This window comes from Streptomyces sp. MAI_2237 (genome assembly GCF_054189285.1).
This window is the reverse complement of sequence record NZ_JAJPGQ010000005.1, coordinates 672,120-728,066: the sequence shown is the minus strand read 5'-3', so window position 1 is coordinate 728,066 and position 55,947 is coordinate 672,120. Positions and strand designations below refer to the sequence as shown.

The window sequence follows — 55,947 nt, the reverse complement described above, 5'->3', positions numbered from 1 at the left end:
CCACCGCCTCGTGGGCGGCCCGCACCTGCGCCAGGATCCGCTCCGCCTCACCCAGCAGGGCCCGTCCGGCCTCCGTCAGCGTCACCCGGCGGGTCGTCCGCACGAACAACGGCGTCTGCAGCTCCCGCTCCAGCGCCCGGATCGAGGCCGACAGACCCGATTGGGACACCATCAGGCGTTCGGCCGCCCTGGTGAAGTGCTGGTCCTCGGCGACCGCCACGAAGTGCTGGAGATGGCGCAGTTCCATCGGACCCCTTCTCGCAGGCGACGACCGGTCTCACCCCGCAATGGTAGGCAAGCGCTCTCCGGCCGGTTCCCGCCCCCCAAAAGCAAGGCACCTTGCGATAGAGGCCTGCACGGCGGGAGACTGACAGATGCAAGGAAACTCGCTTTAGTGGGAGGTCGTTCGATGCTTCTCCCGGACGGTTTCTGGATCTCGTTCACGCTCATCGTCCTGGCCGGTCTGGTGGCCACGGCGGGGGCGGCTCTGCTGGTCGCCGCGCTCACGTCGGGCGGCACCGGCCACCGGCCGCGGACGCCCCGCCGGTCGTCCGACCCGGGTGCCACGGTCGTACGGCTCCCGGGGCCGGCGCAGGAGCCCGAGCCGCACCGGAAGGCGGGCTGAGACCGGCCCGCGGTGACGGCTGCTGGGACAGGCGGCCGCTGAGATACGTTGGCGGGGTGCCTGGCCCCCGTCCCCCCCGAGTGCGCCGACCAGGCGGCCGCAGCGCGCGCGTGCGCGCCGCGGTCCTCGCGGCGACGGTCGACGTCCTGCTCGAAGGCGGCCTCGACGCCCTCTCGATCGGCGACATCGCCCGCCGCGCCGGCGTGCACGAGAGCTCGGTCTACCGCCGCTGGGGCACCCGGTTCAACCTCGCGCTCGAAGCGGTGCTCGACCGTACCCGCACGGAGGTGCCCGTCCCGGACACGGGAGCCCTGCGCTCCGATCTGGCAGCGCTGGTGCACGGCACCGCCGCGTTCGTTCGCACCCCCCTCGGCGAGCTGCTGCTGCGGTTGGCGCTGCGTGAGGACATGGCGGACTACGAGGGCGCCCGCGAGCGGTTCTGGGACCACCGCTTCGCCGCCGGGTCGGCCGTGCTGGCCCGGGCCGAGGAACGGGGTGAACTGCGTCCCGGCCTGGACCACCGCCTCGTCTTCGAGGCGCTGATGGGCCCCCTGCACATGCGGCTGCTGCTCACCCGCGAGCCCCTGGACGAGACGTTCCTGGCCGGCGTGGTGGAACTCGTCCTCGCCGGCATCGCACCGCACGAGTGACGCACCGCGGCCCGGCACGCCGGCCCGGCGGATCACTCACGCGGCCGGGACGGCAGGGCGGCGAACGCCAGTGCCGCACCGCACGCCGCGACGACGGCGCCGACCGTCAGACCGAGACCCATCCCGCTGACGAACGCCGAGCGGGCCAGCGCCGCGAGCATCCGCCCGGACGTACCGCCCACCCGCCCGGCCAGTTCGAGCGCGCCGCCCAGGGAGCCGAGGACACTGTCCGACAGGCCGCGCGGCAGGTGGTACGGCGCGAGGGGCGGGCCCATGCGGTCCTGGTAACGGGTCGTCAGCAGGCTGCCGATGACGGCGACGCCGAGTGCGCCGCCCAGCTGGACGGAGACGCCGTTCGACGCCGAACCCACACCGGTGTCTCCCGGCGGCAGCGTTCCCATCAGGGAGTCGAGCGCGGCCGGCACCACCAGGCCCGCGCCCAGACCGAGCAGCAGCATGCCGGTGAGGATGTCGCCGTACGTCGACGCCACGTCCGCGCGCGACAGCTGCCACAGACCGGCCGAGACGACCAGCAGCCCCGTGCCCACGACCGCCTTGGTGCCCGCCGCGCGGACCAGGACCGGCGACAGCGGGGCCACCAGTGCCAGCAGGCCGGCCACCGGCAGGATGCGGACGCCCGTGGCCAGGGCTGAGTAGCCGAGGCTGAACTGCAGGTACTGGGTGAGCACGAACAGCGCGCCGAACAGTCCGAACATCGCCAGGGCGACGGAGGAGGTGGCGAACGAGAAGCGCCGTTCGGCGAAGAAGCGCAGGTTCAGCATAGGGTGGGTGCTTGCCCGCTCCCACAGCACGAAGCACACCAGCACGGCCAGTCCGGCGCCGCCCGCGCCCAGCACCAACGCCGACGACCAGCCGCGCACCGGCGCCTCGATGATCGACCAGAGCAGCAGTCCGAGACCCGCGATCGACAGCACCGAGCCGACCGGGTCCGGCCGCAGCGCGGCGGGGTTGCGGGACTCCGGCACCAGCAGCCGCGCGCACACCAGCCCGGCCAGTGCGAAGGGGATGTTGACCCAGAACACCGAGCCCCACCAGAAGTGCTCCAGCAGCAGCCCGCCCGCCACCGGGCCGATCGCGATCCCGAGCCCGCTGGTGGCGGCCCACACGCCGATGGCCCGCCGTCGCTCGCCGGGGTCGCGGAAGACGTTCGTGATGATCGACAGGGTCGCCGGCATCATCATGGCCGCGCCGACCCCCATCGCGGCCCGCGCCGCGATCAGCATCCCGACCGAGCCCGAGTAGGCGGCCCACGCCGAGGACATGCCGAACACGGCGAGGCCGGTGGTGAAGACCCGCCTGCGGCCGAACCGGTCGGCGCTGCTGCCGGCCACCAGCATCAGCCCGGCGAACGCCAGCGCGTACGCGTCCACGATCCACTGCAACTGGGTGGTCGTCGCCCCGAGTTCCTTCACCAGCGTGGGCAGGGCCACGTTCAGAATGGTGTTGTCCAAGGTCACGATCAGCAGCGACACACACAGCACCACGAGGGCGGTCCAGCGGCTCCTTCCGCCGCCCGCGCCCGGTGCCGGGGCTGCCTGCGGTACGTCCTGCACATGCGCCATGCATCCATGGAGCGCCCGCGTCCGCCGCCACCGGCAGGTACCGAACGGCCCCCCGGCGGGCCCTACGGCCCACGATTGAGAAGCCGACCCGCTGAATTCCATCGCATTCGCCTGTTGGACCAATGGCCGCAGGTCACGAAAGAGTGGTGACCGGTTCCCCGGAACCGTCAATCCGTGTGCCCAACCCTCTGGAGTCGCGTTGTACACCGCACACCCCGACCGTTACGCGGACCTGCCCTACCGGCGCACCGGACGCAGCGGCCTGAAGCTGCCCGCGATCTCGCTCGGCCTGTGGCACAACTTCGGCCCGGCCGACCGCACCGTGGAGACCCAGCGGGCCATCCTGCGCCGCGCCTTCGACCTCGGCGTCACCCACTTCGACCTGGCCAACAACTACGGCCCGCCGCCCGGCGCCGCCGAGCTGGCCTTCGGCGAGGCGCTCAAGGACGACTTCGCGCGCTACCGCGACGAGATGGTGATCTCCACCAAGGCCGGCTACCTCATGTGGCCCGGCCCGTACGGCGAATGGGGCTCCCGCAAGTACCTGCTGTCGTCGCTGGACCAGAGCCTGAAGCGGATGGGCCTGGAGTACGTCGACGTCTTCTACTCCCACCGCCCCGACCCGGAGACTCCCCTGGAGGAGACGATGGGCGCCCTGCACTCCGCGGTCCAGCAGGGCAAGGCGCTCTACGTCGGCGTCTCCAACTACTCGGCGGAGCAGACCCGCGAGGCCGCCCGCATCCTCGGCGAGCTCGGCACCCCGCTGCTGATCCACCAGCCGCGCTACTCGATGCTCGACCGCCGCCCCGAGGACGAGGGCCTGCTCGACGCCCTGGACGAGCTCCAGGTCGGCTCGATCGTCTTCTCGCCGCTGGAGCAGGGCCTGCTCACCTCCCGGTACCTCGACGGCATCCCGGAGGACTCGCGGGCGGCGAGCGACAGCCCCTTCCTCAACTCGGACGCCGTCACCGAGGACCTCGTCGGCAGGCTCCGCTCGCTCAACGAGATCGCCGAGGGCCGCGGCCAGACCCTGGCCCAGATGGCCCTGGCCTGGGTGCTGCGCGGCGGCCGGGTCACCTCCGCCCTGGTCGGCGCGAGCAGCCCGCAGCAGATCGAGGACAGCGTCGCGGCCACCCGCAACCTCGACTTCGACGCCGACGAGCTCGCCCGCATCGACGCGATCGTCAAGCAGTGAGCCGTTCGCTGACCTCCCAGAGGCGGGCCGCCGCCTCCGGGTCGACGGCGTAGGGCAGGACCCCGGCGGTCTCCGCCCCGGACCGCCAGGCGGCCTCCTCCTCGGGGGCCACCAGCGGACTGATGTCGCAGTTCTCGCAGTAGACCCCGCCCCGCCCGTCCAGCCGCGCGGCGGTCGCGCACCACACGCTGGTGGCGGCGCCCTGCGCGATCGTCTTGAGCTGGCGGGCGGGGTCGCGCACCGGCCGTCCCTGCGCGTCCACGGCTCCGGAGGCGTGGACCGTCTCCGCGGACACGTGCTTGGCGAGACCCGTGTCGATGATGACGCCCGGGTGCACCGAGAAGGCCCGCACGCCCACCTCCCGCCCGCGCCGGTCCAGTTCCACGGCGAACAGCGCGTTGGCCGTCTTCGACTGGCCGTAGGCGACGAACGGCTCGTAGGGGCGGCGCTCGAAGTGCAGGTCGTCGAAGTCGACGCCGCCGAAGCGGATGCCCCGCGACGACACCGACACCACGCGGGCGCCGTCGGCGGCCACCAGCGCGGGCCACAGCCGGGCGACGAGCTGGAAGTGGCCCAGGTGGTTCGTGGCGAACTGCGCCTCGTACCCGCGCGCGTCGCGGGTCAGCGGGGTCGCCATGATCCCGGCGCTGTTCACCAGGATGTGCAGCGGGCGCCCGGAGGCGAGGAACTTCTCGGCGAAGGCGTCGATCGACGCCGGGTCCAGCAGGTCCAGGTACTCGACCTCGGCCCCGGGCACTGTCTCCAGGGCGGCCCGGGCTCGCCGCAGGTCGCGCGCCGGTACGACGACCTCGGCGCCTGCGGAGCGCAGCACCCGTGCCGTCTCCAGGCCGATCCCGGAGTAGCCGCCGGTGACGATCGCGACCTTTCCGGTCAGGTCGACGCCCTCGATCACCTCCTCGGCGGTGGAGGCGGCGCCGAAGCCGGAGGGCAGGGGCTGCTGTGCGGTGGTCATGGTGCGTGTCTCCTCTGAGTGAGCCGTCCATGCCACCGTAGGAACGCGGAGCCGTACGATGAATGCTTGTGAGTTCGGGTTACTTGCGTGACAGTTCGAGCGTGTCTGCCGACCCGCTGTCCGACGCCCTGGCCGTCGCCGACGCGCGCAGTGTCTTCTCCGGTGGGTTCACGGCCGGCGGGAGCTGGGCGGTGCGGCTGCGCGGGCGGGACCGGCTCAAGGTGGTCGCCGTGGTGCGCGGCGGGTGTCTGCTGGTCCGGGAGGGCGGCGGGGAGCCGCTGAAGGTGTCCGAGGGGGACGTCGTCGTCTCCGACGGCGCCGGGCCCTACGTCCTGTGCAGCGACCTGGGCATCGAACCGCTGGACTCCGGCCGGGCGGTCGTGGACCCCGCGAGCCGCATGGCGCGGCTGGGCGAGGGCACGGACGAGGACGTGGTCTGCGTCTCCGGGCACATCGACCTGAGCCGGGACAGCGGTGAACTGCTGCGCCGGGCGCTGCCGGAGCTGATCCACGTGCGGGCGGACGCGGCCGAGGCGCCGGTGCTCGGCTGGCTGATCGGCCGGCTGGCCGACGAGGTCAGGGCGCATCGGGCCGGGGTGGAGTTCGCTTCGGACCATCTCGCCCAGCTGCTGTTCGTGCAGGTGCTGCGGGTCTGCCTCAGCGAGTCCGGAGGGCTGCCGCCCGGCTGGCTGCGCGCCCTGGCCGACGAGCGCCTGGCCCCCGCCCTGCGTCTGATGCACGGCGATCCGGCGCACCCCTGGCAGCTCGGTGAACTCGCCCGGGCGGCGGCGATGTCCCGCACCACCTTCGCCGTCCGGTTCAGGGAGGCGGCCGGCGTGCCGCCTCTGACCTACTTGCTCAACTGGCGGATGAGCCTGGCCGCCCGCGTCCTGCGGCAGGACACGGCCCCCGTCGCGGCGATCGCCCGCCGCGTCGGCTACGGCTCCGAGAGTGCCTTCAGCAACGCGTTCAAGCGGTCCACGGGCGTCGCGCCCCGCCGCTACCGCGAGGCCGGCGGGCCCTGAGGTCCGCCGGCGGGGCGGTCTTCGGCCGCGCGGGAGAGGTCCCGCCGGCGTCGCCCCGGCTTGCGCCCGCGACGGCGGCCGGCCCCTCGGCGCGCCCCTCCTCACGCTCCGGCGGGCACCCGGTCCAGAAAGCCCAGCACGGTGCGGATACGGCCGTCCGCGTCCAGCGTGACGACGTCGAAGCCGGCCACCGGTGCCGAGCCGTCGGCCTCGCTGACCAGCTCCCAGGCGAAGCGGGCCGTGTCGTGATGGCCGTCCACGGCGCCGACGGGCCGGAAGGCGAACCCCGGGAACTGGTCGTGGGCGGCCGTGATCACCGCGGCGATCCCGTCGTGCCCGCTGACCTCGGCGAGCGGATCGGTGTAGGAGCCGTCCGTCGTCCAGGCGGCGGCGACGGCCTTCGCCACCGCCTCCTCGCCGGCGGCGTTCCAGGCCTCGAAGTAGCGGGCGACGGCGTTCTCGTAGCGCTCGGTGTTCGCGGACATGGCGATCAGCCTCCACAGAGGTAGTCATTGCTGGTCAGGTGCCGGGTCGCGGTCTCGGCGACCCGGTGGAACCACCATGCCCGGCCGGCGCGGAAGGGTCGATTACCCCGCACGTAATGACGGCGCCCGCCATGTTTCGGCCAACTGCCGCTGTGAATATGCCAGGAGACTGGCCGGAAATTCATGGTGACAGTGATTCAGCGGTGAACATACTCAACAGTTGAGGCACTTAACGGCGAGCGAAGACGCCGTCACGTACCGCACATGAGCCGCACGGAAAGCGAGGAAAGGCCGAGAGGCGAACGAGCAGCGGGGGAATGACCATGCATGACGAGTTCTTATGCCACGTCACCGCTTACGGCGTCTGCGCCGGTCAGCGTATCGGCGTCCCCCTGGGCACCTACCGGGCCCCCACACTCGCCCTCGCCCTGTGGTGGCTGCGCGACCGCGCCAACTGGATCGCCGACCGGCTCGATCCGCGGCCGGAAGCCGAGCACTTCCCGCCGAGCTCGCTCGTCCCGATCGCCGACACCGTGCCCGACGTCCCGGCCGCACTGCGCTGGTGGTGCGCCGATCTCGGCCAACAGGAGCTGGTGGCCGACGAGTTGGCGGCCGGGCGGCTCGTGCGGGTCGCCCTCTGCGACGAGACCACGGAGTACGAGCTGCTGGCCGAGTCCGTCGACGCGCTGCGCATGCAGCGGATCATTCCGGCGCTGGTGATGCCTGTCGGCTGAGGCCGCCCCGGTCGCACCTGCCGAGTGCGCCAGACCCGGTCCGCCGGGCGCGTACATGCACAAATCGGTAGAATCACCCCCATGGCGGAACGGTCGTTCATGCCGGGCGCGCCCGAACTGGTCCTGGAGACCGAGTCGGGCTCCACGGTGATGAGTCCGAGCCACGACTACCACGTGGGCCGCGACCCGCTCAGCGACATCGTCATCGACGACGCCCGGGTCTCCTGGCACCACGCGGTCCTGCGACCCGAGGCCGACCACTGGACGATCGAGGACGAGAACAGCACCAACGGCACCTTCGCCGACGGCCGTCGCGTCCACGAGTGGGGTGTCGGCCCCGGCAGCGAGATCCGGTTCGGCAGCCCGTCCGACGGCCCGCGCCTGGTCCTGCTCGCGTGTCCCGCCCCGGTCCGGGAGCGCCCCTCGGCCGTCTCGATGCCGGGCCTGACCGGCACCTTCCGGCAGCCCACCAGCGTGCGCCCGCTGCCGGCCCGCACCGTCCGCATCGGCCGCGCCGCCGACAACGACCTGGTCATCGACGACCTCGTCGTCTCGCGCCACCACGCCGAACTGCGCGCGCTGCCCGACGGTACGTACGAGATCGCCGACCTGGGCAGCCACAACGGCACCTACCTCAACGGCGCCCCCGTCACCGCCGCCCCCCTCGGCCCGGGTGACATCGTCGGCATCGGCCACTCGGTGTTCTGCCTCGTCGGCAACGAACTGCAGGAGTACGTCGACAGCGGCGAGGTCTCCCTCGACGTGCAGGACCTCGCGGTCGCCGTCGACCACGGCCGCAAGACGCTGCTGGACCATGTGTCGTTCCCGGTGGGGGAGAAGTGCCTGCTCGCGGTCGTCGGCCCGAGCGGCGCCGGCAAGTCCACGCTCCTGAACGCCCTGACCGGACAGCGTCCCGCCGACCACGGCACCGTCCTCTACGACGGCCGCGACCTCTACCGCGACTACGCCGAGCTGCGCCAGCGCATCGGCCTGGTCCCGCAGGACGACATCCTGCACGCCCAGCTCACCGTCCGCAGCGCCCTGTCCTACGCCGCCGAACTGCGCTTCCCCGAGGACACCGTCAAGGCCGAACGCCGGGCCCGGGTCGAGGAGGTGATCCGCGAACTCGGCCTCGAACAGCGCGCCGACCAGCCCGTGCACAGCCTCTCCGGCGGCCAGCGCAAGCGGGTCAGCGTGGCCCTGGAACTGCTCACCAAGCCGTCCCTGCTCTTCCTCGACGAGCCCACCTCCGGCCTGGACCCCGGCATGGACCGCTCGGTGATGCACATGCTGCGCGGCCTCGCCGACGACGGCCGCACGGTCATCGTCGTCACCCACAGCGTGCTCAGCCTCGACGTGTGCGACCGGCTGCTGGTCCTCGCACCCGGCGGCAGGGTCGCCTACTACGGCCCGCCCGACGACGCCCTCGCCTACTTCGGGTACGAGCAGTGGCCGGAGGCCTTCGAGGCCTTCGAGCGGGACCAAGACCGCGACTGGGGCGGCGACTTCCGTCACTCGCCGTTCCACCGGTACTACGTCACCGAGGCCAGCGCGCAGCCCCGCGTGCCCCGCTCCGGCCCGGTCGTGATCACCCCGCCCGCCCGGCCGCGCAGCCGCGGCGCCCAACTGGGCACCCTGGTCCGCCGCTACGCCGCCGCCCTGAGCGCCGACCGCACCTTCCTCGCCATCATGATCGCCCTGCCGTTCGTGATGGGCGCCATGGCCCGCGCCCTGGCCGGCAGCGCCCTCACCCGCGAGACGGCCATGAACGCGCTGCTCATCCTGTGCGTCGGCGGCGTCCTGACCGGCGCCGCGAACGCGGTGCGCGAACTGGTCAAGGAACGCGGCATCTACCAGCGGGAGCGGGCGGTCGGCCTGTCCAGATCGGCGTACCTGATGTCGAAGGTCGTCGTGCTGGGCACGGTCACCGTGCTCCAGGCAGTGGTGCTGACCCTGGTGGCACTCCTCGGCGTCGACCTGAACGCACCCGGCGGCGAAGGCGTGTTGATGCCGCCCCTGGTGGAAATCATCGTCGCCGTCGCCCTGTTGGCGTTCACCGCCATGATGCTCGGCCTGGTGGTCTCCGCGCTGGTGCGCAAGGAGGAGGTGACGATGCCGCTGCTCGTGCTGCTCGCCATCGTCCAGGTCGTCTTCTGCGGCGCCCTGTTGCAGCTGCACGGCGTGGCCGTCCTCGAACAGCTCTCCTGGCTCGTGCCCTCCCGGTGGGCGCTCGGCGCGATGGCCGGCACCGTGGGCCTCGCCCGCATCGTCCCCGGCGACCTGACCTCCGACCCGCTCTTCCGGCACTCGGCCGGGGCGTGGCTGCTGAACATCGCCATGCTCGTCGTGCTCTCGGCGCTCTTCGGCTTCGTGGTCTCCCGGCTGCTGCGCCGGCACGAACCGGCCGTCATGCGGAAGTAGGAGCCGCGATGACCACCCCCGGTTTCCGGCCCACCCACGTCGTCCCCCAGCACGGCATGCCCGCCTGGGAGGCCCCTGACCCCGCCCGGCCCACCGTCGCGCTCGACCCGCTGCTGCCCGTCCAGCTCGTCGAGCGGCGCGGCGACTGGGCCCACGTCCTGTGCGCCAACGGCTGGTCGGCCTGGGTGGACGGCCGGCTCCTGGTCGCCGTACCCCAGGACCCGCCCGCAGCCGGCGGCCCCCAGGCCCGCACCCCCGACCCGCGCCCCCTGCTCGCCCGCGCGGAACAGACCCTGGCCCGCTACCGCGCCGCCGTCGAGGACCTCGCCGCGGGCGGGGACGGGGAGTCCTTCCGCGGCCGTACCCGGGGGCTGCGCGTCGGGATCGTCGTCGACGGCGAGTCCGTCTGGCTCTACGACACCGAACAGGGCCGCTGGGTCTTCGGCGACGGAGGACGTCTGAGCACCTACGCGACCGACGACGGGCCCCGCTCCGCCGCCGACCACGGGCACGCGCCCACCCAGGTCGTGACGCCCGATGGCCCGTGACACCAGCCTGTTCTCCGGTCGGCCCTCCGAGCTGGTCGGCCGCCAGGTGGCCGGTTACCGCATCGAGCGCGAGATCGGCCGCGGCGGCATGGCCGTCGTCTACCGCGCCCTCGACCTGCGTCTCGAACGCACCGTCGCCCTCAAGCTGCTCGCCCCGGAACTCGCCCGCAACGACACCTTCCGCCGGCGCTTCACCCACGAGTCCCGGGCGGCCGCCGCGATCGACCACCCGCACATCGTGCCGGTCTACGAGGCGGGCGAGACGGACGGCGTCCTGTACATCGCCATGCGCTACGTCGACGGCAGCGACCTGCGCCACCTCCTCGACCGCCGGGGCCCGCTCGCTCCCTCGACCACCCTGCGCATCGCCGCGCAGGTCGCCTCGGCGCTCGACGCGGCCCACGAGCACGGGCTGGTCCACCGGGACGTCAAGCCGGGCAACATCCTGGTGGCGCGGGGCACCGACAGCGACCACCCCGAGCACACCTACCTGACGGACTTCGGCCTGACCAAGAAGTCCCTGTCGCTGACCGGATTCACCAGCGTCGGACAGTTCGTCGGCACCCTCGACTACGTGGCCCCCGAACAGATCTCCGGCCGCCCCGTCGACGGCCGCTGCGACGTCTACGGCTTCGCCTGCGTGATCTACGAGACCCTGGCCGGCCGCCCGCCGTTTCGCCGCGACGACGACATGGCGCTGCTGTGGGCCCACCAGTACGACCAGCCGCCGCCGCTGACGGAGTGCCGCCCCGACCTGCCCGCCGCCGTCGACACGGTCTTCGACCGCGCCCTGGCCAAGAGCCCCGAGGACCGCCACGACTCCTGCCTCGCCTTCGTCGCCGCGCTGCGCGCGGCCGTGGCGGGCCGCGAGGACACCGGCCATCCGCCGACCGTGGTGGCGGGGGCGGTGGGGGAGGAGCGGCCCGAGCCGCCGCCGCGCTGGGCCGAGCCGGTCTTCAGGAGCCCTGGCCCCGCCCGTTGAGCGGCACCCGCCGGGCCACCACCCTGCGCCGGCGGATGCGCCAGCCGGCCTCCGTCCGCACCACCACGTCCTCGTACGTCACCGAGCCGCACGACCCGTCCGCCATGATGCCCAGCCCCTTGGACCGGACCCGGACCCGGCCCTCGGCCACCTCCTCGACCACCACGTTGGTCACGTGGTGCGCCACCGGATTCGCCGCGCCCAGCGCCAGCGCCGCCCGGGTCAGTGCGGCCAGGCCGACGACCTCGCCCTGGCCGAAGTCCGACAGGTCGTAGACGACGTCCGGGGTGAACACCTCGTGCGTGCGGTCCAGTTCCCCCTCGTCGACCAGATGGCCGTGCAACGCGATCAGCTTCGTGACGGCCAGACGGTCCTCGACTGCCAACGCCATGGTGTGCCCCTCCGTCGACTCGGCGCACACTCCCACGGACGACGTCATCCGTCCCACCTCTTTTCCGTCGGTCCCCGGCGCCGCACCGGCCTCGCCAGCAGCGCGCCGAGGAACCCGGTCACCAGTCCCCACAGCAGGGCGAGACCCAGCGCCGACCACACCTGGGGCTCGAGCAGCACCTTCCCGGCCAGCCCTCCGCCCAGGTCGCCGATGCCGAGCACCGACAGCCCGAAGTGCGCGGAGATCCGGCCGACCAGGCAGATCATGAGCACGGTCAGCGCCAGGGCGACCGCCATGTGCAGGGCGTGCTGCCAGGCCCTCATCCGGGCCGGCGAGCGGGCCGCGAGCACGAAGGCGGCCGCCAGCAGCAGCACCACGTCGACCACCAGCAGCCACCAGACGCGGCCGTCGTGCTCGGAGAGCGTGATCAGGTTGAGGGCCGAGACGTCCTTGGTGCGCAGCACCTCGTCGAGCACATGGGGCATCGGCAGACCGAACGGGCCCTGCACCCGGCCGTTCCAGGTCACCCCGAGGCCCAGGGTCAGGGCCAGCCAGGCCAGGTTCGGCAGGCCCAGCAGGATCACGGCCAGTGTCTCGGCGCGGTGCCCGCGGGTCACCGCCACGACCAGACCGACGACGACGCCCAGAGCGACGTACGCGAGGAGCAGCGTGACCATCGCGTACGCGGCCGGGCGCACCGACTCCTGGAAGCGCAGCAGCCGCCCCGGCAGCGGGGCGCCGCGCGAGACCAGCAGGGCCAGCACCAGCACACCGGCCAGCCACAGCAGCCCGAACAGCACCGTCAGCGGGACGTCGGTCGTGAACCCGACCTTCGGCGAGACGCCGAACAGGCCGCCGATGTCGCTGATGGTGCTGTCGCCGAGGGACAGCGTGAAGGTGTGGCGGGCGCCGAAGGCCAGGCCGAGCAGCGCGAGCAGCCAGAGCACGGCGACGCGGCCGGCCCAGCCCGCCAGTTCCGGCGCGCCCGCCACCGCCCGGTGCCGCAGCGGGCGAAGGAAGCCGGCGGCGAGGACGAGGGCGCCGACCAGGGTGACGGACAGCGGGATCACGGTCAGCCCGGCGTCGGCGCCGGCCAGCGCACCGGCGTCGCCGGAGAGTTTCACGGTGCCGCCCACCGCGGTGACCACCGTCGCCGCGACGACCCTCGGGAAGGCCCCGTCCGGCAGGTCCGTCGCCCCGGCCGCCCACAGCCCCAGTGCGGCGACGACCCCCATGGCGATCAGCGAGGCCAGCACCGCGACGAGGGCCTGCACCCAGCCGTGCCGGGCCACGGCCGGGGCGGAGGGGGCTCGCGGGGTCACCCTTGCCACGCTAAGCAGGTCCGGCCCGCGCCGCCCGCCGGGAGGTCCGTCCGCGTCGGCTTGCGGTCGGCGGGGAACCGGAGCACACAATAAGGAGGAATGGCAGAAAAGCGGCGGATATCGGGGAGAGCCGCAGAGGAACCACGTCGGGAAGAAGAGCTCGTGAGCGTCGAACCGCCGTCGTCCGGCCGCCCCACAGGACCGCCCTCCGGCCCGCTCTCGGGCCCCTCCCAGCCGCCCTCGGGCCCGCCCTCCCAGCCGCCCGGCAGCAGCGGGGGCACCCCCGCGCCCGAGCCCCGCCGCCCCTGGTGGAAGTCCGCGCCCCGCATCGCGGTCCTCACCACGGCGGTCGTCGCCGCCGTCGTCCTGGCCGTCGTCCTCACGCGGTCCGACGGCGGCGCCGGCTCGGCCAAGGGCGGCGAGGTCTTCCTGCAGGCCGCGGGCAAGACCGGTCCCGACCCCTTCACTCCCTCGACGGCGAAGGACAGCTCCACCGCCACGGTCTCCGCCTCCCCGACCACCCCCGAATCGACGCCCGCGAACGCCGTGCGCGGCGTGGACGGCGGGGCGGCCGGACTGTACGGCGGCAGCCGCAATGTCTCCAGCTGCGACGTCGAGAAGCAGATCGGGTACCTGCAGGCGGTCCCGGCGAAGAACCGCGCCTTCGCCTCCGTCGTGGGCGTCCAGCCCTCCCAGGTCCCCGCCTACCTGCGCTCCCTCACCCCCGTGCAGCTGCGCATGGACACCCGGGTCACCAACCACGGCTACCAGGACGGCACCGCGACCGGCTACCAGGCCGTCCTGCAGGCCGGCACCGCCGTCCTCGTCGACGGCCACGGTGTGCCCCGCACGCGGTGCGCCTGCGGCAACCCGCTGACCCCGCCCGTCGCCCAGCAGACGACGCCCACGCCGACGGGCGACTCCTGGCCGTCGTACCGCTCCTCGAACGTCGTGGTGGTCACGCCCGCCCCGCAGATCATCAAGATCTTCGTGATCTACGACCCGGACCACGGCCAGTGGATCGCCCGGCACCGCGGGGACACCGGCCACAAGGACCGGCCCGCCAAGCCGCCGGTGCGGCCCTCGCCGTCCGTGAGCGTGACCACCCCGTCGGCACCCTCGTCGTCGGGCTCACCGTCCCCCTGCGTCTCCTCGCCGGGACCGGGCACCGGGAAGCCGAGCCCGTGCCCGTCGACGTCCACCCCGTCGTCGTCCCCGCCGTCCTCGTCGTCGTCCGGCCCCACGCCGCCCTCGAGCTCCAGCGAGCCGCCCGCGAAGCCGGAGAGCTCCCCGGGCAGCTCCCCGCCCCAGCCGCCGCTCGCCTCCGACAGCACGACGGTGAGCGCACCGGTCTCCTCCGCCACGTCGCCGTCCGCGTGAGCCGAGAGGGACACATCACCCGCAACAGGGGACTGCACGGCCCGGCTCGGGGTATCAGCACTGGTGCAACAGCGTCCGGCCAGTCCGGCTTCCGAGAGAGAAACGCATGAACGACCAGGTGGGCGGGGCAGTGATACCGACGGGTTTCGACGTGCCGGTGGAACCACTGAGGCGGGCTGCCCATTACACCGGCGAACCGGGCTGCATCGCCGAGGCCCGCTCTTTCGCCGCCCATTTCGTGAGCAGTCTGCGCACCGAGTGGTGCGCCGCGGTCGACGAGCGGGCCGAGAACGAGGTGCTGCTGGTCGTCAGCGAGCTGGTCACGAACGCCGACCGCCACAGCAACGGCCCGTACATCCTGGAGCTCGAAGGCACGGACGTCGCCGTGACCGTGTGCGTCTGCGACAGCAGCGTCGCCCTGCCGCGGCGGTTCCCGCGTGATCCGAACCGGGTGGGCCGGCACGGCCTGGAGATAGTGCACGCGGTGGCTTCCCAGGTCGTCGTCGAGAGAGTGCCCGTCGGCAAGCGGGTCAGCGCTGTGGTGTCGCTGAACGCGAAGTGACCGCCGCGTCGGACCCGCGACGGTCACCCTTTTCCGATCCGCTTCCTCAGGCGCAGCCGAGCTCGCCCAGCATCCCCTCGCGCAGGCGCCCGATGATCCGCTTGATCAGGCGGGACACGTGCATCTGCGAGCAGCCGAGACGTTCACCGATCTCCGCCTGCGTGGCCTCCTCCACGAACCGCATGTGGAGGATCTGCCGGTCGCGCTCGCCCAGCTCCGCCATCAGCGGGGCCAGCGACTGGAAGTCCTCGACGAGCCGCAGCCCGTCCTCCTCCACCCCGATGAAGTCCGCGAGGACCGCTTCGCCGCCCTCGGGCCCGTCACCGGTGAGCGCGGCGTCCAGGGACGAGGAGTTGTATCCGTTGGCCGCGATCTGCGCCTCGACGACCTCCCTCTCGGAGATGTTCATCAGCGTGGCGAGCTCCGCGACGGTCGGCTCGCGGTCGAGCCGGCTGCCGAGCTCCTCGCGGGCCTTGGCCAGCTCCACCCGCAGCTCCTGCAGCCGCCGCGGCACGTGCACCGCCCAGGTGGTGTCGCGGAAGAACCGCTTGATCTCCCCGACGATGTACGGCAGTGCGAACGACGTGAACTCCACCTCGCGGGACAGCTCGAATCGGTCGATCGCCTTGATGAGGCCGATCATGCCCGTCTGGACGAGGTCCTCCATCTCGTCCCCGCGACCCCGGAAACGCCCGGCGGCGAACCGCACGAGCGACATGTTCATCTCGATGAGGGTGTTTCGCGCGTACTGGTACTCGCGCGTGCCCTCTTCCAGCTCGGACAGGCGATGGAAGAACTGGCGGGACAGCTCCCGGGCGTCGCGGGGCGCCACCGAACGCGGCTCCTCGATGCCCGGCAGCACACCGTTCTCCGTGCCGGTCCCGGCGGTCGTCTGGGCGATCGCTGTCTTCGACCGATTCACGGCGGTATTCATTTCCTCTCCCACGAGTCACGATCCGACGTCTGTCCGCTCGGGTCCTCGTCCTGCGGGTACCCCGAGTCGGGCAACCCATTCCCACCGCTTTTCCGATGCGGCGTACATCACTCGGCGACCCGGGTGGCGACGACCAGTTCGTGCAGGTAGCGCTTGGTCACGCTGCCCGCGAACCCATTGTCGAGGAGATTCCGGATACACGCCAGCAGACCCCGGCGCGCCGCCTCGTCGAGGGCGCGGTGGTTGGAGTAGGTGAGCAGGACGTCCAGGTACTGGTCGGTGCTGTAGGTGATGTCCTGTGTGAAGCGGGCCGCCGTCACCCGCTCGAAGTACGGGGAGCCGGCCGCCTCGGCGGTGCCGGTGGGGATCTGCGACGCCGGCTGCGGCCGCAGACCGGGCGGGGTGGCCGGATCCCATCGCTCGTAGCATTCCTGGACGCGGGTGAAGAACTCCTCCGTGCCGCCCGCCACGTGTTCCGTGAGGACCAGGGCCAGCCGTCCGCCCGGACGCAGCGCCCGGGCCGCCTTGACCATCCGCACCTCGGGGTCGATCCAATGGAACGCGGTGGCGCACATCACCAGGTCGAACGGCTCCTCGGGCAGCGGCCAGCTCTCGAACTCCGCCACCCGGACCTCGACGCGCGGATGGTCGCGCAGCCGCCGACGGGCCACGGCCGCCATCGCGTCACCGAGCTCCACCGCGGTGACGTGGCATCCCAGCTCGGCCACCGGGAGCGTCAGCTGACCCGTGCCCGGGCCGATCTCCAGGACCCTGCTTGCCGGGCCGAGGGCGGCGACCCGCGCCAACTCGGCGACCAGCGCCGGGGGATAGTGCGGCCGTGCCCGGTCGTACAACTCGGCGTCCTCGTTGAACCTCTTCCGCAAGGCCGTCATGAGCCCCTCCGCTCCGGTGATTCACCCAGGGCAGAATGCCGACCCCTTCCCTTCGCGGCGAGGGAATTTAGTCTGAAGCGGTGACCAGCCAAGCGCCGAACGAAGCCCGTGTCATCCCCCTGCGCCGCCCGCAGGCCGGTGCCCCGGCCGCCCCGCCGCCGCGCCAGGCGCCACCGGTCCCCGCGGCCCCGGCACCGAAGGAGCCCCTGTGGCGCGACCTGGTCGGTGACGTGCTGCGGCGCGAGCGCCTCGCCCAGGAGCGCACCCTCAGGGACGTCGCCGACGCGGCCCGGATCTCCATGCCCTACCTCTCCGAGGTGGAGCGGGGCCGCAAGGAGGCCTCGTCGGAGGTCCTCGCGGCCGCCGCTCACGCCCTCGGACTGGGCCTCGGCGATCTGCTGTCGCTGGCTCACGGCGAGCTGACCCGGGTCGCGAGCCGGCACGCCGCCCGGGGCCGCGGCGCCTCCGCACCGCGCCACGACGGACTGTGCCTGGCCGCCTGACGGCACCGGACGGGCCGGCGCCTCAGACCGCGACGAGACGCCGGCTCAGCACCTCGTCGGCCAGGCCGTAGGCGACCGCCTCCTCGGCGGTGAACACCTTGTCGCGGTCCATGTCGGCGCGCAGGGTGGCGACGTCGTGGTGGGTGTGGCGGGCGAGCACCTCCTCGACCTGGGAGCGGATGCGGACCATCTCCTTGGCCTGGAGCGTCAGGTCGGAGATCGCGCCCCGGCTGCCTCCGCTGGCGGGCTGGCCGAGCAGCACGCGCGCGTGCTCCAGCACGAACCGCCGTCCGGGATCGCCTCCGGCCAGCAGTACGGCCGCGGTGGACGCCGCCTGCCCGACGCAGAACGTCGAGATCGGGGCCTGCACGAAGGTCATCGTGTCGTAGATCGCCATCAGCGAGGTGAACGAGCCGCCGGGCGAGTTGAGGTAGATCGCGATCTCGTTCTCCGGGGCCGCCGACTCCAGATGCAGCAGTTGCGCGATGACGACGTTGGCCACCCCGTCGTCGATCTCGGTGCCGAGGAAGATGATCCGCTCGGACAGCAGCCGGCTGAACACGTCGGAGGAGCGCTCGCCGTGCGCGGTGCGCTCGACGACGTACGGAATGGTGTAGTTGCCCATGTCACAGCCCCATCCGTCGCTTCGAGGCGGCCGGACGGACGTCGGCGAGCGACTCCACGACCTGGTCCACCATGCCGTACTCCCTGGCCTCCTCGGCCGTGAACCAGCGGTCGCGGTCGCCGTCCCGGGCGATGGTCTCCGGGCTCTGGCCCGTGTTCTGCGCGATGAGCCGCTCCATCGTCCGCTTGCTGTGCTCCAGGTTCTCCGCCTGGATCTCGATGTCGGCGGTGGTGCCGCCGATGCCCGCCGACCCCTGGTGCATCATGATCCGGGCGTTCGGCAGGGCGTAGCGCTTGCCGGGCGCGCCACCGCAGAGCAGGAACTGGCCCATGCTGGCCGCGAAGCCCATGGCGAGCGTCGAGACGTCGTTCGGGATCAGCCGCATCGTGTCGTAGATGGCCAGGCCCGCGTACACCGAGCCGCCCGGGCTGTTGATGCACAGGCTGATGTCGGTGCGCGGGTCCTCGGCGGAGAGCAGGAGCAGCTGGGCGCAGACCCGGTTGGCGGACACCTCGTCGACCTGGGTGCCGAGGAAGACGATCCGCTGGCCGAGGAGCTGGGCGGCGAGATGGTCGTCGAACCGGGAGGGCGCGGTGTCGCCCTCCTCGGCCCGGGGCGTGAGCGGGGTGAGTGCGGTCATGGTGTCTCCCGTCGGTGCGGTGATGCCGTCCACCCCACTCTCGGCCCGCGGGCGGCCGCCGATGCGGTTTCTCTGCCCGCGGCAGATTCGCCACGGGCAGAGCCCCGCGCTCAGTCCTTCTCGCGCACCTGCCGGAAGAACGCCCGGACATCACCGACCAGCAGGTCCGGCTCCTCCATCGCGGCGAAGTGGCCGCCGCGGTCGAACTCCGTCCAGCGCACCAGGTTCTCCGTGCGCTGCGCCTTGTGCCGCAACGGAAGCTGTGGCTCCGCGGGGAACAGCGCCAGCGCGGTGGGCACGGTGGAGGGCTCGGTGGGACGGGCGCCGCCGGTCGTCGCGTGGGCGCGCTCGTAGTAGATGCGGCCCGCGGAACCCGCGGTCCCCGTCAGCCAGTACAGCATCACGTCGGTCAGCAGCCGGTCCCGGTCCACGGCCTCCTCCGGCAGCCGCTGCGAGTCCGTCCACTCCTGGAACTTCTCCACGATCCAGGCCAGTTGACCGACCGGCGAATCCGTCAGGGCGTACGCCACGGTCTGCGGCCGGGTCGCCTGCAGGACCGCGTAACCCGTGCCCTCGCGCGACCACTCGCTCCACCTGCGCCACGACAGCAGCGCCCGCTCCTGCCCCTCGGTGTCCAGCTCGTCCAGCTCCTCCTGCGTGGGCTCGGTGGCCTGCTGCCCGCCCGGCAGGAGGTTGAGGTGGACACCGATCACCCGGTCGGGATGGGCCCGGCCCAGCTCGCGGGAGATCGCGGCGCCCCAGTCGCCGCCCTGCGCGCCGAACCGCTCGTAGCCGAGCCGCCGCATCAGCTCGGCCCACGCGTCGGCGACCCGGGCCGCCTCCCAGCCGGTGTCCGCCGGGGGCCCGGACAGACCGAACCCGGGGATGCTCGGCACGACCACATGGAAGGCGTCGGCCGGGTCTGCGCCGTGCGCGGCGGGATCGGTCAGCGGCCCGACGACGTCGAGGAACTCCACGATCGACCCCGGCCAGCCGTGCGTCAGGATCAGCGGTGTGGCGTCCGGCTCGGGGGAGCGGACATGGGCGAAGTGGACGTTCGAGCCGTCGATCGTGGTGGTGAACTGCGGCCACTCGTTCAGCCGGGCCTCGGCGGTCCGCCAGTCGTAGACGTGGCGCCAGTAGTGGTGGAGTTCGCGCAGGTAGTCGGCCGGTACGCCGTAGGCCCAGCCGGTGCCGGGCAGCTCGTCGGGCCAGCGGGTGCGGTCGAGGCGGTCGTGCAGGTCGTCGAGGTCGCTCTGCGGGATGTCGAGCCGGAAGGGCCGGACCGTCGCGGCGGGGTCCGCGGGGGATGACGTCATGGCGGGAGCCTAGGTCGCGACGGCGACGGGGCCACATGGATTAACCGGCCGCCCCACCGATGAGTTTCGCGCGGAGGATCGGTCGGTACAGGTGACCGCGTTCCACGCTCAGGAGGTGCCCATGACCACCGACGGATTCACCACGTGTCTCTGGTTCGACGGCCAGGCCGAAGAGGCCGCCCACCACTACGTGTCGATCTTCAAGAACTCCAGCATCGGCCGTGTCGGCCGCAATGTCGAAGGGGGAGCGGGGCCGGTCGGCTCCGTGCTGGCGGTGGAGTTCACGGCCAACGGCCAGAAGTTCGTCGCGCTCAACGGCGGGCCGATGTTCAAGTTCAACGAGTCGGTCTCCTTCCAGATCTTCTGCAAGGACCAGGAGGAGATCGACTACTACTGGGCCAAGCTCACCGAGGGCGGCGGCGAGCCCGGACCCTGCGGCTGGCTGAAGGACAAGTTCGGCCTGTCCTGGCAGGTCGTCCCGGACACCCTCATCGACATGATCAGCGACCCCGACCAGGTGAAGGCCTCCCGCACCACCAAGGCGTTCATGGCGATGGGCAAGTTCGACATCGCCGCCCTGCGCAGGGCGTACGAGGGCGAGTAGGCGGCGCGCCGGAGGGCGGCACCGGCCGCCGAGTGGGTAGGACACCGGGCGGCGCCGCCGACCGCGCGACGGCGCACGCCAGCCGACCATCCCTCGCCCGAAGGAGCCGCCCCGTGCCCGCCACCCCGCTGACGTACGCCTTCGACAACGACGACCCGGAAGCCGTGGGCCGGCACGTCCATCTCGCCACCCTGCTGGACGAGTTCACCGTCCAGCGGCTGTCCGGGCTCGGTGATCTGACCGGCAGGCGGTGCCTGGAGGTCGGCGCCGGGGGCGGCAGCATGGCCGCCTGGCTCGCCGGCGCGGCGGGGCCGAGCGGCCGGGTACTCGCGACGGACCTCAACACCCGTCACCTGCCGCCGGATCCGCCGTACGAGGTGCTGCGCCACGACCTGGAGAACGAACGGGTGCCCGACGGGCCGTGGGACGTCATCCACGCCCGGCTGGTGCTGCTCCACCTGCCCGGGAGGCGGCAGATCCTCGGACGCCTGGCCGCCGCACTCGCTCCCGGGGGAGCGCTGGTCGTGGAGGACTTCGAGGCGACGTTCCGCAAGATGGTCCTCACCGCCCCGAGCCCGGAGGCGGCCGAGCTGATCGACACCTACCACAGGCTTCTGATCGAGCACGTCCTGCCCGCCCACGGCAACGACCCGAGCTGGGCGGGCCGGGTGCCCGCGCTGATGCTGGAGGAGGGGCTGACCGATGTGGACACCGTGATGCACGCCCGTTCCTGGCCGGGCGGCACGGCGGGTGCGCTGCTGATCGCCGCCAACATCGCGCAGGCCAGGAAGGACTTCCTGGCGGCCGGCATGACCCCGGAGCAGCTCGACGAGGTGCACCGGCTGGCCGCCGACCCCCGGCTGGTGGTACGCAGCCACTTCACGTACTCGACCATCGGCCGCCGGCCCGCCGCGAGGTGACGCGGCCGGGCGCGGCGGATCACCGGCTGACGGCCCGGCGGATCGTCCCGGTGATCTCCTGGGAGATGCGCAGGATGCCGGGGGAGCGGACCGGACACGGCTTCGGGGTGGACGTCGTGGGCGCGAGGCAGAAGTGGAGGTAGTCCGAGTCCAGGTGGAGCGCGGTGCGGTCGCGGCCCGGCTGGGTGCAGTAGTCGGCGTGCTCGTGTTCGTAGGCGGTGCACGGCAGGTACTGGCTCCAGGTGTAGCGGGCGCCGGCCGGAGCGACCGTGCGGCCCGCGTCGGCGACGAGGTCACCGGACCCAGCCGCCTGCCGCTCGTACATCTCGTTGACGCGGCGCACCCGGTCGGGGGTGATCGGGTCCGGTCCCTGCAGCACCCACACGATCCGCGGCCGTCTCGCGCCGCCCGCCGCGGCGATCTGCTCGGTGAGCCGGCGCAGGTCGGCGCGGTAGCGGGCGAAGTACCGCTGCGGGGAGGCGTCGTAGGTGATGCCGTCCATGCACCACGTGTATCCCCAGGCGTTGCCCCAGAACTGCAGCACCACGTAGTCCGGGTGCTGCGCGCGGACAAGCGCGGCGGCCTTGGCCGCGTCCGGCACGAGGGAGCGTGCCCCGGTGCCCTCCAGGTAGTCGCACAGCGTGGTCCCGGAGTACGGGGCGCCGGTGTAGGTGGCGTTCAGGTCGTGGCGGAGCCGCTGCCCGAGCACCTTCTGGGCCTCCACGGCCAGTGAGTCGCCCAGGTACAGCACCCTGGGCCCGACGGCCGGGACGCGGGGCGAGGCCGGCGCCCGCTGGTGCGTGGTCGCGGCGGAGGCCCCCGGTACGACGGGGGACGGCGGCGCGGCCTCCGGCCCGGACGACGGGTCGCCGCACGCGCCGAGCAGCAGCACACCGGTCAGCAGCATCCCCACGATCCACGGTCCGTGCATACAGCGACTCCCGCCCCGGCAACCGAAAAACGGTTCCCCAGGCAAGCACAGCCGGGCCCAAGGGGGAAGACGGACAACACAGTTACCGGGCAACGGCTCCGACGCGCCTGTCAGGAAAGGTCGTTGACCAGGACCGCGGCCCCGTCGAAGCGCCCCGCCTTGAGGTCCCGCAGGGCTTCGTCGGCGCGGGACAGGGGATAGGTGTGCGTGGTGGCGCGCACCCGGTGCCGGGCGGCGAACGCGAGGAACTCACGGGCGTCGGCACGGGTGTTGGAGGTGACGCTCCGTACCTGCTTCTCGTAGAACAGCTCCGTCTCGTAGTGCAGGGACGGGATGTCGCTGAGGTGGATGCCGGCGACCGCCAGGGTGCCGCCGCGGTCCAGGGCGCGCAGCGCGACCGGTACCAGGTCGCCGACCGGCGCGAAGAGGATCGCGCTGTCCAGCGGCTCGGGCGGCATCTCGTACGCGTCGCGCGCCGAGGCGGCGCCCAGGTCGAGCGCCAGCCGCCGTGCCGCCGCCCCGCGCGTCAGCACGTGCACGGTGGCGCCCTCGGCCAGTGCCACCTGGGCGCACAGATGGGCGCTGCCCCCGAACCCGTACAGCCCGAGCCGCCCGCCCGGAGGCAGCGCGGCCCGGCGCAGGGCCCGGTAGCCGATGATCCCGGCGCACAGCAGGGGAGCGGCGGTGGCGTCGGCGAGGGCGGCCGGCAGCCGGTGGGCGAAGGCGGCGGGCACGGTCGTGTACTCCGCGTAACCGCCGTCCGCGTCCCAGCCGGTGTAGCGGGAGGCAGGGCAGAGGTTCTCGTCCCCGCGCGCGCAGTACGCGCAGGTGCCGTCCGTGCGCCGCAGCCAGGCCACACCGACCCGGTCACCGGCCTGGAAGCCCTCGACCCGCGCGCCGTGGCCCGCCACCACGCCCACCACCTCGTGTCCGGGCGTCACACCGGGCCGGCGCACCGGGAGATCGCCCTCGGCCACGTGCAGATCGGTGCGGCACACCCCGCACGCGCGCACCCGCACGAGCAGCTCGTCGTCCCCGGGCTCTGGAACCTGCTTCTCGACCAGGCGGAGCCCTCCCTCCTCCTCCACCGGGCCGGGCACCGATACCGACCACGCGCGCATCGTTGCGTCAGCCATCTCGCACCCCGTCCCGAGCGCCGAAACCCCTGTCCCGACCAGTGTGGGACGCGCGCACGTTCGGCGCGCGCTTCGGCGAAAGGGTGACTAGCGTGAGGAAACGGACCAACCGCCGACACAGGAGAGGGCCGCAGTCATGGCCGTGCAACCTGAGGGAACACCCTGTTGGGCCGACGCGATGTTCAGCGATGTCGAGGGAGCCAAGAGTTTCTACGGCGACGTCCTGGGCTGGACCTTCGGCGAGGCGTCGTCGGAGTACGGCAACTACACCCAGGCCTACGCGGACGGCAAGGCCGTCGCCGCCGTCGTACCGCCGATGCCGGGCCAGGAAGGCTTCTCGCAGTGGTGCCTGTACTTCGCGTCGCAGGACGCCGCCGCGACCGCCGGGAAGATCCGTGACAACGGCGGCGAAGTGCTGATGGAGCCGATGAAGGTCGGCGACTTCGGGACGATGTGCCTGGGCCGCGACCCCAGCGGCGTCGTCTTCGGCGTCTGGCAGGCCGGTGTCCACGAGGGGTTCGAGGCAACGCCGCAGCAGACCGGCGCCTACTGCTGGGCCGAGGTCTTCACCCGCGAGCCCGAACGGTCCGACGCCTTCTTCACCTCGGTGTTCTCCTACACGGCGAAGCAGATGCAGGACGAGGCGATCGACTTCCGCATGTTCGACCTCGACGGGAACACGGTCCTCGGCCGCATGAAGATGACGGAGGACTTCCCGCCCGAGATGCCGCCCTACATCAACGTCTACTTCACCGTCGCCGACTGCGACGAGGCCGTCGCCCGGGCGACCAAGCTGGGTGGTGTGCTGCGGTTCGGGCCGATGGACAGCCCGTTCGGGCGGTTCGCGGCGCTCAGCGACCCGCAGGGCGCCAGCTTCTCGGTGATCGACATCACGACGACGGCCGGGGAGATGCCACAGGTCACGGACGTCTCCTGAACCAGGCGCGAGCGGCCCGCCGGGCCATGGCATGATCGGGCCCATGCGTGAACGTGTGGTGGCCGCGTGCGACGGGGCTTCGAAGGGAAATCCCGGTCCGGCGGGCTGGGCCTGGGTCGTGGCGGACGAGTCGGAGACCCCGGCCCGCTGGGAGTCCGGGCCGCTCGGCAGAGCCACCAACAACGTCGCCGAACTCACCGCGCTGGAACGGCTGCTGGCCTCGACCGACCCGGCCGTTCCGCTCGAGGTGCGGATGGACTCGCAGTACGCGATGAAGGCCGTCACGACCTGGCTGCCCGGCTGGAAGCGCAACGGCTGGAAGACGGCCGCCGGCAAGCCGGTCGCCAACCAGGAACTGGTGGTGCGCATCGACGAGCTGCTGGACGGCCGCTCGGTGGACTTCCGCTATGTGCCCGCCCACCAGGTCGACGGCGATCCGCTGAACGACTTCGCCGACCGGGCGGCCAGCCAGGCGGCCATCGTGCAGGAGGCTGCGGGCAGTGGACTGGGCTCGCCGGAGCCGCCGCCCTCCCCGGACACGCCGAAGGCGAAGACGGACGCGCCGCGCCGGAAGTCCGGCGCGGCGCGCAAGGGTGCCTCGTCCTCCCGCACGATCAAGGCGAAGTTCCCCGGCCGCTGCCTGTGCGGCCGCTCCTACGCCGCGGGGGAGCCCATCGCCAAGAACGCGCAGGGCTGGGGGCACCCGGAGTGCCGTACGGCCGAGGCCGGTTAGCGGGCGGCGGTCAGCTGACCTGGCCGCGCCACTCGCCGGTCTCCCGGCCGCGGTTCTCGATGAACGTCTTGAAGCGCTCCAGGTCGCCCTTGGTCTGCCGCTTCACGAAGCCCAGCTTGTCGCCGACCTTCTCCGTGATGCTGTCCGGATGGAAGTCCATCTGCAGCATCACCTTGGTGTGGGCGTCGTCGAGGCGGTGGAAGGTCACCACCCCGGCCTGCTTGGCCTCACCGGCGACGGTCGTCCACGCGACCCGCTCGTCCGGGACCTGTTCCGTGATCTCGGCGTCGAACTCCTTGTGGACGCCGTTCACACTGGTCACCCAGTGGGTGAGCGTGTCGGTGCGCTGCTCGATGCGGTCCACGCCGTTCATGAACTCGGGGAACGACTCGAACTGCGTCCACTGGTTGTAAGCGGTGCGCACCGGGACGCCGACCTCGATGGATTCCTCGACCTGCGACACGGGTGAACCCCTCCTTCGCTCTGCTGTCGGTTGTGTCCCCGGCGGGTACCCGTGACCTACGGGGCGAACCACCCGATCCCGGCCGTCAGTCGGTGTCGAAGGTGTAGTGCGCGGTGTGGTCCAGCAGATCGGCGGGCCGGACGTCGTTCCACGGCTTCATCGTCTCGCCCAGGTCGACGACGTTCGGCGTCCCGCCGGTCGGCAGATAGCCGGAGCGGGGATTGCGTCGCTGCCACTCGGCCCACAGCTTGTCGATGTAGGCGTGATGCAGCCAGAACACCGGGTCGTTGGGGGAGACGCCGGTCGCCATCTGGCCCCCGACCCACACATGGACCCGGTTGTGCAGGTTCACCCCCCGCCAGCCCTCCAGGTGGTTGCGGAAGCCGTCCGACGCGCTGTTCCAGGGCGCCATGTCGTAGGTCGCCATCGACAGCACCGAGTCGACCTCGGCACGGGTCGGCAATTCCCGTACGTTGGCGCCCAGTTGGCGGCGCAGGAAGGTACGTCCGTCCACCCGCACATTGATCGGCCAGTTGCCGGCCGACGCGGCGAACGGGCCGTCCGTCACCTGCCCGTCGCGGCTGCGCCCCGTCCCGCCGAGGAAGTCCGGCGCCCACAGCGAGGAGCGGGGTGAGCGGTCGGTGCTCCAGTCCCAGTAGGGCAGTGCGACCGAGGCGTCCACCGACTGCAGCGCTCCTTCGAACTCCAGCAGGAATCTGCGGTGCCAGGGCAGGAAGGACGGCGAACGGTGGCCGGTGCGCTCGCCGTTGTCGGTGTCGCCGAGGATGAAGGCGTTGTGCGTCGTGACGAAGGCGTCGTAGCGGCCGCTGCGCTTCAGCTCCAGGACGGCTGCGACGAAGCGGCGCTTCTCGTCGGCGGAGAGGCCGGCCTGGTTCTTGCGGACGGTCATGGTGGTGGTTGCTCCGAAGTGTCGTGCTGAGTGGGTCAGTTGGCGGGGAAGGGCAGGAGGACCGCGCCCTGGAGTTCGTCGACCGCGGCCCGTGCGGCGGCCCGCGGGGTGGGGACCGGGTCGTAGTGGCTGACGACGCTGATCCAGGTGCCGTCCGCGTTGCGCATCACGTGCAACGGGACCGCGTCGATGAGCACTTCGAAGCCGTCGCCGTGGTGGTGGTGCATCGGCCCGGAGGCCGGGCGGCCCTGTATTCGGCGGCCCTTGTAGACCTCGTCGAAGGGTTCGGGGGAGTCGTGGTGAGAGGCGGCGGGCGCGGCCGAGGCGGCGGGCGCCGAGAGGGTGTGGGCGGCGGCGGCCGCGGTGAGCGCGGCGGCGGTGCCGAGGGCGCGGCGGCGGCTGAGTTCGGGCATACGGGATCTCCCGGGAATTCGTTCGATTGACGACTCGGCATGCCTATCGGCCCTGATGAGAGCGGGAGAAATCGGCCGACACCGGTTGGCTGCGATCAGGACAATTGCCTACATGTCGTGCAAGGTTGAACGAAGTTGATCTTGCTGTGGACAGGGTCCGCCGCCCCCGGAAGAGGGAATTCCTTCTCCGGGGAGTCGCGATCCGGAAGATCCTTCCCGGTCGACGGTGCCGCCTGTGGCCCGCCTCACCTCGGAAAACTGGCGCGATCCCGAACGCCGGGCACCGTCGCGGCCTCCTGCTACCCTGCGTTGCCAAATGAACGCTTTGGGTAATTCCTAGGGGTGTGCGTGAAGGTCGCCTGCATCGGCGGCGGGCCCGCCGGCCTGTATCTGTCGATCCTGCTGAAGCGGCAGGACCCGTCCCACGACATCACCGTCCACGAACGTGATCCGGAAGGATCGACCTACGGCTGGGGCGTGACGTACTGGCGGGGCCTGCTCGACAAGCTCCACGAGCACGACCCCGAGTCGGCGCGCGCACTGGAGCAGGCCTCCGTCCGCTGGAACGCCGGCGTCGCCCATGTCCGCGGCCTCGCCACCCGGCAGGACGGCGACGAGGGCTTCGGCATCGGCCGCCACCGGTTCCTGGAGATCCTCGCCGCGCGCGCCCGCTCGCTGGGCGTACGGCTGGAGTTCGAGCACGAGATCACCGACGGCAACCTGCCCGCGGCCGATCTGCTCGTCGCGGGCGACGGCGTGAACAGCGCCCTGCGCACCCGGCACGCCGGCCACTTCGGCAGCGAGGTCGGCGAGGGCCGCAATCCCTACATCTGGCTCGGCACCACCAAGGTCTTCGACGCCTTCACCTTCGCCTTCGTGGAGACCGACCACGGCTGGATCTGGTGCTACAGCTACCCCTTCAGCCCCGAACGCAGCACCTGCGTCGTCGAATGCGCCCCCGAGACCTGGACCGGCCTCGGCTTCGGCACCGCGAACGAGGCCGACGGACTCGCCGTGCTGGAGAAGCTCTTCGCCGACGTCCTCGACGGCCACCCCCTCATCGGGCGCTCCTCGTCCGACGGCAGCGCCCAGTGGCTGAACTTCCGCACCCTCACCAACCGCACGTGGTCCCGCGGCAACCTCGTCCTCCTCGGCGACGCCGCCCACACCACGCACTACTCGATCGGCGCCGGCACCACCCTCGCCCTGGAGGACGCCGTCGCGCTGGCCGGCGCCCTGCGCGAACAGCCCTCCCTGTCGCAGGCGCTGGCCGGCTACGAGCGGCGGCGCAAGGCGGAGTTGCTGTCCATCCAGAGCGCGGCCCGCTACAGCGCCCGGTGGTACGAGAACCTGCCCCGCTACATCCACCTGCCCCCGGAGCAGATGTTCTCCCTGCTCGGCCAGCGGCACTCGCCCCTGCTGCCGTACGTCCCGCCGCAGCTCTACTACCGGATCGACCGGGCGGCCGGCCGGCTCGAAGCGCTGCGCCGCTTCAAACGCTGGCTCGGGCCCAGGGTCGCGCGCACCGTGCACGCCCGGGAGCTCGCCTCGCGGAAGCAGGGCTGACGGCCGGCCACCCCTTGGGTGAATGGCAATTCACCGGCTATGGTGAATTTCCATTCACCCGTTTGTTCCGCCTGTCACCCGCTGGAGTACCGATGGAGCAGCCCGCGCCGATAGCCCAGCCCTCCGTGCGGCCGGGGCCTGCGGGGTCGGTTCACGATCCCGGTGCTGGCGTTCGGCGGCATCCTCATGGCCGTCATGCAGACGGTCGTCGTCCCCCTGCTGCCCGACCTGCCCCGGCTCACCCACTCCTCGCCCGGCGCGGTCTCCTGGACGGTCACCGCGACGCTGCTGTCCGGCGCCGTCCTCACCCCCGTCCTGGGCCGGGCCGGCGACATGTACGGCAAACGCAGGGTGCTGACCGCGGCCCTGCTGCTGATGACCGTCGGCTCGGTGATGTGCGCCCTGTCCTCCGACATCGCCGTCCTCATCACGGCACGTGCCCTCCAGGGCGCCGCCGCCTCCGTGGTGCCGCTGTCCATCAGCATCCTGCGCGACGAGCTGCCCCCGGAGCGTCGCGGCTCCGCGGTCGCCCTGATGAGCTCCACCGTCGGGATCGGCGCCGCCCTCGGCCTGCCGCTCGCCGCGCTGGTCGTGCAGTACTACGACTGGCACACCATGTTCTGGCTGACCAGCGCCCTCGGCGCGGTGGGCGTGTCCGCGGTGTGGTGGGCGGTGAAGGAGTCGCCCGTCCGCGAGCCCGGCCGGTTCGACGTCGCCGGCACGCTGGGACTGGCAGCCGGACTGGTCTGCCTGCTGCTCGGGGTGTCCCAGGGCGGACAGTGGGGCTGGACCAGCGCCCGGATCATGGGCCTGTTCGCCGCCGCCGTGGCCGTCCTCGCCCTGTGGTGGTGGCAGCAGCTGCGCACCGAACGGCCGCTGGTCGACCTGCGCCTGGTCTCCCGGCCCCGGGTGGGCCTGTCCCATGTCGCGGCCCTGCTCACCGGGTTCGCCTTCTACGCCAACTCGCTCGTGACCGCCCAGCTGGTGCAGGCGCCGAAGGCCACGGGCTACGGGCTCGGGCTGTCGATCGTGGAGACCGGCCTGTGCCTGCTGCCCGGCGGCGTGACGATGCTGCTCTTCTCGCCGCTGTCGGCCCGGATCTCCGCGGCACGCGGCCCGCGCGTCACGCTCGCCATCGGAGCCGCGGTCATCGCCTGCGGCTACGCGCTGCGCATCGCCGACAGCCGCGACCTGTGGATGATCATCCTGGGTGCGACGGTCGTGGCGACCGGCACCACCCTCTCCTACTCGGCCCTGCCCACCCTCATCCTGCGCGCCGTGCCGGCCGAGCAGACCGCGTCCGCCAACGGCGTCAACGTCCTGATGCGCACGATCGGCCAGGCCACCTCCAGCGCCGCCGTGGCCGCCGTCCTTATCCACCACACCAGCCCGGTCGGCGGTGTCCCGGTGCCCACCCTGCACGGCTACCTGCTCGCCTTCACCGTGGCCGGGATCGTCGCCCTGGTGGCGAGCGCCACGGCGCTGACCATCCCCGGTGACACGGGGCGACGCGGTTCGCGCCGGGCCGACAGCGGCACCCTGGATGCGCGGGACGAGGCGTTGGAGGGAGCATGAGTGCCGTGAGCACTCCCCCCACCGCGACCGCGCCCGCCCGCAGGGACGCCGAGGCCACCAAGGCGGCCATCCTCAAGGCCGCCCGCCATCTGCTGGCCCGGCACGCCCACGCCGACATCACCCTCAAGGCCGTCGCCGAACGCGCCGGTGTCAGCCCGCCGTTGATCCTGAAGTACTTCGGCAACAAGGACGCGCTCTTCGCCCGCGTGATGTCCTTCGAGAGCGACGCGGAGGCCCTGCTGGACGCCCCGCTCGACGACCTCGGCCGGCACATGGTCCGGCACGTGCTGATCGGCCAGTCCCGGCACGGCGCCGACCCGCTGCTGCGCATCGTGTTCGCGCCCCTGCACGCCGAACAGGGCGACATCCTGCGCGCCAACTTCCGCACCCAGGTCACCGAACGCCTCGCCGAGCGCCTCACGGGCGCCGACGCGGGCCTGCGCGCCGAACTCGCCGTGGCCGCGCTGCTCGGCCTCGGCGTGATCTACGGCGTCGCCCGCGGAACCCACGTCCGCGCGGCCGAGCTGGACGAGATCGTGGAGCGCTACGCCCCGCTCGTCCAGGCACACCTCACGCCAGGAACGCCCCGACCGTAGCCACGAACCGCTCGGGGTCGTCCAGCCACGGGAAATGACCGGCTCCCGGCTGCACCACCGACTCGGCCTTCGCGAAGAGCCCGGCGAACTCGGCGACCATGGGCGGAGGGGAGTTGAGGTCGACCTCGCCGGCCAGCAGGAGCACCGGCGCCGCCAGACCGGCGAGCGCCGCCCGGGTGGCGGCCGGGTCGAACGCCCCCTCGGCGCCGAAGACCGCGGCGGCCTCCTGATTGCGCTGAGTGGCTCCGGCGGCATGATGGGCACGCGCCGTGTCGTCCCAACGGCCGTAGAGGAAAGGCGAGATGGCTTCCCAGTCGGCGGCGGTCGCGCGGCCGGTGGTGATGGCCTGCAGGGCGGCGAACGCGGTGGGGAACCACGGCTCGGCGTGGCGTGAACGGGCGGTGTCCCGCCGCACCTGGGGCGGGACACCGAGCCCGACGGCCACGGCGCTCGGCGTGATCAGGGCGAGCCTGTCGACACGCCGCGGGTGCCGGGCGGCGTATAGGACGGCCGGATTGGTGCCCGCGGAGTGCCCGAGCAGGTCCATCGTCTCCAGGCCCAGGTGCGCGCGCAGGGCCTCGACGTCGTCCACCAGCCGGTCGCAGCGGAAGGTGGCGGGGTCCTCCGGGAGCGCGGAGTCGCCGGTGCCCCGGAAGTCCAGCAGGACGAGCCGGCGGCGCGCGGACAGGCCGCCGAGCTCACCGAGGTAGGCGGACGCCTGCAGAGGGCCACCGGGCAGGCAGACGACGGGCGGTCCCTCGTCCCCGAAGACGTGGTAGGCGAGTTCGGTCCCGTCGGGCGCGGCGAAGGCAGGCATGATCGCGAGCCTTTCAGCCGCGCCCGGCGACGGCAACCTCTTATCGGAACAGGCGGTCGAGGAAGCCGTTGCCGAAGACCCGGTGCGGGTCGAGCCGGTCCAGGGTCCCGGCCGCCTGCCCCCACACCGTCTCGCCGAACGAGCCGGGGATCACGGTGCCCAGCACCTCCTCGTCGCTCCAGGCGGCGTCCTCGGTGTACGCCCAGCCCTTGGACCACTCGACGCGGGTCAGGGCGTCCTCGCCGTCGAACTCGCGCAGCAGGAACTGCTCCAACTCCCGCAGGAACTCCTCCGCGTGCGGGGTGCCGGGCAGCGTCAGCACGTCCAGCCACACCGCCGTGTCCCACTCGGGCCGCCCCTCGTCCCGCCGCAGCGCCGACAGCAACGGGGCGCGGGCGCCGACGACTTCGGCATCGGCCGGATCGTCCAGGCCGGTCACGCGGATCTCGACCGAGCCGTTGACCGGGTAGCGGCCCAGGGCGGCGTACGCGGTCAGCCGCTCCCCGTAGAACGACGTGAACGCGCTGACCACATGCTGAACCCGGCTCCGCGCGGTGAGCACCGCGTAGCCGTTCGCGGTCAGCCGCAAGGTCGTCGGCCTGATGTAGAGCAGCGTGTTCTTGGACGGCCCCCAGATGTCGGACGACAGCGTCGCCACCAGCCCGGCCGCGGCCGCCTCGTACTGCGCGTTGCCCAGCACCGGGGCCAGGTACCAGGCGGCCTGCGAGGTCATCCGCCCCACCAGGTCCGCCACCACGGTCGGCACGTTGTCGGAGAAGGGGTAGTTGTACGGCGACGTCACATGCCGTGAGGTGAGCGGCCGGGTCGGCGCCACGCTCCACACCTTCAGCCACGGGACCTCGGTGAAGGCGAACCAGATCGCCTCCACGCGCCCCGCCCGGTCGAGGAAGCCCTCCAGGGTGCGCCCGTCGGACCCCGGCGCGGCGAACAGCTCGGCCGCCGGGATGTCCGTACGGCTCACGCACCGCAGGTCGGTGTTCGCGCCCACCCGCAGCACGACCTCGGTCACCAGCGAGCGGCCGAGATGGGTGAGCAGCGCGGCGCAGTCCGCCTCGTCGCGGTGGTAGGTGCGCAGGACGTACGCCCCGGAGTCCTCGTCCCACACGACCGCCGTGAGCGACAGCACCAGGTTGCTCAGCGATCCGTAGGTGTGCCCGGGCGACCGCTGTTCGCCCTTCGCCGGTACGGCGGTGCCGTGCGCGTCGACGGTCAGGGCGCCGCCCAGGGTGAGGTCACCCGGGGCGGGAGCGGCGGTGACCCCGAGGCCGTGCTCCTCCAGATGGCCGAGCAGGGCGTCCATCGTCCCGCCTGTTCCCGCGCGGACGGCGGACGGCGAGTACAGGCTCAGGCCGGTGAGGTGCGCGGCGGTGTCGACGAGGAGGACGCGGGCGTCCGACGGCGTGCGCGCGGTGACGGTCAGCGGCGACCAGCCGTGCGAGGCACCACGGGCGCGCACCGTCCAGCCGTGCCGCCAGGCCCAGTTGACGACGTCGACCACCCGGGCGGGGCTTTCGGGAGCGCAGGCCCACAGGCCGTCGGAGGTGATCTCGCCCACCCAGTTGCGGTACGCCGAGCGGTACAGGGCGACGCCTTCGGGGAAGTCCGGCAGTTCCTGTGCCGCGACCGCCGGATCCGCGGCCACCAGGACGGGGAGGGCGGCCAGGGCGGCGGCCGACAGCAGGAAGCCGCGGCGGCTCCACGGCGCGTCACCCCCGGCTCCGGACGGGAGGTTGCTCACTGAACGATCAGTCACGGGGTCACGCTAGGCGCGGGGTGACACGAGTCCACCCGCTGCCGAAAGACGTCACTCGTGTGAGTGAAAGATTCACAAGGCCCGCATCGGAGCGGCTCGTTCCGCACTCGACGGCGGTGGGTGACAGACTGACGCCATGGACGAGCGCACTTTCGACAGGTCGGGTCAGCACGCCTCCGTCATCGGGCTGGGCACGTGGCAGCTGGGCGCCGACTGGGGAGACGTCGACGACAGGGAAGCCCTGTCGGTGCTGGAGGCGGCCGCCGAGTCGGGCGTGACCTTCTTCGACACCGCCGACGTGTACGGCGACGGACGCAGTGAGCAGACCATCGCCGCGTTCCTGGCGGGCCGGCCGGACCTGCACGTACTGGTCGCCACCAAGATGGGCCGCCGGGTCGAGCAGATCCCGCAGAACTACGTCCTCGACAACTTCCGCACCTGGAACGACCGTTCGCGGCGCAACCTCGGGGTCGACCGCATCGACCTGGTCCAGCTGCACTGCCCGCCCACGGCCGTCTACTCCACGGACGAGGTGTTCGACGCCCTCGACACCCTCGTCGAGGAGGAGCGCATCGCCCACTACGGCGTCAGCGTGGAGACCTGCCAGGAGGCGCTCACCGCGATCGCGCGGCCGGGCGTGGCCAGTGTGCAGATCATCCTCAACCCGTTCCGCATGAAGCCGCTGCGCGAGGTCCTGCCGGCGGCCCGGGAGGCCGGCGTCGGCATCATCGCGCGCGTCCCGCTCGCCTCCGGCCTGCTGTCGGGCAAGTACACCAAGGACACCGTCTTCCCGGAGAACGACCACCGCGCCTACAACCGGCACGGCGAGGCCTTCGACGTCGGCGAGACCTTCGCCGGCGTGGACTACACGACCGGCGTCGAGGCGGCCGCCGAGTTCGCCGCTCTCGCTCCCGAGGGGTACACCCCGGCGCAGCTCGCCCTGCGCTGGATCGTCCAGCAGCCCGGCGTCACCACCGTGATCCCCGGCGCCCGCTCGCCCGAGCAGGCCCGCGCCAACGCGGCCGCCGCCAAGCTGCCGGACCTCTCCGACGAGACCCTCGCCGCGATCCGCGACCTCTACGACCGCCGGATCAAGGACCAGGTCGAAAGCCGCTGGTAGCGGCCGCGGTCCGCTCGTTCACGGCTCCAGGAGCAGCTGGCTCTCCTGCTCCTGGTCGCCGGAGACGGCGCCCTGGTCCTGCGCGGTGAACGAGCGGGCCAGCACCTCGCGCGCCCTGGCCACCGCGTCCGGGGCGCCCTGGACGGTCACGGTGACCGCCCCGGACAGATGGCCGGTGCCACCGGCCGGCGCGGTCCCGGACGGCCGGGCCGCCGGATCGTGCGCGAACCTCGCCGTGTACACCGTCACGCGGTCGTCGGCGGGAAGTTCCTCCTCCGGACTGCCGAAGGCCGGTTCCAGGACGTGCACGACGGCGCGCGCGTCGGCGGGGGTGGCGCCGCTGAGAGTGAGCGTGAGTTCGCTGCCGGACATGGTCGTCGGACTCCTCGGATGGTCGTCGTGGGCCGTCTGCACCGTGTAACCGCCCCGTGATCGTCCAAACAGCCGCCTTTTTGCGCAAAGGACCGGTCAAAACCGCGCGATCAGGGAACCCGGACGGGGAGAGGTGCGGCAAGACGGAGCAGGAGGAACGTTGACGGTCTCGAAGAGCGATGCGGACGTGAACGACTGGGGTCGGCACGAGACCGAGGAGGAAAGGGCCGACCGCAAGTGGGGCGAGCTGATCCAGGAGGTCAGGGTCGCGCAGACCGGCGTGCAGATCCTTTTCGGATTCCTGCTCACCGTGGTCTTCCAGCAGAAGTACGCCACGCTGGCACAGACGGACAAGACCATCTACATCATCACGGTGGTCCTGGGCGCCGCCACGACGGGGGCGCTCATCGGGCCGGTCTCGCTGCACCGTCTGGTGTCCGGGCAGCGGGTCAAGGCGGAAGCGGTGCAGTGGGCCTCCCGGATGACCCTGGCCGGCCTGGTGCTGCTGCTCGCGACCATGACGTCCTCGCTCCTGCTGGTGCTGCGGGTGGCGACACACAACGCGATCGTCCCCTGGATCGTCAGCGGGGTGGTGGCGTGGTACGGCCTGTGCTGGTTCGTGGTGCCGATGTGGACGCTGCGCCGCCATACGTCGCGCTGACGCCCAGCGCGTCGAGCTGCCGGTCGTGCAGCCGGGAGAGCACCAGCACCGAGACCGTCGCGCCGATCAGCGCGCAGAACATGTCCCACTGCGTGTCCCACACATCGCCCTGCGTGGCGAGGAAGGCGTCCGCGGAGTGTCCGCCGACCTCCGCGGCCAGCCACTCCAGCAGCTCGAAGACGGCACTGAAGGCCATGCACGCGCAGACCGTCAGGGGAGCCAGCCAGCGGCTGCCGCGCAGCGGCGAGGTGCGGCTGAGCAGCTCACGCACCAGCACCGCGGGCACGAAGCCCTGCATGAGGTGGCCGAAGCGGTCGTAGGGGTTGCGGTCCAGGCCGAAGGTGTCGCGCACCCAGTCGCCCAGGGGAACCTGCGCGTAGGTGTAGTGGCCGCCCACGGCCAGCACGAGCGCGTGCGCGGCCAGCAGACAGCACAGCAGGTCGGTCAGCGGGAAGCGCCGCCGGGTGAGCACCACGAGGGGCAGGCCGACCAGCGCCCACACCGTCTCCAGGAACCAGGTCGTGCGATCGTGCGGGTTCCAGGCCGACACCGCGAGTCCCGCGACGGTGACGGCGAGGGCCACGGCGGGCACGTGCCGTCGCGGGACGGCCGGTTGCACGGCGATCGACATGGGGGTTCCTTTCCACCGGGAGCCCCCATGCTGGCCGCGGCGGTGGGCCGGTGGCATGAGTACCGCTACTCAGCCCCGGCCGGGTATGGGCGCCTCAGTCCCTGGTGCCGCGCAGCGCGCTCAGGCACGAGGCGATGGCCTGCTGGAGTTCCTCCAGCTGCTGCACGATGTCCTCCTCGACGAACTCCTGCACATCGTCGAAGGTCAGCTCCTCGAACGCCTTCGTCGCCTTCTGCAGGCTGCTGTAGAACCTGGTCCGCCGCTCCGTGACGCGCAGTTCGGGATCGGCCTCCACCGCCTCGGCGACCAGGGACTTCATGCTGTCGTAGGCCTCGGTGGCCCACTCGCCGGTGTCCTCGTCCTCGTCCAGCTCGTCGATGAGCGACAGGTGCCGCTCGGCCTCCTGGCGCACGTCGGCCGGAGCGTCGATGGTCTGTCCGGCGGGGGTCTTCACCTGCCCCGACTCGGCGATCTGGCGGACGTACCCGATGCGGTCGGCGGCCCGGCTCTCGGTGGCGACCGCCTTCTTCAGGTCGTCGGTGCGCACCACGTCCCGGGCCAGCTCGGCCTGCAGGTCGGGGTCCTCGCGGACGCGGTCGAGCAGTGCCTGGCGGGCCGCGCGGGCGGTGGAGGGGTCGGCGAGGATCGCGGCACGCAGTGCGGTGGGGTTCTCGGCGACCTCCAGCGCCTTGGTGGGCCGGATGCCCTCGGCCTCGGCCGCTTCCGAGATGGCGGTGCCGCGCTCGGAGGTGGCGCTGTTGCGGGAGACGTAGTAGCCCAGCCACACGTCGGCGTCCGGCAGCTCCACCTCCTGGCCCGGCGCGAGTTCCTCGAAGTGCGGGACGAGACCGTCGTCGGCGGCCCGGTCCCAGGCCTTGTAGTAGCGCATCACGCGCTCCGGGGAGCACCCGGCCAGCTCCGCGAACTCCTTCGCGGACACCTTCGGCGTCTCCTCCGCGCCTTGTCCGCCGGGCCGTACGCTGCGCGCCACCATCAGACCGAAGGCCCAGCCGCCGGTGCGCGCGTACACCCCGAACTCCCGGGCGTCGCGCGCCACGAGGTCGGACAGCGGCACGGGGGCCGGGTCGGGCTCAGAGGTCTCAGACGCCTCGGACGGGTCGATCGCCAGTGTCACCGATGACTCTCCTGTGCAAAGCTGGTCGGGCTGCGAACGTGCAGACCGGCAGCCTATATGCACCGCTTGGCCACCGTTTGGCAGACCCTCAAGACGGCGTGCTGACGCGTCAGCCGAACGCGTCGTGCAGCGCGGGCAGCAGCGTCTTCTCCGCCCAGTCCAGGTACGCCGGTTGTGACTCGCCGCCGATCTGCACGAGCGCGATCTCGCCGAACCCGGCCTCGGCGTACGGCCGTACGGCCTCGACGAAGTCCTCCGGGTCGTCGCCGCACGGGATCGACGCCGCGACGTCGTCGGGGGTGACGAACTGGGTGGCCGACTCGAACGCGTCCGGGTGCGGCAGCTCGGCGTTGACCTTCCAGCCGTTGCCGAACCAGCGGAACTGCGCGTGCGCCCGCTTGACGGCCGCGTCCCGGTCGGGGTCGTAGCAGACGGGCAGCTGACCCACCCGCGGCTTGCCCTCGCCGCCGTGCCGGTCGAACGCCGTCAGCAGCCCTTCCTTGGGCTCCGTGGCGATGACCAGGTCGGCGAGCCGGCCCGCGAGGGCGCAGGACTGCTCGCCGGAGACGGCGATGCCGATGGGCGGCGGCTCGTCCGGCAGGTCCCACAGCCGGGCCGACTCCACGTCGAAGTGCTTGCCGCGGTGGTTGACGTGGCCGCCCTCGAACAGCGCCCGGATGATCTCCACCGCCTCCTCCAGCATCTCGTGGCGCACGTCGGCCGACGGCCATCCCCCGCCCACCACATGCTCGTTGAGGTTCTCGCCGGAGCCGAGGCCCAGCCGGAACCGGCCCTCGGACAGCAGCTGCATGGTGGCGGCCTTCTGGGCGACGATCGCCGGGTGGTAGCGGACGCTCGGGCACGTCACGTACGTCATCAGCGGAATGCGCGAGGTCGCCTGGGCCGCGGCGCCCAGCACGCTCCACGCGTACGGGGAGTGTCCTTGCGAGCGCAGCCACGGGAAGTAGTGGTCCGAGGTCACCGAGAAGTCGTAACCGGCCTCCTCGGCGCGCACCACGTGGTCCACCAGCTCACGCGGACCCGCCTGCTCGGTCATCATCGTGTATCCGATTTGCACCATGGGGGCCGAGTCCCCTGGGCGGGCGACGGAAAACGGGTCTCGATTCACGAGCGATCATTGGCGAGGATGCGGTCATGACCGCATCCCCGCTGCCGCCCGCCGCTCCAGCCTCCCAGGGCGTCGACGCCACCGGTGTCCACGCCTTCCTCGACGCCCTCGAAGCGGCTCCCGACATCGAGCCGCACAGCCTGATGATCCTCAGGCACGGCCGGCTCGTCGCCTCCGGCTGGTGGGCGCCGTACACCGCGGACCGCCCCCACCTGCTGTACTCGCTGAGCAAGAGCTTCACCGCGACGGCCGCCGGCCTGGCCGCCGCCGAGGGGCTGCTGCGCTTCGACGATCCGGTGATCTCCTACTTCCCCGAGTTCGAGGCCGACATCACCGACCCGCGCAGCCGCGCGATGCTGGTGCGGCACGTGGCCTCCATGGCCAGCGGGCACGAGGCCGAGGCCCTGGAGCGGGCGCTCGCCGCCGACCGCGAGGAAATGGTGCGCGGCTTCCTCCTGGTGCCGCCCGAGCGCGAGCCCGGGACCGTCTTCGCCTACAACCAGCCCACCACGTACACGCTCGCCGCGATCGTGCAGCGGGTCACGGGGCAGTCGCTCACCGACTACCTCCGCCCGCGCCTGCTGGATCCGCTCGGCATCGGCGAGGCCCTCTGGCAGGCCGACCGGGCCGGCCGCGAGATCGGCTTCAGCGGGCTGCACGCCTGCACCGACGCCGTCGCCCGGCTCGGCGAGCTGTATCTGCGCGACGGGGTCTGGGAGGGGAAGCGGCTGCTGCCGGAGGGCTGGGCGGCCGAGGCGACGCGCTCGCACATCGACAACTCCGGCGGCGCGTCGGTCGTTTCGGATTGGCAGCGCGGCTACGGCTACCAGTTCTGGATGTCCCGGCACGGTTACCGCGGCGACGGCGCCTATGGGCAGTACTGCCTGGTGCTGCCCGAGCAGGACGCCGTGATCGCGACCACGGCGGCCACCGAGCAGATGCCGCAGCTGCTCGACCTGGTCTGGGAGCATCTGCTGCCCGCCTTCCGTCCCGAGCCGCTGACCGGCGCCGACGCGGCGGACGCGGCCCTGCGGGAGCGGCTCGCCCGGCTCGCGCTGGCGCCGGCCGCCGGCAAGCCCGCCCCGCCCGAGCGCACGGCGCGGTGGACGGGGGCCGAGTTCACCCCGCGGGGCGGCGCCTGCGCCGCTCTGCCCGCGCTGACGTCGGTCGCCGTGGCGCCGGCCGCGGACGGCTGGAGCCTGACGCTCACCGAGGACGCCGAGCCTTTCCGGGTGCGGCTCGGCGGGCGCGGCTGGAGCGTCGCCGAGGAGCCGGTGCCCGTGGCGGTCAGCGGCGGATGGGCAGACGCGGACACGCTCACCGTGGATCTGGTGTTCCTGGAGACGCCCCACCGGCTGACGCTGACCTGCTCGCTGCCCGAAGGGACGTTCACGGCCCGCTGGCACACGACACCGCTGCGCAGCACCCCGCTGCGCCGGATGCGGGCGCCGCGTGCCTCAGACCGACGTCACCCGGAACGTCCGTAGGAATGTCTTGAGCGCCTGCTGGTTCGCGGTGGCGCCGAAGTCGTCGGCCGGAGTCGTCCAGCGCAGGGAGAAGCCGCGGCCGCCGCCGAGGAGGAAACCGCGCCCGAACGTCCGCGTCCGCACACTGTTGGCATCGGAGTACCACTCCATGTCGGCGGCCTTGTGCCCCTGGTAGGTGGTCGCCTCGATGGCGCCGATCCGCTGGTAGCCGCCTTCCTTCTCCAGTTCGGGCTCGACGTCGTCCCGCCAGACGGCGACCGGGTCCGGGCCCAGCACCGTGCTGTAGGTGACCGCGAGCGAGCGCGGATCGCCCTTCGCGCCGAAGGTCACGCGGTACGACAGGTCGCCGACGCGTTTGGTGGCGGTCCGTTTCCAGCCGCTGGGGAGGTCGACGGAGAAGCCCTCGGGCGCGGTGTAGCGGTGGAAGACCTGCTGCGGGGCGGCCGAGGCGGACGGCGCGGGAGAGGAGGGTGGCGCCGACGAGGTGCGGCTCGCGGACGTGCCGGGCGTGGGCGAGGCGGAAGGGGTGCTGCTTCTGCCGTCGGTGCGGTCGGCGGACGGCGGCGGGGGAGCGGAGGCGGTAGGCCGGGAGCCCGCGTCGGTCGAGGACGTGCCGGTCCCGGGCAGTTCGTGGGTGACGGCGAGCGCGGCCACGGCGATGGTGACGACGGCGAGGGCGGTGCCGGCGGCCAGTGTGGTCCGGCTCCAGCCGGGGACGGCGTGGGCGGCGGCGGTGTACACGCCGCGCAGCCGCGGCCGGGGCACGGCGGCGTCCGCGAGCGTGTCGGGGTCCTCGGTCAGGACGCGGTTCAAGCCCTCGCGGACCACATGACGGGTCAGCCGTTCCCGGGAGTTCTTGCGCAGCAGTCCGAGCACGGTCTGAGTGAGCGGGCCGGCGTGCACCGGTGTGCGCAGCGGCAGCCGGTCCACTCCCTTCAGCGTGGCCTCGGGCCGGTCCCGGTCCCGGAAGGGCGGCCGTCCCTCGACCATCGTGTAGAGGATGGCGCCCAGCGCCCACAGATCGGCCGCCGGTCCGATCCGCTCGTCACGGGCCTGCTCGGGGGAGGCGTACGACGGTGCGGTGAGCCTGGGGGCCAGGGTGGCGCCCGCGAGCCCGAAGCCGGTGACCACGACGGGGCCGCGGTCCGGCACGAACACCTGCCCGGGGCTGAGCTCGCCGTGGGTGATGCCCTCGCCGTGCGCCGCCTCCAGCACGTCCAGCAGCTCCAGGCCGATGCGCGCGGCCCGCACGTAGTTGAACGTGCCCTGCTCGGCGAGGAGTTCGCCCAGCGGCGTGCCGTCGATCCACTCGGTCACGGTCCACAGGGTGCCGTTCTCCTCCACGGCGTCGACGACCGGGGCGACCCTGCCCGGGCACAGTGACCCCATGGTCTCCGACATCCGGATGACGGTCGCGCTCACCCGGGATGCCGCCTCCCCTTCCGAGTCGGCCGGGAGGGCTGTCTCGGTGAGCAGGTAGGGGCGTTGAGCGCCTTCCTCGGCCTTGCCGTACCAGCAGACGCGGTTCGTCTCGCGATGGACGACATCGACGAGCCGGTACCTTCCGGCGACCAACTCGTGCGTGAAGACGTGCGCCTTGACCATGGTCATCCCTCGCTGAACCCCTGGCTCTCACCTTTCACGCAGAGGTACGGGGGGTACAACGGGATGTGTTCAAAGAATCTGCAACTCGCCCGTGGATGAAGCGTTTTGTTCACCGGGAGTCGCCCGCGTTCGCGCAGTTCCCATTTGCTGACCGTAATTCAAGAAGCGCGTGTTCCGAGGTGACGGTGCGAGGGGTCAGCGCAGGCCGAAGCGCTCCGCCCAGCCCATGACATCACCGGTCGTGGCGTTGCCCCCGCACACCACCAGCCCGATCCGGGCCCCCTCGCCGACCCGCTCGAGCACCTGGCGGGCCGCCGGCAGCAGACAGCCCGCGGCGGGCTCGGCCCACACCTTGGCGTGGTCGGCGAGTTCGAGCGTGCCCCGCACCGCCTCCCGGTCCGGCACCACCAGCACGTCGTCGACCAGCGCGGACACATGCGCGTACGTCAGCTCCGACACCGACGGCGCGCTGAGCGTGGAGACGAGGGACGACAGCGCGACCGGCACCGGGCCGCCCGCCGCCAGCGCCCGGGACATGGCCTCGGCGCCCTCGGTCTCCACACCCCAGATCCGCACGTTCGGCCGCCGCTCCCGCAGCGCGGCCGCGACACCGGAGATCAGCCCGCCGCCCCCGATGCTGACCAGGACGTCGGTGAGCTCGTCGGCGTCGGCCGCGAACTCCAGCCCCACCGTGCCCTGTCCGGCGATCACGACCGGGTCGTCGAAGGGGTGCACCAGCGTCAGCCCCTCCTCCTGCAGCCGGGTCATGAGCGCGAACGCCCCGGCCATGTCGTCGGTCAGCCGCACCGACGCGCCGGACTCCCGGGCGATCTCGACGGCCCGCGCGGGCGCCGAGCGCGGCATGACGATCGTCGCCTTCACCTCGAGGGCGGCGGCCATGACGGCGAGGGCGATCCCGTGGTTGCCGCCGCTGACCGCCACCACACCGGCAGCGCGTTCCCGCTCGCCCAGTGACAGCAGCTTGGCCGTCGCCCCACGGGCCTTGAAGGAGCCGGTGCGCTGCAGCAGTTCGAGCTTGACGGTGACCGGGGCGCCGAGCAGGTCGGACAGGCCGGGGCTCGGCAGGGTCGGGGTGCGCACGACATGCCTGGCGATGCGCTCGGCAGCGGCTTCGATGTCCGTGATCCCGATCAAGGCACTCATCCTTCCGGCACGGGACGACGATCCGCACCGTCTGCACCCTGACCCCCGGCAACGCCCCTGGTCAACCCGGACCCGCCAGGGTCCCCGGGCGTACGGCCCCACGGCGGCCCGGGCCCGCCGCGCGCAGGCCCCACGGCGTCCGGCGCGCCGACGGCTCCAGCGGTACCCGGCGCGCCGACGGACCGCCCTGTCCCCGTGTCCGTCCTACCGCTCGCGTCGGACCAGGAAGCCCACCAGGGAGCGCAGTTCCTCCCGGGTGCCGTCCTCCAGCGGTGTGTCGGTGAGGGTGGTCTCGGCGGCGGCGATGTGGCGGTGTGCCTCGGCCAGGGCCGCCGCCTTCCCGCCGGCCGCCTCGATCAGGGCGGCGGCCTCCTCGGGCTCGCCGCCGGTGTCGAGCAGCGCGGCGAGCCGGCCGGCCTCGGGGGCCGTCGAGGCGAGCGCGGCCAGCACCGGGAACGTCTTGCGCCGTTCCCGCAGGTCGGCGTGGACGGGCTTGCCGGTGACGGCGCTGTCGCCCCAGATGCCGAGTACGTCGTCGGCGATCTGGAAGGCGATGCCGAGCTGCCGGCCCGCCCGGTCGAGAGCGGCGACCGCGGCCGGCGCGGCACCGCCGAGCAGCGCGCCCAGGGCGAGCGAGCAGCCCAGCAGGGAGCCGGTCTTCCTCTCGGCCATCGACCGGTACTCCTCCGGCCGGACACGCCCGGGCCCCGTCCACGGCCGTCCGGGGAACAGCAGGTCGTCCGCCTGCCCGTGCACCAGGTCGCCCAGGGCCACGGACAGCATCCGTACCGCCCGCCCGCCGCCGGGCACCGCGGCGAGCGTCTCGACGGCCAGGGCGAACAGGCCGTCGCCCGCGAGGACGGCCGGTCCGGTGCCGTACGCGCGCCACACGGCGGGGCGGCCGCGCCGGGCCGCGTCGCCGTCCATGATGTCGTCGTGCAGCAGTGAGAAGGCGTGCACCAGTTCCACCGCGACCGCCGCCGGCACTCCGGCCCGTCCGGACGCGCCCGACGCCTCGGCGCCGAGCACGGCCAGTGCCTGCCGCACCCCCTTGCCGCCGGAGCCGGCGGCTTGCGTGCCGCCCACCTCGCACCAGCCGAAGGAGTACGCGGCCATCTCTCCGACCCATGGATGCAGCCGCCCGACCGCGTCCGCGAGGGCGGGCCGCACCAGCTCCCGGCAGCGTGCGAGGGTCAGGGCCGTGTCGAGCGGCGCGGGCAGCGCCGAGACGGGCGCGGTCACCGTGCCGCCTCCGCCCGGACGCCGGCCGGGGTGGAGCACGGGTCGGCGCGCCGCGCGTCGGAGCCCAGGAGCTCCTGCTGCGCCCGCGCCACCATCCGCCGGGCGTGCCTGAGACCTATGCGGTCCAACTCGTCGGCGAGTGAGTCGAGTTCGGCGGCGGTCTCGGAGCGGTCGCGGCCCAGCCGGGCCAGTGACTTGGTCAGCCCGAGCCGTGCCAGTGCCTGCCCGCGCGGCTCGCTCATCGCCCGGAACTCCGCCAGCGCCTGCTCGTAGAGGTCCCGGGCCTCGGCGTAACGCCCGGCGCGGTACAGGACGTTGCCGCGCATCTTGTGGTTGTAGGCCAGCGCGCTGGACAGGTTCATGGTGCGGCAGGTGCGCTCCGCCTCCGAGAGCAGTTCGAGCGCCCGCTCGACGTCGCCGTCCCGGACCGAGACGATGTCGGCCAGGCCGCGCAGCGCCCAGGCGTGCCCGCGCCGGTCGTCGGCCTGCGCGGCGATGTCGGCCGCCTCCTCGAACAGGGCGAGGGCGGTGTCGTAGTCCCCCCGGTTGCGGTGGATCTGTGCGATGCCCTCCAGCGCCCACACCGTGTGCCGTGCCTCGCCGCGCCGCCGGGCCTCGGCCAGCAACTGTTCGTGCAGCCGGGCGACCTCCTCGTAGTCGCCCTGGATGCGTCCGGTCTCGGCGAGTCCCGCGAGGGAGTAGCCGCGTACGACCACGTCGCCGCCGCGCTCGCCGAGTTCGGCCGCCAGCGCCAGCAGCCGCCGGGCCAGCGGGAACGCGCCCCGCTGCCGGGCCAGGGTGCCGCCGCTCCACAGGGCCCAGGCCATCGCCGCGGTGTCACCGGCCTGCCGGGCGGCGCGGTAGCTCGCCTTCCAGGCGCGGTCCGCGTCCCCGATCCGGCCCAGCCGGCGCTGCGCCTCGGCGACCGCGAGACCGGAGCGCGCCGCCTCCCCGTGCCGCCCCTCCCGCTCGGCCTCCTTCAACTGCCGTGTTCCGGCGTCCAGTACGTCGGTCAGTGAGGCGTTGACGGACAGCGTGGTGAGGGCGCCCTGGTACTCCGGAGCGAATGCCTTGCCGTACATGCATCCCTTTCGGTCGCTATACACGCCATGTCTACCCACCATCTCTACACCCTGTGTATACATGGCATGTATAGAGCGTCGAAGAAGTGCCCTGGCCCAAGGGACCAGGGCATCACCTGATGTCGGTCAAGACGTCGCGCGCGTCGGCGAGGTTGCCTGTGAGGCGTAGATCACCCGACGGGGCGTCAGTGCTGCTGGGCCTTCTGCGGGGTCGCCTCGCTGGGCCGCACGACCACGTACCCCTCGCCTTGCAGCATCAGCTGCACCGCCTCGCCCGAGCCGCCGCGCAGCATCGAGCCTATGGACTGCGAGCGGTGCAGCGAGGTCTGCAGACCGGCCGTCCAGCCCACGACCGCGTCGGTGTCGACGAACACCGGGTACTGCTGCGAGACCGGGATGACCAGCGGGTTCCCCTCACAGATCAGGCCGAGCCTGCCCTGCCCGGTGAAGACGCTGTTGAACAGTCCGCCGCCGGCGATGCCCGCGCCCTTCACGGTGGAGATCCGGTACGACAGCGAGGCGTCGAAGCACAGGACGTTGCGGCCGTTGACCGTGAACTCGTCACCGGGGTCGACGTCCACGATGAAGCAGTTCTGCGCCTCGTGCGCGAACCAGGCCTCGCCCTGCCCGCGCACCGCCATGAGGGGCAGCCCCTCACCGGTCATCGCCCGCTTGAGCATGCCGCCGACGCCCTGGCCCTTGCGTTCGAACTGCAGGTTGCCGCGATAGGCGATCATCGCGCCCTGGCGGGCGAGCATCTCGCCGTTGACCGCGTACTTGATGCACTTGGCGTTCTCGACGGTCATGCCGGGCGCGGTGGCCGGCTGCACCATGTGCTCGCTGGAAAAGAGGGAACCCTTCATGCGGGCATCCTGTCCCGGAGGGGTTCGTTCCGCCAAGATCGCGGAACGGAGTGCGTGCTTCAGGCGCGGAAACCGATGTGGACGTGGTCGTGGTGGGTGGCGTCGCTGAAGAACTGGCTCGCGGTGGCGCCGCCGGACGGCCGGAGCGGGCCTCCGACGTTGTAGGAGCCGGCGGCCGCCGCGTCCCGCATGAAGCGTTCGATCAGCGTGCGGGAGGTGCCCGGGTCGACCACCGGATGGCCGTCGATCCGCCACACGTCGAACGCCCGACCGCGCGGATGATCGCTGGGGCGGCGGGTGCCGAAGACATCGAGGGGATGGCCGGAGCGCACCACGCTGACGGACATCCGGTAGGTGCCCGCCAGTCGCAGCATCGCGGCGAGGACGCTGTCATGGACCCGTCCGGCGAGCAGGTCCGCCCGAGCGGCGGGCGGCAGTTCGATGTGCGGGTCGGACATGATCTCGCGGACCCGGGACGGCGGTCGCCGCTCGGCCGCTCCCGGGTGGGCCGGGTGCAGGGCGGTGACCGTCCAGCCGGAGGCCGTGCGGACCAGCCGTACGTCCACGGTCGTCCCGCCGGCGCTCACCCGGTCCGGGGTGCGGGTCCACTGGCGGCACACCACCAGGACGCTCGCGGAGTCGGCGAGGATGCCGCCGTACTGGGCGTCGATCACCTGCACGGCGGCCGCGTCCGCCGTCGGCAGCAGGGGGCCCGCCTGGTCCGCCAGAGCGGGGCCGAGGTGCAGGGCGCTCACCCGTGACCTGGCCGCGGCGGTGCCGGATTCCCCCGGCCGCCACGCGCCGAGCGCCTCGACGAGCTGGACGGCGCGCAGCTTCGCGGCTGGGGTGACCTCGGCCGCACTCGGGCGCCACGGTGTCGTGCGCGGCAGTCCGCGGCCGCGCGACGGACGCGGCGACGGCGAGGCGGGCCCCGTCCGGGTGGTCCCCGGCGGGCGCGCGGCGGCCCGGGGCGAACGCTCGGTGCAGCCTGCCGCCCCGCACACGCAGCCGGCCGCGCCCAGCAGCGCGGCGCGACGGGAGATGCGCGTCATGGGTACCAGTGTCCGCCCACGGCCGACCACCCGCCGCCCCCGGCCCATCACCCGCTGCCCCCGGTCCGGCGGCGGCCGCACCGGACCGGGGACGGTCCGGGATCAGTCCCGCGCGACCTCGGGAGCCATGTCCCCTTGGCGCTCCACGGCCGCGGAGCCGCGCCGGACCTTCGCCGGCTTGCCGCAGAACGCCGACTCCAGCGTGCCCAGCATGGTGTTGAGGACGGCGCCGTTGTTGGAGATGTTGGCGAGCGCGGTGAGGCTGCGGCGGCCGTCCTTCGTCGCGAAGGCGTAGGTGTAGTAGCCCTGGACGGCGCCCGTGTGGCCGTACACCGAGACCCCGCACGACAGGTCGCGGCGCCGCAGACCGAGTCCGTAGGCCTGGGTGCTGTTCACCGGGATCATGCGCTCCATCTGCCCGAGCCGCGAGGCCGACATCAGCCGCCCGCCCAGCAGGGCCGACAGGAACGTGTCCAGGTCCCGTGTGCTGGAGATGAGCGCGCCTGCGCTCTGCGCCCAGGACACCGTCTGCCGCGTCGCGTCCACCAGCGGGGCGCCCGCCGAGTCCGGGGTGAGGTAGCCGCGGGCGTAACGGCCGGGGATGGTCGTGCCCGGGTGCACGTAGAACGTGTCCCGCAGCTTCAGCGGCTCGATGATGCGGTGCGCGTACTCGGTGCCGACGGAGTGGCCGCTGAGCTTCTCGATGAGCATCCCGGCGACCACGAAGTTGGTGTTGGAGTACGCGTACGCGGCGCCGGGGGCGTTGGTGCGGGCGTGCCGCAGTGAGCGGTTCACCAGCTCGCGGTAGGTGAAGACCTTGGAGCGGACCGACTCGAAGCCGGAGACCGACTTCGCGAACATGTCGTTCGTGTAGTCGTACAGGCCGCTGCGGTGGCCCAGTACCTGACGCACCGTGATCCGGCTGTCGGGCAGCAGGCCGGGCAGGTAGCGGTCGACGGACGCGTCCAGGTTCAGCTTCCCCTCGTCGGCCAGTTGCATCAGCACCACCGCCGAGAAGACCTTGGTGACGCTGCCGATGCGGAACCGGTCGGCGTTGGAGATGGCCCGTCCGGTGCCGCGGTCCGCGACGCCGAAGGCCCTCGTGCGGACCGTGCCGTCGTCGTCGACGCGGGCGATCGCCCCGGGCGCGCCCTGGCGCAGCGCGGTGCGCAGCACGCTGTCGACACCCGCGAGATCCGGCGCGGGGAGCCGGCCCGCCGGTGCGGCGTGCGCGGTTCCGGCGAGGAGGCAGAGCGCGGCCGCGCCCAGGGCCGTTCCCCTTGTTGCGAGATGAGTCACATTCACTGGAGGCAACCTGCTTCCGTCTCGTCACATCTCCACAGATGACACACAGTTGGTGACCCTCCGATCACCGAGCGGCGTGGATTTGCAAAGTATTGCCCTCTATCGCATGGAAAGCGATCATTTGGGCTTTACATGTGCATGACTCATCCGAAAGGGTTCCGTTCCAGGGCCCGACCAGCCCCATGGCGCCCAACGGCGCCATCCCTCAGGGCGGTTGGTGATCCCGGCCGCTCTGCGAGGAAGGAAACCCTCACCAGTGCGCAGACCGCACATACGCAGCGTGGCGGTCGCCGTCGCCGTGACGACGGCCGCCACCGGCCTTGCGGGCACCGCTTTCGCGGGCCCGGACACGGGGACCCACGCGACCGCCGCCGACGCCTCGGCCTCCGCCGTCGTGTCGGCCGCCGAGTCCGCCGCCTTCGCCCACGCCTCGGCCACGGGCGTCTCCCACGGGGACGACCTCCAGGCTCAGGACGTCATGATCGACCCCGAGGGGGCGCGGCACGTCCGGTTCACCCGGACGCACCAGGGCCTGCCGGTCCTCGGTGGCGACCTCGTCGTCCACCTCACCCGGCAGCTCTCGTACGCGGGCGTGACCCGGGCCGCCGACCACGCCGTCAAGGCCGCCCCGGCCTCCGGCGCGAAGCTCTCCGCCGCCGAGGCGGAGCAGAAGGCGGCATCGGTCGCCAAGGGTGACGCCGGCCCGGCCGAACTCGTCGTCGACGCCCGCGACGGAGCCTCCGCGCTCGCCTACCGGGTGTCCGTGAGCGACAGCACCAGCACGCAGGGCGCCGGCTCCCGCACGGTCGTCGTCGACGCCGTCAGCGGCAAGGTGCGCAGCAACCTGCCCGACAACGACGAGTTCCTCTCGCCGAAGCTGCTCGACACCCTGCGCGAGCGCGGCGAGACCTCGGCGCCCGTCACCGGCGCCGGCGCGCAGAGCGCCGGGCTCCTGGCGGGATCGGCGGCCGCCGCCACCCGCTACCCGGTGACGGCCAACGGCACGGGCAAGTCCCTCTTCGTCGGCAAGGTCCCGCTGAAGACGACCCAGACGGCCCGCACCACCTTCCAGCTGAAGGACCCCACCCGCTACGGCAGCGAGACCCGGGACGCCAAGGGCAGCTACACGGAGAGCTTCGGCCGCGGCACGAAGATCACCACCAAGAACGACGTCTTCGGCAACGGCGCCACGACCAGCCGCAACAGCGCGGCGGCCGACGCCCAGTACGGCATCACCAAGACCCTGGACTTCTACAAGAAGACCTTCGGGCGCAAGGGCATCGCCAACAACAGCAAGCCCGCCAAGGCGATGGTGCACTGGGGCAAGAAGATCGCCAACGCCTTCTGGGACTCCGACTGCGGCTGCATGCTGTACGGCGACGGCGACGGCGACATGTTCAAGAAGCCGCTGGTCGCCCTGGACGTCACCGGCCACGAGCTGACCCACGGCGTGGTGGACGCCACCGCCAAGCTGGAGCCGACGCGGGTGGACGACCAGGGCAACCAGTACGGCGAGCCCGGCTCGCTGAACGAGTCCCTGGCCGACATCTTCGCCTCCAACGTCGAGTTCGCCACCAACAACGCGACGGACAAGCCGGACTACCTCATCGGCGAGAAGATGGGCCTGGCGCAGAAGTTCCTGCGCCGCCTCGACCACCCGTCGCTGGACAAGCTCGAGGGCACCATCGACTACTGGGCGCCCGAGGTGTACGACGCCGAGGTGCACGCCGGTTCCGGCGTCTCCTCGCACGCGTACTACCTGCTCGCCGAGGGCAGCGGCCAGAAGACGATCGGCGGCGTCAAGTACGACTCGCCGACCTTCGACGGCTCCACGGTCAAGGGCATCGGCCGCACCAAGGCCACGGCGATCTACTACCGCGCCCTGACCCGCTACATGGTCTCCACGACCGACTTCCACGACGCGCGCGTCGCGACGCTGAAGGCGGCACAGGACCTGTACGGCGCGAACAGCGTCGAGTACCGGACGGTGGACCAGTCCTGGGCCGCCGTCAACGTCACCGAGGCCAACACCCCGGCCGACCGGCACTGACGCCGCACCACCCGCGTCCCGCTCACTGCCCCTCCACCTCGTCGGACACGCCGAACTCGGCGCCGCGGGAGGGGCAGTGGGCCCTTCCGGTCCTCCCCGGACCGGCGTCTCCTCTCGTGCCGCCCGGCGCTGACAGCCCTCTCACAGGCCAATCCCGCTTCTTTTATTGACGAGGGAAAAGAAGGGGCATAGGTTCCCGGCCATGCGCCCGACCCCTCGCGTCGAGACGTTCCCGGCGAACACGCCGGCCGCCTCGCAGATCTTCACCACGGTCCTGTCCCAAGGGCCCCTCACCAGGCTGGAGGTGGCCCGGCGCACGGCGCTGTCGCCGGCCGCCGTCACCAAGGCGGTCAAGCCCCTCATCGAGGCCGGGTACCTGGTGGAGGACGCCGCCGACGAGGCGCGCCCGGCGCTCGGCCGGCCGGCCAACCCGGTGCGCGTCGATGGCGGACGTGCCCTGTTCCTCGGGGTCAAGGTGACCGGCGACGAGATCATCGGGGTCCTCACCGACCTGTGCTGCCGCACCCGCGGCGCCCGCCGCGTGCCGCTCGCCGACCGCGCCCCCCAGCCGGTCCTCGCGGCGATCTCGGATGTCGTGGCCGAACTCCTTTGCCAAGCGAACGAGTTGGGCGTCGGCGTCCACGGCCTCGGCGTCGCCGTCTCCGGGGACGTCGACCGCGCCGAGGGCGTCGTGCGCTATTCGCCCTTCCTGAACTGGCGTGACGTGCCCCTCGCCGAACTCGCCTCCCTGACCGTCGGGTTGCCGGTCACCGTCGACAACGACGTACGCGCCCTCACCGTCGCCGAGCAGTGGTTCGGTGCCGGTGTGGGCCTGTCCGACTTCGCCGTGGTGACCGTCGGCGCCGGAATCGGCTGCGGTCTCGTCGTGCACGGCCGGGTCGTCGCCGGCGCCCACGGCGTGGCCGGCGAGATCGGACATGTCACCGTCGACCCGGCGGGCCCGCCCTGCCACTGCGGCAACCGCGGCTGCGTGGAGGCGATCGCGGGGGAGGAGGCGATCGTCCGGCAGGTCCGCGAGGCCACGGGCCTCCAGATCCGCGACGCCGCCGAGGCCGTCTCCCTCGCCCACCGGGGAGTTCCCGGTGTGCGCGAGGTGTACGCCCGGGCCGGCGAGGCCATCGGCCGCGGCATCGCCACCGTCGCCAACCTCCTCGGTCCCGAACGCGTGATCATCTCCGGCGAGGGCCTGGCCGCCTACGACCTCTTCGCCGAGCAGATCCGCGTCACCCTGGCCGCCGCCGCCTTCGGCTCCGCCGCCCAGTGCGACGTACAGACCCGCCCGCTGCCCTTCGAGGAGTGGGCCCGCGGGGCCGCCGCCACCGCGATCCAGTCCTTCATCACCCCCGACGACCCGCACCCGAGCCGCTGAACCAACTCTCCCTGGAGGCACGACCCATGCGGTCATCCTCGTACTCCGTCCTGCCCGCACGCGCCCTGAGAACCGCGGTGGTCCTGGCCCTCGCCGCGGGCGCCGTCACCGTCGCCCCCGCGGCCCGTGCCGCGACCGCCGACCCGGCACCGATCGCCGCCAAGCCCTACATGGGCTGGTCGAGCTGGAGCATGCAGTCGTCCAAATACCCCGGCCTCAACCCGGACGGCGACTACAGCTACCTCACCGAGGCCAACGTCACCGAGCAGACCGACGCCCTGGCCGCCAAGCTGAAGAAGTTCGGCTACGAGTACGTCAACATCGACGCCGGCTGGTGGCGCGACACCACCTGGAAACCCGAGTACGACCGGTACGGCCGTCAGCAGGCCGACCCCAAGAGGTTCCCCAGCGGCATGAAGGCCGTCGCCGACCGCATCCACGCCAAGGGCCTCAAGGCCGGCATCTACCTCCCCGCCGGCCTGGAGAAGGAGGCGTACGACGACGGCAGGACACCGATCCGGAACGCCGACGGCTGCACCACCGCCGACATCGTCTACGGCGACCTGCGCACCACCAACGGTTGGGACAGCTCCTACAAACTCGACTTCTCCCGCCCCTGCACCCAGAAGTACATAGACTCCCAGGCCCAGTTGATCGCCGGCTGGGGCTATGACTTCCTCAAGCTCGACGGAGTCGGCCCAGGCTCCGGAAAGAGCGGCGACCAGTACGACAACGTTGCCGACGTGGCCGCCTGGCACCAGGCCATCGCCGCCACCGGCCGCCCGATCCACCTCGAGGTCTCCTGGTCGCTGGACATCGGCCACGCCGCCGACTGGAAGAAGTACTCCAACGGCTGGCGCATCGACACCGACGTCGAGTGCTACTGCAACACCCTTGTCAGCTGGGAGAACTCCGTCGACGACCGCTGGGACGACGCCCCCGGCTGGACCCGCCACGCAGGCCCCGGCGGCTGGAACGACCTCGACTCCCTCGACGTCGGCAACGGCGCGATGGACGGCCTGACCAAGGCCGAGCGCCAGAGCTACGCCACCCTCTGGGCCATCGCCAAGTCACCCCTGTACACCGGCGACGACCTCACCCGACTCGACTCCTACGGCCTCTCGCTGCTCACCAACAAGGAGGTGATCGCCCTCAACCAGGGCGCCACCCCGCCCGCACGCCCGATCACCCCCTCCGACCCGCAGCAGGTGTGGGCCGCGAAGAACCCCGACGGCAGCTACACCGTCGCCCTGTTCAACCTCGCCGACAGCCCCGCCGCGGTCTCCGCCTCCTGGGCCTCCCTCGGCTTCACCGGCAAGGCCGCCGTACGCGACCTGTGGAACCACGAGAACCTCGGCAGCTTCAAGGACAAGGTCACCGAGGCCCTGCCCGCCCATGGTTCCCGCCTGTTCACCGTCACCCCGCACGGCATCGCACTCGCCTTCACCGGCTACGAGGCCGAGGCGAGCGGCAACACGCTCGGCGGCAACGCCTCCGTCGCCGACTGCTCCGCCTGCTCCGGCGGCAAGAAGGTCGGCAACCTCTACCTGGGCGGCAAGCTCACGGTCAACGACGTCGTCGTCCCCAAGGCGGGCACCTACCAGGTGAAGATCGCCTACGTCAGCGGTGACGCCCGCTCGGCGGCCGTCTCCGCCAACGGCGGCGGCGCGACCCACCACACGTTCCCCTCGACCGGCGACTGGTCCACGGTCGAAACGGTGAGCGTGGCCCTGACCCTCAAGGCCGGCTCCAACACGATCACCTTCGACAGCGGCAACGGCTACGCGCCCGACATCGACCGGATCGACGTACCCAAGTCGTCCTGACCGAGCCACCAGGAGCCGTCATGAACACCCCGCTGCCCAGACGCGACGTGCTCGCCCTCGCCACCGCGACCGGCGCCGCCCTCGCCACCCTGCCCGCCTTCATCGCGTCCGCCGCGCCCCAGCGGCCCACCACCGCCGAGATCGTCCAGGGCGCGGACCCCCGCCACGAGCTGTGGTGGCAGGCGCCCGCCGACGACGACTCCATGATCGAACAGGGCCTCCCGGTCGGCAACGGCCGCCTCGGCGCCCTCGCGAGCAACGACCCCGGCCACGAACTCCTCCTGCTCACCGACGCCACCCTGTGGACCGGGGGCCTCAACGACACCCTCGACGCCGACGGCCAGTTCCCCTACGGCCGCGACGACTTCGGCTCCCTCACCCTGCTCGCCCGGCTCACCGTCGACCTCCCCGACCACGACCTCGGCGCCGTCTCCGACTACCGCCGCACCCTCGACCTGGAGCGGGGCGTGGTGACCACGTGGTACATCCGCTCCGGCGTCACCTACCGACGGCAGATCTTCGCCAGCCGCCCCGACGACGTCATCGTCCTGCACTTCGCCCAGAGCGGGGGAGGGCGCTACACCGGCACCGTCACGCTGGCCGGAACCCACGGCGAGGACGCGGCGCTCTCCTTCGGCTCGGCGTTTCCCAACGGCCTGAAGTACGGGGCCGCCGTCACCGCCCACACCACCGCCGGGCGCGTCGCCGTGAACGGCGCACACATCTCCTTCTCCGGCTGCAAGGACCTCACCGTCGTGGTCAGCGGCGGCACCAACTACGCGCCGGACGCAGCCAGGAACTACCGCGACCCCTCGCTCGATCCCCGAAAGCTCGCCCGCGCCAAGGTGCGTGACGCCGTCGCCCACTCGGCCGACACCCTGCTGCGCACCCATGTCGCCGACTACCGCGCGGCGTCCGGCGCGTTCGGCCTCTCCCTGGGCGCCTCGACTCCCGAGCAGCGCTCCCTGGACACCTGGGAGCGGATCCGGGCGCGCGCCCGCGACGGCGAGCCCGACCCCGAACTCGAAGCCGCGTACGTGCACTTCGGCCGCTACCTGATGGTCTCCGGGTCGCGCGGCAGCCTGCCGATGGGCCTGCAAGGCCTGTGGCTCGACGGCAACGACCCGGCGTGGATGGGGGACTACCACACCGACATCAACATCCAGATGAACTACTGGATGGCCGACCGCGTCGGCCTGTCCGGCTGCTTCGAGGCGTTCACCGACTACTGCGTCGCCCAGCTGCCCTCCTGGACCGACCTGACCCGCCGCCTGTTCAACGATCCGCGCAACCGCTACCGCAACTCCACCGGCAAGAACGCCGGCTGGACCGTCGCCATCTCCACCAACCCCTACGGCGGAGGCGGCTGGTGGTGGCACCCGGGGGGCAACGCCTGGCTGTGCAACACCCTCTGGGAGCACTACGAGTACACCCTCTCCCGCTCCCACCTGGAGAAGATCTACCCGCTCCTCAAGGGTGCCTGCGAGTTCTGGCAGGCGCGGCTGCTGACCACGACCCTGCCGGGCACCACCCGCGAGGTGCTGATCGCCGACAGCGACTGGTCGCCCGAACAGGGCCCGCTGGACGCCAAGGGGATCACCTACGCCCAGGAGCTCGTGCACGCCCTGTTCGGCAACTATCTCGTGGCCGCGGCCGCGTTGAAGCGCGACGGCGGTTTCGCGCAGACAGTCGCCGGTCTGCGCAAGCGCCTCTACCTTCCCCAGGTCAGCCCCAAGACCGGCTGGCTGGAGGAGTGGATGTCCCCCGACAACCTCGGCGAGACCACGCACCGTCATCTCTCCCCGCTCGTCGGCCTGTTCCCCGGCGACCGCATCCGCCCCGACGGCTCCACCCCGGCCGACATCGTGGACGGTGCCACCGCCCTGCTCACCGCGCGCGGCATGAACAGCTTCGGCTGGGCCAACGCCTGGCGCAGCCTGTGCTGGGCCCGCCTGAAGAACGCCGACCACGCCTACCAGCTGATCGTCAACAACCTCCGCCCGTCGACCGGCGGCGGCAACGGCACCGCCTTCAACCTCTTCGACATCTACGAACTCGGCCCGGGCAACGGCATCTTCCAGATCGACGCCAACTTCGGCACCCCGGCGGCCGTGACCGAGATGCTCCTGTACTCCCGCCCGGGCCACCTGGAGCTCCTCCCGGCGCTGCCCGACGCCTGGGCCGCCTCCGGCTCCCTCACCGGGGCTCCGGCGCGCGGCGGATTCGTAGTCGACCTACGCTGGACGGACGGCAGGCCGACCGAGGTGCGTATCCGCAGCGTGGGCGGCCGCAGTACGACGGTGGCCTACCGCGGCGCATCCCGGACCGTGATCGTGGAACCCGGCGCTTCCATGATCCTCGAGGGGAAGGACTTTGTGCGGTGAGGGGCCGATTCGCGCGAGCCGCCCGGCTGGCCGCCCTGCTGGTGCTGGCCGGCACGGTCCAGGCGGCACCGGGGCACGCCTCAGAGGTGGCGCACCCGTTCACCGTCCTGGGCACCCCTGACCGGCGGGACGTGGTCACCTGGGGCGCGAGCGCCGACCGGATGGGCGACGCCGTCGCCGACCGCAGCTACCGGCTGGTCGTCCGCACCAGCGTCGGCGGCGGCGATCTGCGCATCCGGCTCTCCAACGCCTTCGGGGACCGGCCCGTGACCTTCGACAGCGTC

At 72.3% G+C, this 55,947-nt stretch carries 55 protein-coding genes (2 of these 55 running past the window's edge); 26 read left to right on the top strand and 29 right to left on the bottom strand.

The genetic code is table 11. The features are described 5' to 3' along the window. A protein-coding gene (locus tag LN251_RS31685; protein WP_458247589.1) for a LysR family transcriptional regulator crosses the window boundary here: on the bottom strand, positions 1–247 show its beginning. 647 nt of this gene lie to the left of the window's left edge; the window shows 247 of its 894 coding nt (coding positions 1–247); it begins with the start codon at positions 245–247; its stop codon lies beyond the left edge, outside the window. Positions 248–409: 162 nt separating this feature from the next. Here LN251_RS31685 and LN251_RS31680 point away from each other — a divergent pair, with 162 nt between their 5' ends. Beyond that, complete coding sequence (locus LN251_RS31680) at positions 410–625, top strand: hypothetical protein (RefSeq protein WP_458247588.1); 216 nt, start codon at positions 410–412, stop codon at positions 623–625. A gap of 110 nt (positions 626–735) precedes the next feature. After that, positions 736–1,275, top strand: a complete 540-nt coding sequence (locus tag LN251_RS31675) for a TetR/AcrR family transcriptional regulator (protein ID WP_458247587.1) — start codon at positions 736–738, stop codon at positions 1,273–1,275. A 32-nt stretch (positions 1,276–1,307) separates the two neighbouring features. Here LN251_RS31675 and LN251_RS31670 read toward each other — a convergent pair whose 3' ends face one another. Then, positions 1,308–2,858 carry a DHA2 family efflux MFS transporter permease subunit gene (locus tag LN251_RS31670; protein WP_458247586.1) on the bottom strand — a complete coding sequence of 517 codons (1,551 nt, stop codon included), beginning with the start codon at positions 2,856–2,858 and terminating at the stop codon, positions 1,308–1,310. A 199-nt stretch (positions 2,859–3,057) separates the two neighbouring features. Between LN251_RS31670 and mgrA the strand changes: the two genes are divergently transcribed. Then, the gene (gene mgrA / locus LN251_RS31665; protein WP_458247585.1) at positions 3,058–4,053 is read left to right on the top strand and encodes an L-glyceraldehyde 3-phosphate reductase; all 996 of its coding nucleotides are present in this window, start codon (positions 3,058–3,060) and stop codon (positions 4,051–4,053) included. Here the strand turns inward: mgrA and LN251_RS31660 are convergent. After that, a complete protein-coding gene (locus LN251_RS31660; protein ID WP_458247584.1) occupies positions 4,043–5,026 on the bottom strand; it encodes an oxidoreductase in 984 nt (327 codons plus the stop codon). The genes mgrA and LN251_RS31660 overlap by 11 nt on opposite strands. 101 nt (positions 5,027–5,127) lie before the next feature. Here LN251_RS31660 and LN251_RS31655 point away from each other — a divergent pair, with 101 nt between their 5' ends. Continuing rightward, positions 5,128–6,051 (top strand): AraC family transcriptional regulator, encoded by a 924-nt coding sequence (locus tag LN251_RS31655; protein WP_458247583.1) that lies wholly within the window; start codon positions 5,128–5,130, stop codon positions 6,049–6,051. A 101-nt stretch (positions 6,052–6,152) separates the two neighbouring features. On the opposite strand, the gene LN251_RS31650 is transcribed toward LN251_RS31655, so the two are convergent. Beyond that, positions 6,153–6,536, bottom strand: coding sequence for a nuclear transport factor 2 family protein (locus LN251_RS31650; protein WP_458247582.1), 384 nt, complete (start codon positions 6,534–6,536; stop codon positions 6,153–6,155). 323 nt (positions 6,537–6,859) lie between these two features. On the opposite strand from LN251_RS31650, the gene LN251_RS31645 reads away from it, so the two are divergent. The 4 genes from LN251_RS31645 to LN251_RS31630 all read left to right on the top strand — a co-directional run bounded on the left by LN251_RS31645 (position 6,860) and on the right by LN251_RS31630 (position 11,221). Then, a complete protein-coding gene (locus LN251_RS31645; RefSeq protein WP_458248204.1) occupies positions 6,860–7,270 on the top strand; it encodes a hypothetical protein in 411 nt (136 codons plus the stop codon). Positions 7,271–7,351: 81 nt separating this feature from the next. After that, on the top strand, positions 7,352–9,691 hold the full coding sequence (locus LN251_RS31640; RefSeq protein WP_458247581.1) for an FHA domain-containing protein: 2,340 nt from the start codon (positions 7,352–7,354) through the stop codon (positions 9,689–9,691). Positions 9,692–9,699: 8 nt separating this feature from the next. After that, complete coding sequence (locus LN251_RS31635) at positions 9,700–10,239, top strand: hypothetical protein (RefSeq protein ID WP_458247580.1); 540 nt, start codon at positions 9,700–9,702, stop codon at positions 10,237–10,239. Then, on the top strand, positions 10,229–11,221 hold the full coding sequence (locus tag LN251_RS31630) for a serine/threonine-protein kinase (protein WP_458247579.1): 993 nt from the start codon (positions 10,229–10,231) through the stop codon (positions 11,219–11,221). The genes LN251_RS31635 and LN251_RS31630 overlap by 11 nt, the downstream gene beginning before the upstream one ends. On the opposite strand, the gene LN251_RS31625 is transcribed toward LN251_RS31630, so the two are convergent. Next, positions 11,196–11,660: a nuclear transport factor 2 family protein gene (locus LN251_RS31625; protein ID WP_458247578.1), complete on the bottom strand. Its 465-nt coding sequence runs from the start codon at positions 11,658–11,660 to the stop codon at positions 11,196–11,198. The two genes, LN251_RS31630 and LN251_RS31625, sit on opposite strands and share 26 nt — an antisense overlap. After that, entirely contained in the window at positions 11,657–12,934 is a 1,278-nt protein-coding gene (locus tag LN251_RS31620; RefSeq protein WP_458247577.1) for a streptophobe family protein, read from the bottom strand. Before LN251_RS31620 ends, LN251_RS31625 begins: the two co-directional genes overlap by 4 nt. Positions 12,935–13,096: 162 nt before the next feature. Between LN251_RS31620 and LN251_RS31615 the strand changes: the two genes are divergently transcribed. Together LN251_RS31615 and LN251_RS31610 are read left to right on the top strand one after the other, a co-directional pair. Further along, positions 13,097–14,314: a DUF6777 domain-containing protein gene (locus tag LN251_RS31615; protein WP_458247576.1), complete on the top strand. Its 1,218-nt coding sequence runs from the start codon at positions 13,097–13,099 to the stop codon at positions 14,312–14,314. Positions 14,315–14,420: 106 nt separating this feature from the next. Continuing rightward, positions 14,421–14,876, top strand: a complete 456-nt coding sequence (locus tag LN251_RS31610) for an ATP-binding protein (protein WP_458247575.1) — start codon at positions 14,421–14,423, stop codon at positions 14,874–14,876. Positions 14,877–14,922: 46 nt separating this feature from the next. Here LN251_RS31610 and LN251_RS31605 read toward each other — a convergent pair whose 3' ends face one another. After that, on the bottom strand, positions 14,923–15,810 hold the full coding sequence (locus tag LN251_RS31605; RefSeq protein WP_458247574.1) for an RNA polymerase sigma factor SigF: 888 nt from the start codon (positions 15,808–15,810) through the stop codon (positions 14,923–14,925). Positions 15,811–15,917: 107 nt separating this feature from the next. Next, the gene (locus LN251_RS31600) at positions 15,918–16,703 is read right to left on the bottom strand and encodes a class I SAM-dependent methyltransferase (RefSeq protein WP_458247573.1); all 786 of its coding nucleotides are present in this window, start codon (positions 16,701–16,703) and stop codon (positions 15,918–15,920) included. An 80-nt stretch (positions 16,704–16,783) separates the two neighbouring features. Between LN251_RS31600 and LN251_RS31595 the strand changes: the two genes are divergently transcribed. Continuing rightward, positions 16,784–17,206: a helix-turn-helix domain-containing protein gene (locus tag LN251_RS31595; RefSeq protein WP_458247572.1), complete on the top strand. Its 423-nt coding sequence runs from the start codon at positions 16,784–16,786 to the stop codon at positions 17,204–17,206. A 22-nt stretch (positions 17,207–17,228) separates the two neighbouring features. Here LN251_RS31595 and LN251_RS31590 read toward each other — a convergent pair whose 3' ends face one another. The 3 genes from LN251_RS31590 to LN251_RS31580 form a co-directional block, all read right to left on the bottom strand. After that, positions 17,229–17,831, bottom strand: a complete 603-nt coding sequence (locus tag LN251_RS31590) for a ClpP family protease (RefSeq protein WP_458247571.1) — start codon at positions 17,829–17,831, stop codon at positions 17,229–17,231. 1 nt (position 17,832) lies between these two features. Continuing rightward, positions 17,833–18,471, bottom strand: coding sequence for a ClpP family protease (locus tag LN251_RS31585; RefSeq protein WP_458247570.1), 639 nt, complete (start codon positions 18,469–18,471; stop codon positions 17,833–17,835). A 110-nt stretch (positions 18,472–18,581) separates the two neighbouring features. Next, positions 18,582–19,790, bottom strand: a complete 1,209-nt coding sequence (locus LN251_RS31580; protein ID WP_458247569.1) for an epoxide hydrolase family protein — start codon at positions 19,788–19,790, stop codon at positions 18,582–18,584. A gap of 121 nt (positions 19,791–19,911) precedes the next feature. Here LN251_RS31580 and LN251_RS31575 point away from each other — a divergent pair, with 121 nt between their 5' ends. Then, complete coding sequence (locus LN251_RS31575) at positions 19,912–20,394, top strand: VOC family protein (RefSeq protein WP_458247568.1); 483 nt, start codon at positions 19,912–19,914, stop codon at positions 20,392–20,394. 113 nt (positions 20,395–20,507) lie between these two features. After that, complete coding sequence (locus LN251_RS31570) at positions 20,508–21,314, top strand: class I SAM-dependent methyltransferase (RefSeq protein ID WP_458247567.1); 807 nt, start codon at positions 20,508–20,510, stop codon at positions 21,312–21,314. 19 nt (positions 21,315–21,333) lie between these two features. On the opposite strand, the gene LN251_RS31565 is transcribed toward LN251_RS31570, so the two are convergent. Then, positions 21,334–22,245, bottom strand: a complete 912-nt coding sequence (locus LN251_RS31565; protein ID WP_458247566.1) for an SGNH/GDSL hydrolase family protein — start codon at positions 22,243–22,245, stop codon at positions 21,334–21,336. A gap of 110 nt (positions 22,246–22,355) precedes the next feature. Then, on the bottom strand, positions 22,356–23,366 hold the full coding sequence (locus tag LN251_RS31560; RefSeq protein WP_458248203.1) for a zinc-binding alcohol dehydrogenase family protein: 1,011 nt from the start codon (positions 23,364–23,366) through the stop codon (positions 22,356–22,358). A 151-nt stretch (positions 23,367–23,517) separates the two neighbouring features. On the opposite strand from LN251_RS31560, the gene LN251_RS31555 reads away from it, so the two are divergent. Further along, entirely contained in the window at positions 23,518–24,318 is an 801-nt protein-coding gene (locus LN251_RS31555; RefSeq protein WP_458247565.1) for a VOC family protein, read from the top strand. A 31-nt stretch (positions 24,319–24,349) separates the two neighbouring features. Continuing rightward, the gene (locus LN251_RS31550; protein WP_458247564.1) at positions 24,350–25,051 is read left to right on the top strand and encodes a ribonuclease H family protein; all 702 of its coding nucleotides are present in this window, start codon (positions 24,350–24,352) and stop codon (positions 25,049–25,051) included. A gap of 10 nt (positions 25,052–25,061) precedes the next feature. Here the strand turns inward: LN251_RS31550 and LN251_RS31545 are convergent, their stop codons facing one another. The 3 genes from LN251_RS31545 to melC1 form a co-directional block, all read right to left on the bottom strand. Continuing rightward, on the bottom strand, positions 25,062–25,514 hold the full coding sequence (locus LN251_RS31545; RefSeq protein WP_458247563.1) for an SRPBCC family protein: 453 nt from the start codon (positions 25,512–25,514) through the stop codon (positions 25,062–25,064). A gap of 85 nt (positions 25,515–25,599) precedes the next feature. Beyond that, the gene (gene melC2, locus LN251_RS31540; protein ID WP_458247562.1) at positions 25,600–26,424 is read right to left on the bottom strand and encodes a tyrosinase MelC2; all 825 of its coding nucleotides are present in this window, start codon (positions 26,422–26,424) and stop codon (positions 25,600–25,602) included. A 35-nt stretch (positions 26,425–26,459) separates the two neighbouring features. Next, on the bottom strand, positions 26,460–26,837 hold the full coding sequence (gene melC1, locus LN251_RS31535) for an apotyrosinase chaperone MelC1 (protein WP_458247561.1): 378 nt from the start codon (positions 26,835–26,837) through the stop codon (positions 26,460–26,462). Between the two features lie 342 nt (positions 26,838–27,179). Here melC1 and LN251_RS31530 point away from each other — a divergent pair, with 342 nt between their 5' ends. From LN251_RS31530 to LN251_RS31520, 3 genes are all read left to right on the top strand, one after another. Beyond that, complete coding sequence (locus tag LN251_RS31530) at positions 27,180–28,403, top strand: FAD-dependent monooxygenase (protein ID WP_458247560.1); 1,224 nt, start codon at positions 27,180–27,182, stop codon at positions 28,401–28,403. Positions 28,404–28,565: 162 nt separating this feature from the next. Next, positions 28,566–29,978 (top strand): MFS transporter, encoded by a 1,413-nt coding sequence (locus LN251_RS31525; RefSeq protein ID WP_458247559.1) that lies wholly within the window; start codon positions 28,566–28,568, stop codon positions 29,976–29,978. Continuing rightward, positions 29,975–30,574 (top strand): TetR/AcrR family transcriptional regulator, encoded by a 600-nt coding sequence (locus tag LN251_RS31520; protein ID WP_458247558.1) that lies wholly within the window; start codon positions 29,975–29,977, stop codon positions 30,572–30,574. The genes LN251_RS31525 and LN251_RS31520 overlap by 4 nt, the downstream gene beginning before the upstream one ends. Here LN251_RS31520 and LN251_RS31515 read toward each other — a convergent pair. Together LN251_RS31515 and LN251_RS31510 are read right to left on the bottom strand one after the other, a co-directional pair. After that, positions 30,549–31,391, bottom strand: coding sequence for an alpha/beta fold hydrolase (locus LN251_RS31515; RefSeq protein WP_458247557.1), 843 nt, complete (start codon positions 31,389–31,391; stop codon positions 30,549–30,551). The genes LN251_RS31520 and LN251_RS31515 overlap by 26 nt on opposite strands. Before the next feature lie 40 nt (positions 31,392–31,431). Next, positions 31,432–33,165: a cholesterol oxidase substrate-binding domain-containing protein gene (locus LN251_RS31510; protein ID WP_458247556.1), complete on the bottom strand. Its 1,734-nt coding sequence runs from the start codon at positions 33,163–33,165 to the stop codon at positions 31,432–31,434. 136 nt (positions 33,166–33,301) lie between these two features. Here LN251_RS31510 and LN251_RS31505 point away from each other — a divergent pair, with 136 nt between their 5' ends. Next, complete coding sequence (locus LN251_RS31505) at positions 33,302–34,285, top strand: aldo/keto reductase (RefSeq protein WP_458247555.1); 984 nt, start codon at positions 33,302–33,304, stop codon at positions 34,283–34,285. An 18-nt stretch (positions 34,286–34,303) separates the two neighbouring features. Here LN251_RS31505 and LN251_RS31500 read toward each other — a convergent pair whose 3' ends face one another. Continuing rightward, a complete protein-coding gene (locus LN251_RS31500) occupies positions 34,304–34,657 on the bottom strand; it encodes a hypothetical protein (RefSeq protein WP_458247554.1) in 354 nt (117 codons plus the stop codon). Between the two features lie 160 nt (positions 34,658–34,817). On the opposite strand from LN251_RS31500, the gene LN251_RS31495 reads away from it, so the two are divergent. Then, complete coding sequence (locus LN251_RS31495; protein ID WP_458247553.1) at positions 34,818–35,318, top strand: DUF6328 family protein; 501 nt, start codon at positions 34,818–34,820, stop codon at positions 35,316–35,318. On the opposite strand, the gene LN251_RS31490 is transcribed toward LN251_RS31495, so the two are convergent. From LN251_RS31490 to LN251_RS31480, 3 genes are all read right to left on the bottom strand, one after another. Then, the gene (locus LN251_RS31490; RefSeq protein WP_458247552.1) at positions 35,239–35,949 is read right to left on the bottom strand and encodes a DUF2238 domain-containing protein; all 711 of its coding nucleotides are present in this window, start codon (positions 35,947–35,949) and stop codon (positions 35,239–35,241) included. The two genes, LN251_RS31495 and LN251_RS31490, sit on opposite strands and share 80 nt — an antisense overlap. A gap of 94 nt (positions 35,950–36,043) precedes the next feature. Further along, entirely contained in the window at positions 36,044–37,084 is a 1,041-nt protein-coding gene (locus LN251_RS31485; RefSeq protein WP_458247551.1) for a hypothetical protein, read from the bottom strand. Between the two features lie 109 nt (positions 37,085–37,193). Beyond that, positions 37,194–38,165: an LLM class F420-dependent oxidoreductase gene (locus LN251_RS31480; protein WP_458247550.1), complete on the bottom strand. Its 972-nt coding sequence runs from the start codon at positions 38,163–38,165 to the stop codon at positions 37,194–37,196. A gap of 74 nt (positions 38,166–38,239) precedes the next feature. Here LN251_RS31480 and LN251_RS31475 point away from each other — a divergent pair, with 74 nt between their 5' ends. Then, on the top strand, positions 38,240–39,700 hold the full coding sequence (locus LN251_RS31475; RefSeq protein WP_458247549.1) for a serine hydrolase domain-containing protein: 1,461 nt from the start codon (positions 38,240–38,242) through the stop codon (positions 39,698–39,700). Here the strand turns inward: LN251_RS31475 and LN251_RS31470 are convergent. The 7 genes from LN251_RS31470 to LN251_RS31440 form a co-directional block, all read right to left on the bottom strand. Continuing rightward, a complete protein-coding gene (locus LN251_RS31470) occupies positions 39,671–41,311 on the bottom strand; it encodes a protein kinase domain-containing protein (protein WP_458247548.1) in 1,641 nt (546 codons plus the stop codon). The two genes, LN251_RS31475 and LN251_RS31470, sit on opposite strands and share 30 nt — an antisense overlap. A gap of 189 nt (positions 41,312–41,500) precedes the next feature. Continuing rightward, entirely contained in the window at positions 41,501–42,460 is a 960-nt protein-coding gene (locus LN251_RS31465) for a threonine/serine dehydratase (RefSeq protein ID WP_458247547.1), read from the bottom strand. Between the two features lie 213 nt (positions 42,461–42,673). Next, the gene (locus LN251_RS31460) at positions 42,674–43,711 is read right to left on the bottom strand and encodes a polyprenyl synthetase family protein (RefSeq protein ID WP_458247546.1); all 1,038 of its coding nucleotides are present in this window, start codon (positions 43,709–43,711) and stop codon (positions 42,674–42,676) included. Continuing rightward, positions 43,708–44,793 carry a tetratricopeptide repeat protein gene (locus LN251_RS31455; protein WP_458247545.1) on the bottom strand — a complete coding sequence of 362 codons (1,086 nt, stop codon included), beginning with the start codon at positions 44,791–44,793 and terminating at the stop codon, positions 43,708–43,710. Before LN251_RS31455 ends, LN251_RS31460 begins: the two co-directional genes overlap by 4 nt. 185 nt (positions 44,794–44,978) lie before the next feature. Beyond that, positions 44,979–45,656, bottom strand: coding sequence for an AIM24 family protein (locus tag LN251_RS31450; protein WP_142148862.1), 678 nt, complete (start codon positions 45,654–45,656; stop codon positions 44,979–44,981). A gap of 59 nt (positions 45,657–45,715) precedes the next feature. Continuing rightward, on the bottom strand, positions 45,716–46,708 hold the full coding sequence (locus LN251_RS31445) for a hypothetical protein (protein WP_458247544.1): 993 nt from the start codon (positions 46,706–46,708) through the stop codon (positions 45,716–45,718). 102 nt (positions 46,709–46,810) lie between these two features. After that, a complete protein-coding gene (locus LN251_RS31440) occupies positions 46,811–48,007 on the bottom strand; it encodes a serine hydrolase domain-containing protein (protein ID WP_458247543.1) in 1,197 nt (398 codons plus the stop codon). A gap of 262 nt (positions 48,008–48,269) precedes the next feature. On the opposite strand from LN251_RS31440, the gene LN251_RS31435 reads away from it, so the two are divergent. The 5 genes from LN251_RS31435 to LN251_RS31415 form a co-directional block, all read left to right on the top strand. Further along, positions 48,270–50,063 carry a M4 family metallopeptidase gene (locus tag LN251_RS31435; protein WP_458247542.1) on the top strand — a complete coding sequence of 598 codons (1,794 nt, stop codon included), beginning with the start codon at positions 48,270–48,272 and terminating at the stop codon, positions 50,061–50,063. Between the two features lie 202 nt (positions 50,064–50,265). Next, entirely contained in the window at positions 50,266–51,453 is a 1,188-nt protein-coding gene (locus tag LN251_RS31430; protein ID WP_458247541.1) for an ROK family protein, read from the top strand. A gap of 26 nt (positions 51,454–51,479) precedes the next feature. Continuing rightward, complete coding sequence (locus LN251_RS31425) at positions 51,480–53,279, top strand: alpha-galactosidase D (RefSeq protein ID WP_458247540.1); 1,800 nt, start codon at positions 51,480–51,482, stop codon at positions 53,277–53,279. Positions 53,280–53,299: 20 nt separating this feature from the next. Beyond that, positions 53,300–55,663: a glycosyl hydrolase family 95 catalytic domain-containing protein gene (locus tag LN251_RS31420; protein WP_458247539.1), complete on the top strand. Its 2,364-nt coding sequence runs from the start codon at positions 53,300–53,302 to the stop codon at positions 55,661–55,663. Beyond that, positions 55,660–55,947 carry the 5' portion of an SGNH/GDSL hydrolase family protein gene (locus LN251_RS31415; protein ID WP_458247538.1) on the top strand. Its footprint extends 948 nt past the window's final position, so the window shows 288 of its 1,236 coding nt (coding positions 1–288); it begins with the start codon at positions 55,660–55,662; its stop codon lies beyond the right edge, outside the window. Before LN251_RS31420 ends, LN251_RS31415 begins: the two co-directional genes overlap by 4 nt.

Coding starts and splice junctions, on each gene's coding strand:
- LN251_RS31680 (WP_458247588.1), top strand. CDS start 410: ATGCTTCTCCCGGACGGTTTCTGGATCTCGTTCACGCTCATCGTCCTG.
- LN251_RS31670 (WP_458247586.1), bottom strand. CDS start 2,858: ATGGCGCATGTGCAGGACGTACCGCAGGCAGCCCCGGCACCGGGCGCG.
- LN251_RS31660 (WP_458247584.1), bottom strand. CDS start 5,026: ATGACCACCGCACAGCAGCCCCTGCCCTCCGGCTTCGGCGCCGCCTCC.
- LN251_RS31650 (WP_458247582.1), bottom strand. CDS start 6,536: ATGTCCGCGAACACCGAGCGCTACGAGAACGCCGTCGCCCGCTACTTC.
- LN251_RS31645 (WP_458248204.1), top strand. CDS start 6,860: ATGCATGACGAGTTCTTATGCCACGTCACCGCTTACGGCGTCTGCGCC.
- LN251_RS31640 (WP_458247581.1), top strand. CDS start 7,352: ATGGCGGAACGGTCGTTCATGCCGGGCGCGCCCGAACTGGTCCTGGAG.
- LN251_RS31635 (WP_458247580.1), top strand. CDS start 9,700: ATGACCACCCCCGGTTTCCGGCCCACCCACGTCGTCCCCCAGCACGGC.
- LN251_RS31630 (WP_458247579.1), top strand. CDS start 10,229: ATGGCCCGTGACACCAGCCTGTTCTCCGGTCGGCCCTCCGAGCTGGTC.
- LN251_RS31625 (WP_458247578.1), bottom strand. CDS start 11,660: ATGACGTCGTCCGTGGGAGTGTGCGCCGAGTCGACGGAGGGGCACACC.
- LN251_RS31610 (WP_458247575.1), top strand. CDS start 14,421: ATGAACGACCAGGTGGGCGGGGCAGTGATACCGACGGGTTTCGACGTG.
- LN251_RS31605 (WP_458247574.1), bottom strand. CDS start 15,810: ATGAATACCGCCGTGAATCGGTCGAAGACAGCGATCGCCCAGACGACC.
- LN251_RS31600 (WP_458247573.1), bottom strand. CDS start 16,703: ATGACGGCCTTGCGGAAGAGGTTCAACGAGGACGCCGAGTTGTACGAC.
- LN251_RS31590 (WP_458247571.1), bottom strand. CDS start 17,831: ATGGGCAACTACACCATTCCGTACGTCGTCGAGCGCACCGCGCACGGC.
- LN251_RS31585 (WP_458247570.1), bottom strand. CDS start 18,471: ATGACCGCACTCACCCCGCTCACGCCCCGGGCCGAGGAGGGCGACACC.
- LN251_RS31580 (WP_458247569.1), bottom strand. CDS start 19,790: ATGACGTCATCCCCCGCGGACCCCGCCGCGACGGTCCGGCCCTTCCGG.
- LN251_RS31575 (WP_458247568.1), top strand. CDS start 19,912: ATGACCACCGACGGATTCACCACGTGTCTCTGGTTCGACGGCCAGGCC.
- LN251_RS31565 (WP_458247566.1), bottom strand. CDS start 22,245: ATGCACGGACCGTGGATCGTGGGGATGCTGCTGACCGGTGTGCTGCTG.
- LN251_RS31560 (WP_458248203.1), bottom strand. CDS start 23,366: ATGCGCGCGTGGTCGGTATCGGTGCCCGGCCCGGTGGAGGAGGAGGGA.
- LN251_RS31555 (WP_458247565.1), top strand. CDS start 23,518: ATGGCCGTGCAACCTGAGGGAACACCCTGTTGGGCCGACGCGATGTTC.
- LN251_RS31550 (WP_458247564.1), top strand. CDS start 24,350: ATGATCGGGCCCATGCGTGAACGTGTGGTGGCCGCGTGCGACGGGGCT.
- melC2 (WP_458247562.1), bottom strand. CDS start 26,424: ATGACCGTCCGCAAGAACCAGGCCGGCCTCTCCGCCGACGAGAAGCGC.
- melC1 (WP_458247561.1), bottom strand. CDS start 26,837: ATGCCCGAACTCAGCCGCCGCCGCGCCCTCGGCACCGCCGCCGCGCTC.
- LN251_RS31520 (WP_458247558.1), top strand. CDS start 29,975: ATGAGTGCCGTGAGCACTCCCCCCACCGCGACCGCGCCCGCCCGCAGG.
- LN251_RS31515 (WP_458247557.1), bottom strand. CDS start 31,391: ATGCCTGCCTTCGCCGCGCCCGACGGGACCGAACTCGCCTACCACGTC.
- LN251_RS31505 (WP_458247555.1), top strand. CDS start 33,302: ATGGACGAGCGCACTTTCGACAGGTCGGGTCAGCACGCCTCCGTCATC.
- LN251_RS31500 (WP_458247554.1), bottom strand. CDS start 34,657: ATGTCCGGCAGCGAACTCACGCTCACTCTCAGCGGCGCCACCCCCGCC.
- LN251_RS31490 (WP_458247552.1), bottom strand. CDS start 35,949: ATGTCGATCGCCGTGCAACCGGCCGTCCCGCGACGGCACGTGCCCGCC.
- LN251_RS31480 (WP_458247550.1), bottom strand. CDS start 38,165: ATGGTGCAAATCGGATACACGATGATGACCGAGCAGGCGGGTCCGCGT.
- LN251_RS31475 (WP_458247549.1), top strand. CDS start 38,240: ATGACCGCATCCCCGCTGCCGCCCGCCGCTCCAGCCTCCCAGGGCGTC.
- LN251_RS31470 (WP_458247548.1), bottom strand. CDS start 41,311: ATGACCATGGTCAAGGCGCACGTCTTCACGCACGAGTTGGTCGCCGGA.
- LN251_RS31455 (WP_458247545.1), bottom strand. CDS start 44,793: ATGTACGGCAAGGCATTCGCTCCGGAGTACCAGGGCGCCCTCACCACG.
- LN251_RS31450 (WP_142148862.1), bottom strand. CDS start 45,656: ATGAAGGGTTCCCTCTTTTCCAGCGAGCACATGGTGCAGCCGGCCACC.
- LN251_RS31445 (WP_458247544.1), bottom strand. CDS start 46,708: ATGACGCGCATCTCCCGTCGCGCCGCGCTGCTGGGCGCGGCCGGCTGC.
- LN251_RS31430 (WP_458247541.1), top strand. CDS start 50,266: ATGCGCCCGACCCCTCGCGTCGAGACGTTCCCGGCGAACACGCCGGCC.
- LN251_RS31425 (WP_458247540.1), top strand. CDS start 51,480: ATGCGGTCATCCTCGTACTCCGTCCTGCCCGCACGCGCCCTGAGAACC.
- LN251_RS31420 (WP_458247539.1), top strand. CDS start 53,300: ATGAACACCCCGCTGCCCAGACGCGACGTGCTCGCCCTCGCCACCGCG.